Here is a 57,450-nt window from a genome sequence, read left to right as displayed (position 1 = left end):
CTCGCCGGTCTCCGTACGCAGCTTGGCCAATGTTCGCGGCGTGGGTTCTTGGCGATCAATCGCGCCTCGGGGTCCGCCGCCTCGTCCGGCACATCCAGAAGGTTGCCGACGTCGCCCTGGCCGAGCCGACGCTCCAGCCGCTGCCAGTCCATTGCGATATTGCGGGACACCCGCCGGGGCGCGGCGGAGAAACGCTTCCTGCGCCATGTCCCCCGGCGAGGCTGCTCGACCCTGTCGCGCGGCGAAAGAAGCGCATGAGCGAGACCTGCTCGGTCACGAACAGCGCGCAACCTGCCATTTTTCTGCATCGATTAGGGGGGGTATCTACTTGTAGTAACGTAAAGCATAAACCGTTAACGAGAATATATATAAATTAACAAATTTGCATAATATTCGCAATTTATCCGAAGTTACTTTATTGACTGCCATTTTTATTTGAGAAATCGGCGCACAAGTGTGGTGGGACGGCCATTCCGCGGGGCGTGGGACCGGCGCCGCGCCGGCTTCCCCAGTTTTACACTGTATCATCTCTAAACTATTGATATTGCTGAATAATGATACCTTTTGTAGAGATGGCGAGCGGAGTGCGTGCGCTCTTCGCGAACCAAGGGGGTGCCCGTGCTAGCGCTTGCCACCGATCTCGGCTTTCTGTTTCGCACCGAGCATGAACGCTTGATGCGGGCGATGCGCCGTCTGGTTGGCAGCCCGAACACGGCGGAGGATCTGGTCCAGGATGTGTTTGTCGGCTTGCTGCGAGGCAGCGCCTTTGCCGATGCAGAGAACAAGCAGGCCTATCTCGCCCGCTGCGCCACCAATATGGCGCTCGACCATTTGCGGCGCGAGCGGGCACGGGCGCGCTACCTCTGCGGCAGCGATCTTTCCGACTGCGAGGTCGCCTGCACCGCGCCGCTGCCGGACGAGACGCTTCAGGGCGTGCAGGAACTGGCACTGCTGCGCCGCACCGTCGACCAGTTGCCGCCGAAATGCCGGGTCGTCTTTCTCCTGTCGCGCGATCACGGCTTGACCATGAGGGAAATCGCCGCCCGTCTCGGCCTGTCCGAGAAGACGGTGGAGAAGCACATCGCGCGGGCCATGACGCAGTGCCGCCAGGCCCTTCGCGCGGCCGGACGGCCGCTCTGACCCGGGCGACCGATCTTGGAACCGGGGGACGGAACCTCGCGGCCTCGTCTATATCCATGGGCGACGTTCGGCCCGCCTGTTCGATCGCGGATGGTTGATTCATGACGGCTCCCCGGCCCCGCCCCGACCCGCTCACGCGAGCCGATGCCGCTTTCGAGGCGGCGAGCCGGTGGCATGCGCGACTGCGCGAACCCGATGCCGATGCGCAGACGCATGAAGCCTTTCAGGCCTGGCTCGCCGCCGGTCCGAACCATTTCGAGGCCTATGAGCAGGCAGATCGCCTGTGGAGGGCGATGGCCGGCGCGCCCGGCGGCCGTCGTGACGACGCCGCTATCGAGGCACTGGTCCAGAGCGCCGCGCCACGTCGTCGTCTGGCGCGCGGGATGGCCGTCGGGATGCTGCTGTTTCTGGCGCTCGCAGGCGCCGAATGGGCACGCCGGGGCGGGCTGGACGATCTGCGGGCGGACCATGTTGCCGCCATTGGCGAGCGGCAGTCTGTCGAGCTGGCTGATGGCTCGCGGGTCGAGCTGAACACCGACACCGCTCTGGCGGTCGATTTCGACGCCGGGCAGCGCCGCGTCCGGCTTTTTCGAGGCGAGGCCTACTTTGAGGTCGCCCATGATCCGCAACGCCCTTTCCTGGTGCATACGGGGGAGGGCGATGTGCGTGTCACCGGCACGCGCTTCAATGTGCGTGTGCGCGATGATGTCACGGAGGTCGGCGTCGTTCAGGGGGCCGTCCGGCTGACCGCGAGCGCTCAGCCCGATGCCTTCCTCGCCCTTGCCCCCGGCGAGGAAGGCGCCATCACCCCGCGCGGCCTCGGGCAGGTCCGGCCGTTCGAGGCGGGGGCCGGTACGGCCTGGCGGCTCGGCAAGATGGTCTTTTTCCGTGCCTCGCTCGGCGAGGTGATCGCGGAACTGAACCGCTACCAGCGCGGGCGCATCCTCATCCTGAGCGAGCGCGTGCGGGCGCTGCCTGTGACCGGCGTGTTCGACACGCGCGATCCCGCCGCCGTCATCGACATCATCGAGGCGACGCTCGGCATCTCTTCGCTGCGCCTGACCGATGCGCTGATCATGCTGCGCTGATTTTTCCGGCGCGAACTGGGGGAGCCCGCGTCCGGCGCTCGTCATACCCACTGAGGATCTCGCCGAAGCCGCCCCTTGCGGTTCGGGCAGAACATGTGGGACGGACCATGAGGACGAAGTCGACCCGACGCCTGCGCCTGCTCACCCTTTGCCTATTGGCGGGAACCGCGCTCGCGCCGTTTCCCCTCGGCACGTCGTACGTGTCCGCGCAAGGCAGCCGCCCGAGCGTCGCCTTCTCCATCGACTCCATGCCGGTGCCGCGCGCCCTCGCCGATCTCTCGGTACGTGCCGGCCTCCAGGTGCTCTACTCCGGCGCCAAGGCCTACGACATCATGTCGCGGCCGGTGAACGGCACCTTTGCGCCCGAAGAGGCCCTGCGACTGATGCTGGCAGGAACGGGGATCCGCTGGCGCTTCGTCGGTGCCAATGCGGTTACGATCATGGTGCCGGGCGAAGATCTGGCCCCCGCCGGAGCGGCGGTCGATGCCGACGACGCCATAGCGCTCGACGCCATCGACGTCTCCGGCGCCCGCTCGGCCGTCGACCTGCCGTTCGAGACGGCGGGCTCGACCAATTTCATCTCCGCCGAGGAAATCGAGCGCTTTCCGCCGCAGACCGCCGGCGCACTGTTCCAGGGTACGCCCGGTGTCATTTCCGGCGGCGGCAATAACGGCGCCTCGATCGACCCCAACATTCGCGGCCTGCAGGGCCAGAACCGCGTCGCCACCACCATTGACGGCTCGCAGCAATCGACGTCGAGCTATCGCGGCTATTCCGGCATCGACAGCCGCACCTATGTCGACCCCGACCTCATTTCCGGCGTCACCATCACCAAGGGGCCGGACGGGGCCGTCGCCGGCGCCATCGGCGGCACCATCGCCATGGAGACGCTGAACGTCGAGGACATCCTCCAGGCCGGCGAGCGCTGGGGCGTGCGGGCGCGTGCCGGACTTGCCACCAATTCGATCGCCCCGGTGATCGGGGCGGGCGAGCCGGTGTTCGGCGACCCGGACGGAGCGGACATCACCAGTGGCAGCTTCGCCGTGGCGGTGCGCGAGGACAATGTGGACGTCATCGGCGCCGTCGTCCGGCGCAAGAGCGGCAACTATTATGCCGGCACACAGGGTTCACTGACGACGACCGACTATCTCGGTGATGAGGTGCCGCTGTCGAATTACGGCCATGGCCAGCTGGTCTACAACACCTCCGAGGACGTGACGTCGGCGCTGCTCAAGGCCACCTTCCGCCCCACCGACGAGCAGCAATTGCAGATCGGCTATCTCTACTACGGCAATGAGTTCGGCGAAGTGTCGCCCTCCATCATCACGGCGGGCAATGGGGTCACGAGCCAGCTGCCGCTTTCCTCCGTGGCGATCAACCAGGCGACGCTGCGCTATCATTACACGCCGACCAGCACCGACCTCGTCGATTTCAGGCTGGACGCCTATGTCTCGAACACGGACGAGACCAACGTCTTCATGTCGCTCGGCAAGGTTGAGGAACTCGACCAGCAGTCGCAGAATGTCGGCGTGAATGCGAGCAACACGTCGCGCTTTGCGGTGGCGGGCATGCCGGTCGCGTTGAGCTATGGCGGCTCCTATGTCTACGAGAACGCCCGACCGACGGAGACCTATGAATTCTCCGATGTCGCGCTCTGGGCCATTCCGGCCAATGGCGAGCGGGAGGTCGGCTCGCTGTTCGCGCGGGTGAAATGGGAGCCCACCTCCTGGCTCGAACTGGGCGCCGGAGTGGAGTACCTTGCCTACAACACGTCCTTCAACGGCGTCACCACCTACAATACGCCCGGCGACCCATTCACCGGCTATTCCGGCGACGGCTTCAGCCCCAGTGCGAGCGTCGTGGTCACTCCCCTCGAAGGCTGGCAGATCTATGGCCAGTACCAGAGCGGTATCCGCCCGCTAAGCGTGCGCGAGACCAGCCAGACTCGCAGCGACCAGATATTCAACCCCAATCTGGAGGCGGAAGAGGCAAGCAACTGGGAGTTCGGCACCAACCTGCTGCGCGACGACGTGCTGCTGGCGGGCGACAAGCTGCGGCTGAAGCTGGCCTATTTCGACAACACCACGAACAATTATGTCGGCCGCGAATTCACCGGCTATATGGGTCTGTTCAATTATGACTACGTCCGCTTCAAGGGCGTAGAATTTTCCGGACGCTACGATACGGGTCGGATCTTCGCCGACTTCGGAATCAACTACTACACCGATTTCGAGGCCTGCCAGCAGAACGGGGTCTGCACCGACTACACGCTCTCGGCCGACTATCTCACCAACCAGATTCCGCCCCGCTTCACCGCCTCGCTGACGGCCGGCGCCCGCTTCTTCGACGAGCGGCTGACGCTGGGCGGGCGTGTCACCTACATGAGCGAGCGGCTGGTCCCGGTGGCGGAGGATGGCGGGTTCTTCGTCTGGGTGACGAAGGTTTGGGAGCCCTACACGGTTGTCGATGCCTTCGCCCAGTGGAAGCTGAACAGCCACCTCACCCTCGATGTCAGCGTGCAGAACCTGCTCGACACCTATTATGTCGACGCCCTCAACAACACCGACATGCCAGCCCCGGGGCGCACCTTCATGGCCACACTCACCGGCACTTTCGGCAGCGACGAGCCGATCGCGCCGCTCCCCTTCGGCCTGCGCGCGAATGGCGAGCGCTGGACCGGGCTCTATGCCGGCGGCTCCTTCGGCTACGGCTTCGCTTCGGTCGACGGCACCACGACGCTGGCGGATGGAAGCTATGCCCCGAGGGCCTTTAGCGAGTCGGCGAATGAGAACTTCAGCGGCGGCCTTTGGGGCGGGCAGGTCGGTTATAACTACCAGTTGGCCAATAATGTCGTGCTCGGCGTCGAGGCGGATTTCAGCTATCTCAACAGTGGCAGTTCCAGCCTGCTCGACGCCACCGAGGGGGCCAGCCTGATCGCCTACCGCATGCCGGAAGCGCAGACCGACTATTCCTTCGACTGGCTGACCACCGTACGCGCCAAGCTCGGCTATGCCCTGAACGACCAGTGGCTCCTCTACGGCACCGCCGGCCTCGCTTTCCTGCGCGAGTCGGAGGAGCGGACGCAGTACATCTCGGACTATGCGCACGCGGACAATCCCGGCGGGAACCGGACGGAAATCAGCTTCTCCGAGACGGCGAAGCTGACCCGGACCGGCTTCACCTTCGGCGCCGGGGCGGAATACGCCATCGACGACCGGTGGTCGGTCAAGGCCGAGTATTCCTTCGCCGGCTTCGATGCCGACAGCTTCATGTTCTGGAAGGCGCGCTCGGGCGTGACCAAGACCTATCCGAAGCAGGTCGGCACCACCGAGCAGGTCCGAAATCCGGCGGGCTGCGCCGCTGTCGGGGGCCGGTGGTGCGATCTGGTCGAACAGCCCGTCTACGAGGACGTGATCGGCACCTCCACCATCGCCGATGGCCGCGACGCCTCGAACTCGGCCGCGTTCCAAGCGATCAAGATCGGCCTCAACTACCGATTCTAGGTGAAATGACCGGGTTCTTGTTGGCGGGAGCCCTCACCGCCTGACGGAATGGACGACGGCAACGGGGCGAGACCGTTGCTGGCGCCGGCTCTTTCGCTGGGATGATGGGCCCACGCGCTGCCCCTTGGGCTGGAACCTCCGCGCGTTCATATTCGGCGGGATTCATGGTCACGGGCGGCCATGCCGAGCCCATCCAGCACGGGCCAGGCCCGGCTGGCGGCAACGGCGCGCAACTCCGCGTGGGACCCGGCGAGATCGAAGCTCGTCACCTGCTGGCCCAGCCCGCAATGCTTTCGCCGGCGGCTATGCCGCCGACGAAAGCTGAATGGGGCGCAGACGTGGCGGCGCGCCCGCCGCGACTTCAGCTCGTGACGAACGTCAGAAGGTCGGCGTTCAGCACGTCAGCATTCACCGTCAGCATCCCGTGCGAGAAACCGGGATAGGTCTTCAGCGAGCCATTCGGCAGCAGCTTGACCGCCTTCAGGGCCGCGGCGGCGATCGGAACGACCTGATCGTCCTCGCCATGCAGCACCAGCGTCGGCACGGTGATTGCCTTGAGGTCCTCGGTCTGGTCGGTTTCCGAGAAGGCCTTGATGCCGTCATAGTGCGCCTTGGCGCTCCCCATCATGCCCTGCCGCCACCAGTTCTGGATCACCCCTTCATGGACCGTCGCGCCCTCGCGGTTGAAGCCGTAGAACGGGCCCGAGGGGACGTCGCGGAAGAACTGCGCGCGGTTGCCGGCCAGCGCCGTCCGGAAGCCGTCGAAGACCTCCAAGGGCGTTCCTTCGGGGTTGTCGTCGGTCTTCAGCATCAGCGGCGGGATGGCGGAGACGAGAACGGCCTTGGCCACCCGGCCCGCCGGCTCGCCGAACTTGGCCACATAACGCGCCACTTCGCCACCACCGGTGGAATGGCCGACGTGAACCGCGTTCTTCAGGTCGAGCGCCTTGGCGACGGCAAAGGCGTCGGCGGCGTAGTGATCGATGTCGTGACCCTCGGCGACCTGCTCCGAGCGTCCGTGGCCGCGCCTGTCATGCGCGACGACACGATAGCCCTTCGACAGGAAGAACAGCATCTGCGCGTCCCAGTCGTCGGAACTGAGCGGCCAGCCATGGTGGAAGACGATCGGCTGGGCGTCCCTGGGACCCCAGTCCTTGTAGAAAATCTGTACGTCGTCATCGGTCGTGACAAAGCCCATGGCATGTTCTCCTGGCGCGACATCGGGGTGGCTCCGCCGCGCACGCGACGCCCGGCGGAAAAGCCGTGATGAATGGCAATGGTTTGACCGACGCGGCACCGGCGGGCCGCGTCGCCCGGCCGGAACTTGCCGTTCCCTCGAACGATGCGGTAGTGCCGTAGTCAGGCAAGCTGTGTCGCAGAATTAACGACGCCGAATGGGACATCCCCCGGGGCCGCCTGTGTCGCCCGCCCGCCGGGTCGGCATCCCACGCGGAACATGCGGGTGCTCACGGAGATGCCGATCGAGTACCTCGCGCGAAACCCGGCCGTTTCGGGGCTCCCGCCGACGATGCCGATGGGGATCGAAATGGCGATGACCGCGACGGTGGATGTCACCGTCATGGTCAGGCTCTCGATCATGCCCTGGACGATGTCGTCCCAGCGCGCGGAGAAATTGGGCTGGAGAAAGCCTGCGATGAACCGCCCGCCGCGATCGAGCCCCTCGATGACGCGCGCCCAGTTGACGTCGATGGTTCCCAGCGCGAGCGCCAGATAGAGCGCCGCGCCCAGCGTCAGGCCGTGCCGCAGTCAGGGATTGGCGATCAGCGGCGGCGGGCGCCACCGGCGATGAGGGACGGCAGGCATCACAGCGCTTCCGCGATCAGGCGGCGCGGGCGGCCAGTGTCATCTCGGTTGCGCCGTCCATGATGGCGATGGCGCCGAGGCTGGCCTTGAGCGTGGCGAGGTCGAGGGTCTCCAGCGGCAGATTGACGAAGGCGGACATGCGCGCGGCGATCTGCCGGTAGGCGCGGATGAAGGCGGACCTGAGTTCCGCTTCGGTGCCGCCCGATGCCGCGGGGTCGGCGAGCCCCCAATGCGCGGTCAGGGGGTGACCCGGGAAAATCGGGCAACTCTCGCCTGCGGCGGCATCGCAGACGGTGATGACGAAATCCATCGGCTCGACGGCGCGGTCGGCGAATTCGTCCCAGCTCTTGGAACGCAGGTCGTCGGTGGTGTAGCCGAGCCCGCGCAGCAGATCGAGCGCCATCGGGTGGGGCGCGCCGCGCGGCAAGCTGCCGGCGGAGAAGGCGCGGAAACGCCCGCGACCCTCGCGGTTCAGCACGGCCTCGGCCATGATCGAGCGCGCCGAATTGTGCGAGCAGATGAGCAGCACGTTATAGCGACGATCCGACGGCTCGTCCGGCCGCAGGCGCGGAAAGCCGGCGCCCGCATCGGCCTGCGCCGGCAACTCGTCCCGCAGCAGGTCGAGCACCGCCGCCGCCCGCGAGGATATGGCGGTGTAGATGATCGACCGTCCCTCGCGGCGCGAGCCCACCAAACCCGCCCGCTCCAACTGGGCCAGGTGGGTCGACATGGTGTTGTGCGGCACGGCCAGCAAGCGGGCGACATCGCCGGCGTTCAACCCAAAGGGAGCGTAGCGCAGCAGCAGGCGGAAGGCGTCGAGACGGGTCGGCTGGGCCAGCGCTTCGAACATCGCCACCGCCTCGTCCGACAGCAGGCGCTTCACATATTTCGACGAACGCGGCCTTGCCTCACCCTGCATCGTGTCGCTTCCTCTTCGCGTCAGCTTCCGCTCTTGAACGTCGCTGCCCAGTAGTTTTTCACCTGCTGCACAAGCGGCTCAGGCAGCGGAACATAGCCGAGCTGCGATGCATATTCGCTGCCCGCGCCGAGCGCAAAGTCGAAGAAGGACAGGGCGGCGCGGTTGCGCGCGGCATCCGCAGGCTTCCTGTACATCAATATGAAGGTGGTGGCGGCGATAGGGTAGGCCTCAGGAGCCTCGGAATCGTTGATGGTGGCATAGAAATCCCGCGTCTTCGTCCAGTCCACGGCAAGAGCGGCCGTTTGGAACGAGGCGGCGCTCGGGGCAATGAAGTGGCCGGCACGGTTCTGCACCAGGCCGTAGGAGAGCTTGGCCTGCGTCACGTAGGTGAACTCGACATAGCCGATTGCGTTCGCGGTCCGTTGAACGGCAAGGGAGACGCCCTCATTGCCACGCTCTCCGCTGCCGACCGGCCAGGCGACGGAATTGCCCTCGCCCAGCGTCCGCTTCCATTCCGCGCTGGCCTTGGAGAGGTAGGACACCCAGTTGAAGGTGGTGCCGGAGCCGTCCGAGCGGTGGATGACGGCGATCAGGCTGTCGGGCAAGGCAAGGTCCGGATTGAGGGCCTTCAGCGCGGGATCGGACCAGCGGGTGATCTTGCCCATATAGATGTCCGCCAGCACAGCGCCGGTGAACCGCATGGTGCCCGGCGCGATACCGGCAATGTTGACGACCGGCACCACGCCGCCGAACACGATCGGAAACTGGCCGAGACCGAGGCGATCGAGTTCCTCGGGCTTGAGGGGCTTGTCGGAGGCGCCGAAATCGACGGCCTTCTCGCGAATCCGGTTTACCCCGGTCGAGGAGCCCACCGACTGGTAGTCCACGAGCGTTCCGTCGACCTCGCTATAGGCCTGCGCCCATTTCCAGATGATGGGGTAGGCGAAGGTCGACCCCGCCCCGCTCAGCTGGTCGGCGCGGGCGCTCAGCGTCAGGGTCAGCAGTGCGGCGGCGATCAAGGTCAGGGAACGGCGCATCAGGACACCTCAAAATATCAATCCGTCGGGATATATCGACAAATTGTTATGTGGGGTGTGCGACACATATATGACGTTGCCCGCAGTCCTTCCGATCGAACGCCAGGCGTTATCTCTACCCCCGCCGCACTCGCCGCGATTCACCGCCCGGCGTCGGCGTACTATATGCCGCCGACCGGAGATAATGCCCGCGAGGTGCCTCCGTGACGAACCAGAGTGAAATCGATACCAGCGGTGATCCGCAGGCGCGGCCGGGAGCCCGTGGCCCCCGGCCTTTCCGCCCGGATCAGCCGAGCGTGGCGCCGACCTTGCGCAGTTCCGGCAGGATCGGGGCTTTCGGGGTCCAGATCTTGTCGTATTCGGCGATGATCGGTGCCGCATCCGCGGTCGGCGGCACGACGATCTTGATGCCGGTGCCCTCGAAATCCTTGAGCAGCTTGGGGGCGTTGGTCACTGTCTCGTCGACCTGGACGGCCAGCGCCTCCTTCGTGGCCTCGGAGATCAGCGCGCGATCCTCGGCCGAAAGGGTCTGCCACGCCTTGCCCGACGCCAGCGCGATGAAGGGCATGAACACGGCGTCCATGCGCATCAGTACCTTCGACACCTTGTCGAAGCGCTGGTTCCAGGAGAAGTCGAGGTCGGCCTCCAGCCCGTCCACCTGGCCGTTGGCCATGGCGTCGTAGACTTGCGGCGTCGGGATCGGGGTCGGCGCGGCGCCCAGCAGCGAGTAGAAGTCGCGGAAGGTCGGCGTGGTGTTGATGCGCAGCTTCATGCCGTTCAGGCCGGCAATGCCGTCGATCTCCTTGGCCGAGAACACGACGCGGATCGAGGTGATGCCCCAGCCGAGGCCGAGCGTGCCGGTCTCCTTGGGCAGCGGCTCCAGCATCTGCATGGCGATGGGCTGGCGCACCAGTTTGGCGGCGGCCTCGGTCGAACGGATCACATAGGGCGCGAGGATGGCGGCGACGTTGGGCACCCGGTTGCCGACCTCGGCCGCCTGCAGGAAGGCCATGTCGAGCGCGCCGGTCTGAAGCTGCTGCATCATGGCGCCCTCATTGCCGAGTTGGCCGGCATGGAAGACGGTCATGGTCAGCTTGCCGCCGGTCTTCTCCTTCAGCACCTCGGCGACCTTCAGCGCGGCGTTGTTCCAGGGGTGTCCCGGCGGGGTGATGATGCCGAGGCGCAGATCGCGGGTCTGGGCGCGCAGCACGCCGGGGGCGGCGAGCGGCAGGGCGGCTCCGGCAGCCGCGGCGGCAAGCAGGGAACGGCGTGAGATCATCGGGTCGGTCCTTTCGGCTTGAAGGGGTTCAGCGGACGAGGGCAGTGGAGAGGACGGGGAAGATCGACAGCAGCACCAGCAGCAGGCAGGCGGCGAAGAAGAACGGCAGGGTGACGAGGAACATCTTGCCGGGCTTGGCCCCGGTCACCGCCGCGGCGACGAAGAAGCACAGGCCGACCGGCGGGGAGAGGAAGCCGAGGACGAGGTTGATCACCGCCACCACGCCGAACTGCACGGGGTCGATGTGGTAGATCTCGGTGGCGATGGGCAGCAGGATCGGCACCGTCATGATCAGCCCCGGCGCGCCGTCGATCACCGTGCCGATCACCAGCAGGATGACGTTGACCAGCAGCATGAAGCTGATCGGCCCGGTGGCGATGGACTGGATCCAAAGCGCCACTTCCTGCGGCACCTTGGCGAACACCAGCACCCAGGACAGCACGCCCGCGGCCGCCACCAGGAACAGCACGATCCCGGAATAGACCCCGGCCCGCACGAACATGCGCGGCAGTTGCGAAAGGCGCAGTTCGCGGGTCCAGAAGCGCCCGACCAGCACGGCGGCGAGGGCGCCGACGGCGGCGGATTCGGTGGGGTTGGCGAGGCCGGAGAGGATGGAGCCGACGATGACGAAGGGGATCAGCAGCGTCGGGGCGCAGGCGAGCACGGTGGAGACCCGCGCGCGCATGCTGGAGGTTTCGCCGCGCGGGTAGCTGTAGACGTACCCCATCAGGGCGATGACGGTGCAGAACATCGCGGTGAGCACGATTCCGGGGATCAGCCCGGCGACCAGCATGGTGCTGACCGGCACCTGCGCCAGCACCGAATACATGACGAACATGATCGAGGGCGGGATGATCGGCCCGAGCATGCCGGCATAGGCGGTGAGGCCGGCGGCGAAGGTCTTGTCGTAGCCCTTCGCTTCCATCTCCGGCACCATGATCTGCGCCATGATGGCGACCTGTGCGGTGGCCGATCCGAGAATGGACGAGACGAACATGTTCGCCAGCAGGTTCACATAGGCGAGGCCGCCGCGCAGCGAGCCGACGAAGGCCATGGTCATCGAGATGATCTGGCGGGTGATGCCGCCGCCATTCATGATCTCGCCGATGAGGATGAACAGCGGGATCGCGATCAGCCCGTAATTGTCGACCGAGCCGAACATCTGCATCGGGAAGCTCTGGTAGAGCACCGGATTGCCGGACGCCTGGATGAAGACGACGCCGGCGAGGCAGATGGTGATGCCGATCGGCACCCCCACCAGCAGGAAGGCGAGGAAGGCGGCGCCGGTCAGCATCAGGCGACCTCCTCGGCATTGTGGAGGCCGATGCGGCTGCGGTCCGGCGGGGCGGCGAGGCCGAGATCCTCGATGAGGTTGGCGGCGCTGTGGGCGATGAGGGTGAAGGCGAACAGCGGGATCACCAGATAGACCACCCAGCTCGGCCAGTTCAGCGTCTGGGTACGCTCGGTGTAGAGGAAGTTGAAGGTCGCCCCGCCATATTCGCGCGCATCGAAGCCTGCGGAGGCGATGCCGACCGGGTCCATCCACACCCAGCACATCGCCGCCAGCGCGAGGCCGAAGCCGAGGATGCACAGCGTCGACACCACGCGCATCGCCCGCGCCGGGCCGGACGGGAGATGTTCGGTCAGCAGCGTCATCGAGAAGTCGAGCCGCAGCCGCGAGGTGGCGGAGGCGCCGATGAAGGTGAGCCACACCGCGGTGAAGATCGCCGATTCGTCGATCCAGTAGAGCGGCGCGCCGCCGTAGCGGGTGACGACGTTGAGGAGGATCAGCGCGGTGAGCAGCGCCATCAGGCTGCCGATGGCGAAGCGCTCCGCCGTCAGCAGAGCCTCGGAAAGCGCGGTGACGGCACGCAACAGCCTGCCACCGGCGGCAACGCCGTTGGTTTGCGACATGTGTACCCATTCCCCTCTTTTGCGGGATCGTAGATTTTATAAATTCTCTCCGTCAATATGCTCATCGTGATTATTCGGGTCCGTCGGGTCGAAAATGAACCCTCTCCTCAAGCACCGCACGCTTTCGGCCGCCGTCCTCGACCAGTTGCGGAAGGCGATTCTCGACGGGACCTATCCGGCCGGCGCCCAGCTACGGCAGGACGCGCTGGCCGAAGCGTTCCGGGTCAGCCGCATCCCGATCCGCGAGGCGCTGTTCCAGCTCGACGCGGAAGGGCTGGTGCGTTTCGTGCCGCAGAAGGGCGCGGTGGTCGCCGAACTCTCCACCGAGGAAATAAGCGACGTCTTCGAACTGCGCCGGCTGCTGGAGCCGCGCCTTCTCGCCCGTTCCATCCCCTCCCTCGACGCCGGCGACTTCGCCCGGCTCGACGCGCTGCACGCGCAGATGGTGGCGGCGACGGCGGCGAACGATCTCGGGCGCTGGGGCCAGATCAACGCCGATTTCCACATGGCGCTCTATGCGCGTGCCGGCCTGCCGCGCTCGCTCACCATCGTTCACGGCCTGCTGCAGGCCAGCGACCGCTACACGCGGGTGCATCTGGGCGACGTCGCTGGCATGGGCATCGCCGGCATGCAGCGCGCGGTGAGCGAGCATGCCGCACTCGCCGACCTCAGCCGCGCGGGCGATATCGCGGCGGCCTGCGGCTTTCTCGACCAGCACATACTGACCGTCCATGAGGACCTGCTGCGCGAACTGGAGCGCAGCCAGCGCGAGGCGATGACGTGAACGATTCCACCGCACCCCGGCCCGACAGCGTGCGGCTCAGCCTCGACGACGTGCACGCTCTCGCCCGCGACACGCTGCTCGCCGCCGGTCTCGGCGCGCCGCACGCTGCCGCCATCGCCCGCTCCATCACCCGGGCCCAGGCCGACGAGTGCCACTCGCACGGGCTCTACCGGCTGCTCGGCTATGTCGACAGCGTGCGCAGCGGCAAGGTTGAGCGGCAGGCGCTGCCCGTGCTTACCCGGGCGACGCCGGTGGTGCTGCGGGTGGATGCCCGGCGCGGCTTCGCCCCGCTCGCTATCGAGACCGCTGTGCCGGCGCTGATCGAGGCGGCGAAGACCTACGGCATCGCCGCGCTCGCCATTCACGAGTGCTACCATTTCTCGGCGCTGTGGGCGGATATCGAGCCGGCTGTCGAAGCCGGCCTCGCCGCCTGGTGCTTCACCGTCGGCCAGTGCTGCGTCGCCCCTTCCGGCGGCAGCGCGCCGCTGTTCGGCACCAACCCCATCGCCTTCGGCTGGCCGGGCCCCGCGGGGCGCCCCTTCCTGTTCGACTTCGCCACCAGCGCCGCCGCGCGCGGCGAGGTGGAGCTGAAGCGCCGGGCCGGCGAGCCGCTCCCCGAGGGCTGGGCGATCGGTCCCGACGGCGCGCCGACCACCGACCCGGCAACCGCGCTCGCCGGCGCCCTGCTGCCCTTCGGCGGGCACAAGGGCTCGGCGCTGTCGCTGATGGTCGAGCTTATCGCCGGCCCGCTGATCGGCGATGTCACCAGCCGGCAGGCCAGGGCGCTGGAAAACGGCGATGCCGGCCCCCCGCTCGGCGGCGAATTGTTCATCGCCATCGACCCGGCGGCCTTCGGCGGCGAGACTCTCGGCCGGCGCCTTGCCGAGGCTGAGGAACTGTTCGCCCAGGTGAAGGCGCAGCCTGGCGCAAGGCTGCCCTCCGAGCGGCGCTACGCCGCCCGCGCCCGCAGCGCCGACGGCGTGCTGGTTCCGGCCGGCCTGCTGGCCGAAATCCACGCGCTGAACCGCTAGGGCCTGCCGCGCCGGGGCGCGTGCCAGCCGCCGCGCGGCAATCGTTCGGCTGCAAATGGTCTTCCCAGCGGGGCCATTCTCGCGCAATACGACGCCAACGGCATGCGCGGCGACCGGGCCGTCCCCCGTGAGCGGAACCATGAAAGCGATCTTCGCCCGTCTGGCCATCCTGTTGGCGCTGCTCGTCAGTGGCGCAGCCCTTGCCCGGGAAGGCGGTGCCCCGGCGCAGGACCACATCGTCGGCCGTGCCGTGCTGGAAGATCCCGAGGGGACCTTGTCCATTGAGGACGTGACCGGTCGCGCCTTCGCCCCGGCGGGGCCGATCCTTGCGCGAGGCTACACGCCCTCCACACACTGGCTGCGGCTCACGGTCCGCCCCGGCGATGGCGGGCCGCTGGTGCTGCGCATCCGCCCGACCTATCTCGACCGGGTCGAACTCTATGAACCCGATGCCAACGCGCCGGGCGGCTGGAAGCGCGATGTCACCGGCGACCGCACCCCCTTTCTGGAACGCGACCTTCCCTCCGTCGCGCTCGGCTTCACCATCTGGCCGACCGGGCCGGAGACGACCTATTACCTGCGCCTGTCGACGTCCAGCACCTCGCTGCTGCATGCCGAGGCATTGCTGCCGCAGGTCGCCGCGCTTGCCGATCTGCAGATCCATGTCGACGAGATCTTCATTCTCGGGCTGCTGCTCTGCATCCTGCTGTGGACGGCGAGCGACTTTCTGGCCCGCCGCGATCCGGTGGTCGGCTGCTTCGCCATCAACCAGCTGTTCTTCATCAGCTACAACGTGCTGATCATGGGCTATGGCGCGCTCATCTTCCCGCATGCCGCGCCCGGTTTCGTCGACAGGCTGACCAGCGTCGTCATCATCGCCACCCCGCTGTTCTCGATCCTCACCAACAGGCTGCTGCTCCGGCAGTTCGACCTTCACCCCATCGCCCGCTGGATGCTGGACACGCTGCTGGCGCTTGCCGTCGTCGCGCTCGGGCTGCTCGCCGCCGGCGCGGCCCAGCAGGCGCTGGCGCTCAATGCCTATGTTGTCATGCTGATCGTGCCGCTGCTGCCGGTGCTGGCGCTGAGCACGCGGCGCGAGGCGCCGCCGGGGCGGCGGACGCTCGGGATCGTCTACACGATCCAGGCCTTGTCGCTGCTCTTCACCATGCTGCCGCTGCTCGGCCTGCTGCCGGCCACCACCTGGAACCTCGACGCCAACATCATTCACGGCCTGCTGTCCGACCTGCCGCTGTTCGTCCTCCTCGCCCTGCGCTCGCGCGAGGCACGCCGGACCGGCATCGAGGTACAGATGAACCTCGATCTGACGCGCCGCGAACTGGAACTCCAGCGCCGGCAGTTCGACATGCAGAACCGCTTCATGGCGATGCTGACGCATGAACTGCGCACGCCGCTCTCGGTCATCCGGCTGGCGGTGGGCACCGCCAAGATCGAAGGCGAGCCGCGCCGCCTGATCGACAGCGCCTTCGGCAACATGGCCGGCATCATCGACCGCTGCAGCCTGGCCGACCGTATGGAACAGCAGCGCCTCGACGTCGTCCGCGAGCCGGTCGACATCGAGGCGCTGCTGCGGGCGATCGTCACCGCCAACACTCAATCCGGGCGCGTGACCCTGAGTGCCGGCCCGCTGCCCAGCGTCGATTCGGACGAGCAGCTCGTTGCCGTGGCGTTGCACAACCTCGTCGACAACGCGCTCAAATACTCGCCGGAAGGCTCCACCGTCGAGGTCACGGCGCTGATCGAGGAGAACGCGCCGCCCGATGGCAGGGCCGCGGCGACGCCCGGCATCCGGGTCGCGGTGGAGAATTCATGCGGGCGCACCGGGGTGCCGGACCCGGCCCGGCTGTTCGAGAAGTTCCACCGCGGGCCGCAGGCGCGCACCACCAGCGGTTCGGGCCTCGGGCTCTATATCGTGCAGGGAATCACCGATCTGCTCGGCGGATCGGTCTCGTATCAATTCAGCGAGGGAAGAGCGCGCTTCAGCCTCTGGTTGCCATGCTCAGCATAGCCGTTGTCGAGGACAATGACGATCTGCGTGCCGCCATCCTCAACGCGCTGCGCGGCGAGGGCCATCACGTGGTCGGCTTCGATTGCGCCGAGGCCCTTGCCGAGCAGGGGCGAACATTGCGGATCGACCTCGTCGTGGTCGACCTCAACCTGCCGGGGGAGGACGGAATAAGCCTGGCCCGCCGGCTGCGCGCCACCGAGCCCGAGATCGGCATCATCATGATGACCGCCCGCACCCGCACCGACGACAAGCGGATCGGCTATGAGAGCGGCGCCGACATCTACCTCGCCAAGCCGGTCTCGCTGGAGGAACTGGCCGCCGCCATTCTCGCCCTGTCGCGACGCCTGCGCCCCGCGCCGGCCGCGCCGACCGGGCTGGTGGTCGATACCGGGCGCCTCACCCTTGGCGGCCCCAGCGGGGTGACGCACCTGTCGGCATCCGAGGCCGCCCTGCTCGCCGCCTTCGCGCGGGCGCAGGACCATCGGCTGGAAACCTGGCAGATCATCGAGGTGCTGGAGCAGGTGGACCGCGCGCTGAACCGTAATGCCCTGAACGTCACCGTTTCGCGGCTGTCCACCAAACTGCGGCAGAGCGGCACCGCGCCGCGCCCGATCCGGGCGATCCGGAACTGGGGCTACCAGCTCTGCGAGCCGGTAAGGCTGACCTGAGCGACCCGGTCGGCGCTTCGGCCCGGGTAACGTTCGGTAATAATTCCGGAAACGGCTCCGCTAGGTTCCCGCCAAACAGCTCTGGGCTTTGGTGGGGAACGGCACGGACATGTGGAACGCCGATAGCCAGCCGGCAAAGAGGACCGTCGTCGGCGGAGCCGCCGTCGTCGCCGCCATGGTGGGTCTCGCTACGCCAGCGCGGGCGGATTGCGTGCGCGACGACAGCGTCGTCACCTGCGCGACGCCCTCGCCGAACGGCTATGACGAGACCGTCACCAGCGGGCGCACGGACCGCACGGTGAACGTCTCCGCCGACGTGGCGGACGGCATCGACATCACCCTCTCCGCCGGCGGCGACATCGCCATCGACCAGACCGCTGGAACCATCACCAACAATTATGGCGATGCCGTCTATCTGAAGACCACCGACGGCAAGATCACCGGCACGGTCGGCAGCATGTCCACCAAGGACAACGGCCTCGAACTGGTGGCGTCGGAAATTGACGTCACCGTCGCCGGCTCGGTCAGCGGGACGGGTAGATACTCCTCGGGCGTCGTCCTTTACGAGGTCGGCTCGGTGAAGCTGACCAATTCCGGCGGGGCCGACCACGCCATCACCGGCAACACCGCCGGCGTCAATGTCTGGCGTGCCGACAGCCTGACCCTCGTCAACGAGAATGGCAGCAGTATCGTCGGCACGGCGCGCGACGGCACGGGCGTCTTCGCCTACTCCGTCAGCGGCGATGTATGGGTATCGAACGATGCCAGCTCGATCACCGGCCCGACGGCGCTCGGCGCATGGGACATCGGTGGCGACGTGACCGTGCTGAACGGCAGCGGCACGATGACCGGCTCCGGCTACGGCGTCGATATCTGGTCCGTCGCCGGCAACGCCAAGGTCATCAACGGCAGCGGCGTGCTCGCGGGCGGCACTTACAGCGGCGTTTCCCTCGTCGAGGTGGCGGGCGACGTTGAGCTGCGCAACGGCGCCGGCGGCCAGATCACCAGCACGAGCGACTATGGCGTGCTCGCCTACCTGGTTGAGGGCGACACGCTGATCGAGAATCGCGGCGGCCTTATCTCCTCCGGCAGCTCTGCCGGAATCTATGCCGATGGCGCGCGTGTCTCGATCGTCAACGGTTCGGGGCTGGATGCCGACGAGTTCGAGCAGACGGGCTTCATCACCGGCGGCATTGTCATCGACAGCGGGGCCTATTCCGAGGAGGCGGGGACGGGTGGCGCGACGCTGACCAACGAGGCCGGCGGCGTCATCATCAGCCAGCCGCTGCCCGTGCTCGATGGCGAGATCACCCGCGACCAGATCGCCGCCGCCTCCGGCGAGGTGGTGGTCCAAGCCTCCGGTGGCCGGATCGTCCTCGCCAATGACGGCATACTGATCGGCCGGGTCTCGCTCACCGGCGCGGACGACACATTCGAGAATTCGCGGGTCTGGATGGTGACCGGCATCAACGATTTCGGTGCCGGCGCGGACGTGCTGACCAGCACGGGCACCATCTATGCCGCGGCCATCGCCGACACGGCGGAAACCACCCGGTTCGATGGTCTGGAGAGCTTCGCCAATCACGGCATCTTCAGCCTTGCCGATGGCGGCGCCGGCGACATCGCCAGCTTCAGCGGCGATATCTCCTTTGAGAAGGGCGCGACCTACATCATCGATGTCGACCTTGCCGGCCAAGCGGACCTAATCTCGGTTGCCGGCACGGCCACCATCGACAGCGGCGCCGGCATCCGCATGCGCGGCGTGGACGGCATCGCCTTCGGCACTGACTATCACGTGCTTACCGCCGCCGATGGCGTGGACGGAAATTTCGGCAGCGTCGCCGGGGAGGTGCCGGTCTCCGCCTTTGTCGGCCTTACCTCCACCAACACCGGCAACGACATCTTCGTCCGGTTCGACCAGGCCCGCGCCTTCACTGCGGCCGCGGCGACGCGCAACCAGCTCGCGACGGCCGCGGCGCTGGATACACTGCCGACAAAGGGTCCGACCAGCGGACTGCGCGAAGCGCTGTTGTTCCTTCAGACCGATGCGCAGGCGCGCGGGGCCTTCGACCGGCTCTCGGGCGAGGTGCACGCCTCGGCGCAGAGCCTGTTCGTCGAGCAGAGCGGGCTGGTCCGCAACGCGATGACCGACCGGCTGCGCGCCGCGCAGGGGGCAGTGGGCGCCTCTTCGGCCCCGGTGCTGAGCTATGGCCCGGCCGCTGGCGCGGGCATGAGCGACGCCGGCCGGGCGATCGAGCAGGGCATGGCCTATAAGGCGGCTCCCGCCAGCGCTCCCGGGCCGGCGCTCTGGGCCACCGGCTTCGGCTCCTGGAGCGAGTTCGACGGTACCGGCAACGCCGCGTCGCTCTCCGGCTCCACCGGCGGATTCCTGATCGGCACCGACACGGCGCTCGCCGCCGGCTGGCGCCTCGGCCTCGCCGGCGGCTACAGCGCCACCTCGTTCGATGTCGACGGGCGGGCGTCGTCGGGCGACAGCGACAACTGGCATCTCGGCGTCTATGGCGGCAACCAGTGGGGCGCGCTCGCCCTGCGCGCCGGCCTCGCCTATACGTGGCAGGACGTGTCGACCTCGCGCTCGGTGGCCTTTGCCGGCTACGCCGACAGCCTGAAGGCGGACTACAATGCCGGCCTGTTCCAGGCTTTCGGTGAGCTCGGCTATCGCTGGGATACGGCGCTTGCCGCCTTCGAGCCCTTCGCCAACCTCGCCTATGTGAGCCTCGACACCGACGGCTTTGGCGAACGGGGCGGCGCGGCCGCGCTCGCCGGCACCGGCTCGGGAATGGACACCAGCTTCACCACGCTCGGCGTCAGGCTGGAGAAGGACATCGCGCTGGGCCGCCTGTCCACCACGCTGCGCGGCACGGCGGGCTGGCGGCACGCCTTCGGCGACATCACCCCGGTTGCCACCCAGGCCTTTCTCGGCGCGGCGTCGTTCGATACGGCGGGCATCGCCATCGCCGAGGATGCCGCGGTGGTGGAGGCGGGGCTCGATGTGCTGGTCGGCGCCACCGCCACGCTGGGCGTCGCCTATACCGGCCAGTTCGGCGACGGCGTCACCCAGAACGGGTTCAACGCGACGATGAAAATCGACTTCTGAATATCCCGGCGGAATGCGGGTTCCGCCGGCGCTTCGTGGAAAGGTGCGGCCGCACGTTGCGCGCCCTGACCGCCACGAAGGCCCCGGGTCGCTCAGGGTGGGGAGCGTCCCGGGGGAGATTTTTTGACGAGGCGGCTATTCCTCCAGATCCTCGTTCTCGCTCTCGGGGGAAAGCTCCGGCACCGCTTCCTTGGTCGGCTGGCGGGTGAAGCCCCTGAGATCCGCCGTCGGCTGGAAGTCGCGGGTGATCTCCACCGGGCTGACCACATAGGCCGTCACCAGCTCCGCCAGCGAGCGCAGCGCGTGCATGTGGATGCGTTCATAGCCGTGCGAGGCGTCGACGCCGAAGGTGATCAGCGCCGTGCGCACATCCGCGCCGGCGATCACCGCGCTGGCCGAATCCGAGCGGTAATAGCGGAACAGGTCCTTCTGGTAGCGGATGTCGTTGGTCCGGCACAACTCGGCGAGCTTCTTGGTGAGATGGTAGTCGAACGGCCCGCTCTGGTCGGCGGTGGAGAGGGTGACGCCGAACTCGTCGGAATTCTGCCCCGGCGCGGTGGTGCCGTTGTCGATCACGACCAGCGAGGCGACATCGGCGGTGAGCACCGCCGAGGCGCCGACCCCGACCTCCTCCGAGATCGAGAACAGCCAGTGGATGTCGACCGGCGTTTCCGCCTTGGCGTCGTGCAGGGCCTTCAGCGCCGCCAGCATCACCGCGACGCCGGCCTTGTCGTCGAGGTGGCGGGAGACGATGAAGCCGCTGTCGAGAAACTCCGGCTGTGGGTCGATGGCGATGATGTCGCCGACCTCGAAGCCGAGATGGGCGAGGTCGTCGGCGTTGCGCGCGCGCGCATCGACACGCATTTCGACATGGTCCCAGCCGATCGGCAGCCGGTCGACCTCGTCGTTGAAGGTGTGCCCGGAAGCCTTCAGCGGCAGGATGGTGCCGCTATAGCTGCCCTTCTCGGTGAAGATGATGCCGCGCGCGCCTTCGGCAAAGCGCGCCGACCAGGTGCCGATCGGCACCAGGGCGAGCCGGCCATTGTCCTTGAGCTGCTTCACCTGGGCGCCGAGCGTATCGACATGGGCGACCAGCGCCCGGGCGCCGAGATGGGTGCCGCCGGGGCGGTTGGCGCGAATGGCGCCGCGCCGCGTCAGTTCCACCTTGAGGTCGAAGCTGGCGAGCTCCTTGGCGACGAAGCGCACGATGGTGTCGGTGTAACCGGTGGGACTGGGGATGGCGAGCAGCTTGCGCAGCACCTTGGCGAGATAGTCGGCGTCGATGGTCAGCCGCGTCATGCGTCTCCCCTGGCCTGCGGAGCTTCCATCACCTGCCGCACGCCGGCGGGAATGGCGAGCGGAAACAGGAGGTCGATGAACCGTTCGGCGGTCGGCTGCGGTTCGTGATTGGCAAGGCCCGGGCGTTCATTCGCCTCGATGAACGCATAGTCGGGCTCCATCGGCGATTTCACCATCAGGTCGACGCCGACCACCGGAATGTCGATCGCCCGCGCCACCTTGATGCCGGCCTCGACCAGCAGCGGATGCACCATGTCGGTGACGTCGTGAATGGTGCCGCCGGTGTGCAGATTGGCGGTGCGCCGCACCCGAAGCTCTTCGCCGGCGGGCAGCACGGAATCCATCGCCATGCCCGCGTCGTGCACCGTCCGCTCGGTCTCGCCATCGGCGGGAATGCGGGATTCGCCCCCGGTCGCGGCGGCGCGGCGGCGGCTCTGCGCCTCGATCAGTTCGAGGACGGTGCTGCTGCCGTCGCCCACCACCGTGGCGGGGCGGCGGATGGCGGCGGCGACCACCCTGAAGTTGATGACCACGAGGCGCAGATCCTCGCCCTCGACGCATTGCTCGACCAGCACGTCGCTGGCCACCTTGCGGGCCTCGACGACGGCGGCGTCGAGCTGGTCCAGCGATGTCACGCCCACGGAAATGCCGCGCCCCTGCTCGCCGCGCGCCGGCTTCACCACCAGCCGGCCATGCCGCTTGAGAAAGGCGGCGATCTCCTCCATTGGCACCCCGGTGGTAAGCTGCTCGGGCACACGCACCCCCGCTTCGGCGACGATGCGGCGGGTGATGGCCTTGTCGTCGCAGATCGACATCGCCACCGCCGAGGTCAGTTCCGACAGGCTCTCCCGGCAGCGCACCGAGCGGGCGCCGAAGCTCAGCCGGAAGAAGCCGTTCCCGGGGTTGATGGGTTCGACCATGATGCCGCGGCGGCGGGCCTCGTTGATGATGATCTGGGCGTAGGGATTGTAGCCCTCATTCTGTTCCGGGCCGGCGAACAGCTTCTCGTTGATCGGGTTCTTGCGCTTCACGGTGAAGAAGGTCACCCGCTCGAAGCCGAGCTTCTCATAGAGGGCGATGGCCTGATTGTTGTCGTGCATCACCGAGAGGTCGAGAAAGGCCGCGCCGCGTGCGGCGAAATGCTCGGCCAGGCTGCGCACCAGTGCCTCGCCGATGCCGGGCTGGCGCGCCTGCGGGTCCACCGCGAGGCACCAGAGCGAGGCGCCGCGCGCGGGATCGTCGAAGGCGAGGCCATGATCGACCCCTGTCACCGTGCCGACCACCCGGCCTGTGGTCTCGTCCTCGGCCACCAGATAGGTGATCGGGTCGGGCGAGCGTTCCGACTGGAAGAACTGCAACGGCACCGTCACCATGGCGCGCGAGGCATAGATGCGGTTGATGGCGTCGGCATCGGCGCCCGATGCCAGCGGGCGGATGACGAAGCCGGCCAGCGGCCGTTCCGAGGGGCGGTAGTCGGCAAGGTTCAGGCGGAAGGTGTGGGAGGGATCGAGAAACACCTCCTGCGGCGCGTGCGACAGCAGCACATGCGGCTCGTCGATATAGACCGCGATGTCGCGCCGGTCGGGTCCTTCCTCGCGCAGCGTGGCGACGAGGTCCGACAGATTGTCGAAGGTCTGGCCGAAGATCAGCCGGCCCCAGCCGACATCGAAGGCGCAATTGGATTTCACGTCGCTCTCCTCCCGCTCAGACGCTGTGCGACTGGAGCCACATCTCCAGCAGCGCCACCTGCCACAGCTCCGATCCGCGCAGCGGGGTGATGTGGGAGACCGGGTCGGCGAAGAGGGTGTCGAGATAGTCCTGCCGGAACAGCCCGCGCTCGCGCGCCGCCTGCGAGCCCAGCACGTCGCGCACCATGTCGAGATAGGGGCCGGAGATGTATTTGAGCTGCGGCACCGGGAAATAGCCCTTCGGCCGGTCGATCACCTCATGGGGCACCACCAGCCGGGCGGCGTCCTTCAGCGCGCCCTTGCCGCCGTGGGCGAGCTTGAAGGCGGGCGGAATGGTGGCGGCGAGTTCCACCAGCTCATGGTCGAGGAAGGGCACCCGCGCCTCCAGCCCCCAGGCCATGGTCATGTTGTCGACCCGCTTCACCGGGTCGTCGACCAGCATCACCTGCGAATCCAGCCGCAGCGCGCGGTCCACCGGGGTGGCGGCGCCGTCCGCCAGCAGATGCGCGGCGACGAGGTCACGGCTGGCATCGGTGTCGGCCATCCATTCCGGGCCGAGCTGGCGGGCCAGCGTGGCGTGATCGCGGTCGAAGAAGCCGCGCGCATAGTCGCCGACCACGTCGTTGCTGTCGGCGAGCGGGGGATACCAGTGATAGCCGGCGAACACCTCGTCCGCGCCCTGGCCGGACTGCACCACCTTGATCGACTTCGAGACCTCGCGCGAGAGCAGGTAGAAGCCGATATTGTCGTAGGACACCATCGGCTCCGACATGGCGTGGATGGTGTCGGGCAGTGCCCCCATCAGGTCGGAGGAGGGCACGAAGATCTTGTGATGGTCGGTGCCGAAGTGCCGGGCGATGAGGTCGGAATAGACGAACTCGTCGCCCTTCTCGCCATTGGCCTCCTCGAAGCCGATGGAGAAGGTGGCGAGGTCCTTCTGGCCCTCCTGCGCCAGCAGGCCGACGATGATGGACGAATCCACCCCGCCCGACAGCAGCACGCCCACCGGCACGTCCGCCACCATGCGCCGGCGCACGGCGGTGCGCAGGGCGTCCAGCACCCGGTCGCGCCAGTCCTGGGCGGTGAGCCCGGAATCTTCGGCCCGGCGCTCATAGGGCGGGCGCCAATAGGTGCGCTCGGTGAAGCTGCCATCGGGGGCGTAGCGGCGCAGTGTGGCCGGCGGCAGCTTGCGCACGCCCTTGAGAATGGTGCGCGGCGGGGGCACCACGGCGTGGAAGCTCATATAATTGTGCAGGGCGTCGCGGTCGATCGAGGTGTCGATGTCGCCGGCCGCCAGCAGCGCCGGCAGGCTGGAGGCGAAGCGCAGCCGCTTGCCGCCCTCGGCGTAATAGAGCGGCTTGATGCCGAAGCGGTCGCGCGCCAGCACCACCGCGCCGGTGTCGCGCTCGGCAATGGCGAAGGCGAACATGCCGTGGAAGCGCTCGACGCACGCTTCCCCCCAGGCATGATAGGCCTTGAGGATGACCTCGGTGTCGCCATGGGAGAAGAAGCGGTAACCCTTTTCCTCCAGCGCGGCGCGCAGCTCCGGGTAATTGTAGATGCAGCCATTGAAGGTCAGCGTGAGCCCGAGCTCGGGATCGACCATCGGCTGAGCGGCCTTGTCGGAAAGGTCGATGATGCGCAGGCGCCGGTGTCCGAAGGCTATGGGCCCGCGCGCTTCCAACCCGGCGCCATCGGGGCCGCGCGGGGCAAGTATATCCATCATGGACGAGATGACGCGCGCGTCAGCGAATGTGCCATCGAATCGAACTTCACCGGCAATTCCACACATGCTGGTTCTCTGTCTCCCTTGGGCTCGGACGAACGAAAAAGGGCCACATCGATTGCTGCGATCCGGCCCAGTCTGAAAGGGATAATACGGGCGCACGCCATTCGTTCAACCTTCGATGCAGGAATCTGGATTTCCCCGCGCACCGGCCTATGCCTTCATGCCCGGTGGCGCCCGCAGCTTTCTACTGAGCCGGCTTCCAGGCTGCGGGGTGGAACGGCGGGCCTGCGAGGCGGCTGGGCATGACCATGGATGCGATCAGGAACGTGGCGCCCGGGAAGGCGGTAGCGGGATCGGCGGTTTGCGGCTCTGGCCGGGCGACGCCTCGCCGTGCGGGTGGCAGCGCTCTCACCTCCAAAAAATGTTCACAAAGTGACATTTTCTTTATGGGCGGTGCTCGAATACGCAGACTGCGGTCACGCATTTCGCCTTCGAGCGCCTTCAACCGGGTTCTAGATCAAGATGCACGGCTCGTGCGTGCCGGTCGATCATCGCGTTGCCAATAGAATGTTGCATTTACAAAATTCACGCGCCTTCAAGCCGCATTCCGGCTCTCGATAGGCGCTCGGTTCCGCCCGGGCGTGGCCGAAGGGGGTGTCGCCGGGATTAGAAAAATTGAACTAAATCCGAAATATGGCCGTGTTTGCGGCCCGCCGGCCGGTCGAGCGACGAGCCGGTGGAAGCGTTGCAGATTAAAGACCCCGAATGGCCCGTGCCGGCGCGCCGTTGCGCGTCGCGGCGCCGGTCAAGGCGCGCGCCTGCTTTGCCGAGGATGGCCCAGGCGGTCCCTGCCGTATAAAATGTAATATAAACGACATTCTTGCATGGCAAAGTCCCGCATCTCGAAACATCCCGGCCGACATGCGGTGCCCCCCGGCCCGCTCCAGCAACGGCCGCGGACACTATGGGCGCATGGGGACTGCACGATGAATTTCAGGAACACCCGCCGGCGACGTGACTTCAGTCTGATCAAGGTGGCGTCGCGGCTGCTCTGCGGCGTCGCGCTCGGCGGCCTTGGCGCTGCCTCCGCCCAGGCGCAGGACGGCACGCTGCGCATCCTGACGCTGAACACCTGGGGCGATCAGTACGCGTCCAACCTCGGTGTCACCTCCGACTTCTTCATCAACGGCGATTACGACATCATCGCCCTGCAGGAATCGCGCACCAATACGCGCTACATTCCCGGCCTGACGCAGATGCTCGGCGACGCCGGCCTCGGCACCTATGCCGGCACCCAGATCAGCGATGTCAGCGTGCTCAGCCGGCTGTCCGGCACGTTCGGCGCCAGCACGCTTGGCGACGCCGTCGCCTATCAGAAGATCGATGCCCAGAACGGCGTTCCGCAGTCCATCATCGGCTCCGTCCATCTCAACTATTATGACGAGCCCAATATCCGCCTCAACGAGGTCAAGGGCCTCAACAGCTGGGCGGCCGGGTCGGACACCCCGATCATCCTGGTCGGCGACTTCAATGCCGGCGACGTCTCCGAGCGCGGCCTGCACAGTGCCGAGCAGCAATCCTACCTCTATGCCCGCACCATCATCGACGGGGGCTCATCGGCGCTGTGGAAGCAGCTGGCGACGGAGTATACGCCGGATGGCAAGGCCAGCGAATACGAGGCCTATGCGGCTTCGATGAAGGTGGTCGATTCCAACGGCCTGACGCATTACCGCAACGTGATCCAGGACTATTTCAACGCCCACCGCGACGAATTTCCCGGCAAGACCAGCTATTCGCAGCTCAGCTGGCGGCAGTGGGAGCAGATCATCGCCAAGGACATGGCGCAGAACGGCATCACCTTCGAGGACGAGACCTACCCGGTGGCGTCCAACACGCCGGTGACGATGAACGTGCTCAAGAAGCAGTACATGCTGCTCTACACGCCGGAGGAGCAGGAAGCCTTCGCGCCGCACGGCCTGGGCGACGGCACCACCACCTGGCCTTCGGCCGGCGAGGACGCCACCAATACATGGACCAGCTGGGACCGGGTGACGATCGACCATTTCATGGTCTCCCGCCCGTTCGGCAAATGGTACACCATCCAGGACGATCCCGATGACGCCTATACCGGCGTGCTCGACGAGGTCGGCAACATCAATGACGGCAGCGCGACGCTGTCCGACCACGAGCCGGTCGCCCACACGCTGAAATGGATCGGCCCGGCGCTGGAGACCTACACCGAGACGGTCGACGACGCGGAGGTGGAGAAGACCCGCCTGGTCTGGGGCGAGGCGGCTCCGGTGTTCGAAGAGAAGAACAAGGAATTCTACCTCACGCGCAACAACATGCGCACGGACGTCTATCTCGGGCAGATCGCCGACGAGAACGGCAACCCGATCCTCACCGATCTGACGCTGGAAGAGAAGAAGACGCTGCTCGACTGCACCAGCACCGACCCGCGCTTCCAGCAGGCCATCGTCGACTACTGCATCGACGATCACAGCTTCATCGGCGAGACGCTGGTCACCGATGGCGGCACGGTCATTGTCGACGAGGACGCCGCGCTCGGCACTTCGGCGGCGAGCCTGCATCTCGACAACGGCACGCTGCGGATCGCCGGCACCGACATGGCGCTGCTCGACCGTGCCGTCGTGCTGGAAGCCGGCGGCGGCGGGATCGACGTCGCCGAGGCCGACAATGCGGTGGCCATCGCCCGCGTCATTTCCGGCACGGGCGACCTGAGCAAGCTCGGCGCCGGCACGCTGGGCCTGTTCGGCGAGAACACTTATACCGGCGAGACCCGGGTCGAAGAGGGTCTGCTGGTGGTCGAGGGCTCGATCGCGAACTCCTCGCTCACCACCGTGTTCGACGGGGCGGCCCTTGCCGGCGCCGGCACGGTCGGCAATCTGCGCATCGCCTCGGGCGGCATGATCGCGCCCGGCCAGTCCATCGGCACCCTTGACGTCGCCGGTGATCTCAGCTTCGCGTCGGGCTCGTTCTACGAGGTCGAGGTCAACGCCGAGGGGCAGAGCGATCTCATCGTCGTCACCGGCGCCACCACCATCGAGGGTGGCAGCGTCGTCGGCATCGCCGCCGGCGGCGACTACCGGCCGGAAACCGCCTACACCATCCTCACCTCGGCCGGCGGCATCGAGGGCGAGTTCGGCGACGTCACCTCCAGCCTCGCCTTCCTCGACCCGACCCTGACCTATGGCGACACCGAGATCCAGCTCACCCTGGCGCGCAACGACACCGCCTTCGACCGGGTCGGCTACACCCGCAACCAGCAGGCGGCCGCGCGTGGCGCGGAAAGCCTGGGCTATGGCAACGCTCTGTACGACGCCATCGTCATGCAGGACGCGGCGACGGCGCGCTCCATCTTCACCCAGGTGGCCGGCGAGGTTCACGCCTCCACCTATGGTGTGCTGATCAACAACAGCCGCTTCGTCCGCGACGCGATGGACGACCGCCTGCGCGCGTCGGGCGGCGAGACGCTGCTCGCCGACATGACGGTGGTCGGCCTCGACACCAAGGCCCCGCGCCCGGTGGCAGGCGATACCAAGGAGGCGGCCCTGTGGATGCGCGGCTTCGGCTCCTGGAACGAGGTTGATGGCGACGGCAACGCCTCGGGCCTGTCGAGCAACACCGGCGGCGTTCTCGGCGGCTTCGATGCCAGCCTTCCCGGCAACTGGCGCGTCGGCATGCTGGCGGGCTACAGCCAGACCTCGGTCAGCCTCGACGACCTCGTCGCCAGCGCCGACAGCGACAACGTCCATCTCGGTGCCTATGCCGGAACCACTGTCGGCCCGGTCGGCCTGCGCGTCGGGGCGGCCTACACGTGGCACAGCCTCGACACCACCCGGCAGGTCAACATCCCGACCATCAGCGATCGGCTGACGGCGGATTACGATGCCGCGACCTCGCAGGTCTTCGGCGAACTGGGCTACCGGTTCGAAAACGAGAAGGGGACGCTCGAACCCTTCGTGAACCTCGCCTATGTCCACTTCAGCAACGATGCCTTCGCCGAGCAGGGCGGGGCCACCGCGCTGGACGGGCAGAGCTCCAGCCTCGACACCTTCTTCACCACGCTCGGCCTGCGCGCTTCCACCACCTTCAATGTGGGCGAGGCGCAGGCCACCCTGCACGGCACCCTCGGCTGGCAGCACGCCTCGGGCGATATCACGCCGGATGCCGCGCTCGCCTTCGTCGGCGGCGACGTGTTCTCGGTCGCCGGTGCGCCGATCGCCGAGGATGTGGCGGTGCTCGGGGCGCGGATCGAGTTTGCCGCCACGGAAAATGCTACCATCGGCATCGGCTATGACGGGCAGTTCGGTTCGGGGCAGAGCGACAACGGCGTGACCGGCACGCTCAGCGTCAAGTTCTGACCCTTCCGGGCTCAACTCAATCAACTGCCTGCCGGGGCTCACACAACCCGGCAGGCCCCGAGCGGCCTCGACCCATGCGGCGCCCGATGGACGCGGCATGGGTCGCTGGCTATTTTGATGCGTGCTTTCGAGAGTCGAGATGCAGATTCGCGACGAAGAGTTTGACGACGAGGGGAAGAAGGCGCGGCGCCGCGCGTTTTTGATGCAGTATCTCGAGCAGAACCGGTACATCTCGGTCGAGGAGATCGCGAGCCGCTTCTCGGTCACCACGCAGACCGCGCGCCGCGACATCGTCGCGCTCGAACTGGAAGGCAAGGTTCGCCGGCTGCACGGCGGCGCGGTCGCCTCGACGCCGATCGACCCGACCATCTACCGCCAGCGCCGCATCGCCAATGCGTCGGCCAAGGAGGCCATAGGCGGTGCCATCGCCCGTCTCGTGCCCGACAACGCATCCGTCTTCATCGACACCGGCACGACCTGCGAGGCCGTCGCCCGCGCCCTCATCGACCATAAGGGGCTGCGGGTCGTCACCTATAGCCTGCGCGTCGCCGCGACGCTGAGCGAGTGCACCGACTTCACCATCGCCGTGCCGGGAGGCTTCGTCCGCCAGGTGGATGGCGGCGTGTTCAGCCAGTCCTCGGCCGAGTTCATCCAGGCCTTCAAGTTCGACTTCGTCATCATCTCGGTCAGCGGCATCGACGAGGATGGCGACATCGGCGACGACGACTATGCCGAAGTCACCGCGGTGCGGGCCGCCATGCTGCAGGCCGGGCAGGTGATCCTCGCCCTCGACAGCAGCAAGTTCGGCCGCCGGGGGCTGGTGCGCCTCGGTTCGCTGAGCGACGTCGATCTTCTCGTCACCGAAACCGCGCCGACCGGCGATCTTGCCGCCGTCGCGGAGAAGAGCGGGGTCACCCTTCACCTCGCCCGGCTCCCCTCGGCCTGAGCCGGCGGCCCGAACATCCTCGCGGGCCGTGTCGCCCTCGGTGGCGGCTTCGGGGTGCCGGGCCGTGGCGATCGGCAACCGTGCGAAAACGGCCTCGGCTACCCTCGCCGGCGAGCCGGAGGAACCGCCCTGCGGGCTCGGCTGTTGTTGGTGGCGGGAGGACGACCATGACCCATATTCGCTACGAGATCGTCGAGCACGACGGTGGCTGGGCCTACAAGCTCGGCGACGTCTTCTCGGAGACCCATCCCACCCATGATTCCGCGCTCGCCGCCGCGCGCGCCGCGGCAGCCAGGCAATCCACCTCCGGCGAAACCAGGCCCATCGCCTATCAGGACAAGAGCGGCCGGTGGCACGAGGAGGTCGCGCAGGGCGTCGAGCGGCCGGACGTCGAGGTGGAAGACGGGCCGAAGAGCGCCTGAAGAAAAGCGATAGCGCCCGCACCGGACCATTTCGCCGTCGGGCCTGCTATAGGATGGCGCGAATGGCCGGGGTCGTGTCCCGGCGAAACAGGAGCACCTCATGGCCGAACGATTCGAACGGCATCGCCAGCCCTGGACCTATGAGGAACTGGAAAAGCTGAAGCTGCTGGCCAAGAAGGGCATGGCGCTGAAGGCGATTTCCAAGGCGATGACGCGTAGCGAGGAATCGATAAAGGACCGCGCCAAGCTCGACGGCATCGGCATCGCCCGCCTGCGCTGAACGGGTCTTGGCCGTCCCCTGTCTCGCCGCCCCACCAAGCCACACCGTCCTGCCGAGCCTTGCGGCGGCCATCAGCGCTGGCGTGGGCCAAGTGGCGGCAGCGTCATGCGCGCGGCGCGTGCGGCCCACCACGCCGCCCGGCGGCTAAGACTATTTGCCCAAACGGGGGCATCGAGACCGATGGCGCCCAATCTGGTAGTGCAATCGAGCGGCATGGCTATAGTATGGGCACCCGGAGGGTACGGCACCTCCGGAATCATTCAAATGGGGAAACCGGGAATGAACAAGTTCGCACTCGCGACGCTCGCCATACTCCTCGGCATCGGTCATTCGGCATCTGCCGATGTTCTGGCCAAGATCAAGGAGAAGGGCGTCCTTACTGTCGGCGTGAAGGCGGATTACAAGCCTTTCGGCTTCCGTGATCCTTCGGGCGCGATCGTCGGCATCGAGCCCGACCTCGCCGCCGACGTCGCCAAGCGGCTGGACGTCAAGCTTGAGCTGGTTCCGGTGATTTCGGCCAACCGGATCGAGTTCCTGCAGCAGGGCAAGATCGACCTGATGATCGCGACCATGTCCGACACGCCGGAACGGCGCAAATCGGTTCTGGGCATCGACCCGCAATATTATTCGGACTCGGTCAACGTGCTGATGTCCAAGAAGGCCAAGGTCGCCAGCTGGGAGGACCTGAAGGGCAAGGTGCTCTGCGGCACGTCTGGCGCCTGGTACAACAAGGCGGTCAATGCCAAATACGGCGTCGAAGTGAAGGCTTTCGACGGTTCGGAGAAGCCGCTGTTCGCGCTCAAGGGCGGCGAATGCATCGGTTATCTCTATGACCAGACCTTCGTTCAGGGCAAGCTGATCGATACCGAGTGGAACACCGATTTCGCCATGCCGCTTCCGGGCATCATGGAGGCGCCGTGGATGCTGGCCGTGGCGCAGGGCGAGGGCGCCTTTGCCAAGTTCATGACCGACACCACGATCGACTGGATGAAGACCGGCTTCATCGTTCAGGAAGAGACCAAGTGGGGCATCACGCCGACCGCCTATTCCCAGCGCATGCACGACAAGTACAAGGGGAACTGAGCGCTTCGCTTTGGCCGATCCGGGCGAAGCTCATGCTTCCGTCCGGGTCGGCGCCGGGCCGGCACGTGACCTTACAGCGCGAGACCTGAACGTATGGATGCAATCGCGGAGTGGTTCAGAACCCTCTACGACACGACCGGCATAAACATCACGGTGGTCTACGACGCCTATGATCGCCAGCGCTTCATCGAAGGGCTGGGCATGACCATCATGTTGAGCGTCGTCACCATTTTCACCAGCCTCGTCATCGGCGTCGCCGGCGCCTGGGCACAGAGTTCGCCGCTCCGGCTGCTCCGGTTCGCCATCAATGGCTTCGTGACGGTATTTCGCAACACCCCGCCGCTGGTGCAGATTTTCTTCTTCTATTTCGGGTTGGGGCAGATATTGCCGCGCGTGGAAGACGCCGACGGCATGCGCGTGCCTCTGATCGACAATGTGGAATGGGCGATCATCTCGCTCTCGCTGTTCGCCGGCGCGTTCAATGTCGAGATCTTTCGCTCCGGCATCGAGGCGGTGCCGCGCACCACCGTCGAAGCCGCGGAATCGCTCGGCTATACCCGCCTCGGCATCTATCGCCATGTCGTGCTGCCTCTGGCGCTGCGCGTGTGCCTGCCGGCGCTCAGCAACAATCTGGTCAATCTGGTGAAGACGACGACATTGGCCTATGCCATCGCCGTGCCCGAACTGCTTTACGTCTCCAAGCAGATATGGACCGACTCGCAGAACGTGCCGGTCATGATGCTGATCCTTCTCGCCACCTACACGGTGCTGGTCGGCATATTGGTGTTCATCATGCACCGCTGGGAGCGCGCGCTGGCCATTCCCGGTTATGGCCAGGGGGCGGGGCGATGACGGAACGCCCATCGGTGCCGTTCGCCGTCCTGCATCCCTACAGGCGCCCGGAGCCTCGGCCGTTTCGGCTCAGGCTTCGCCTGATACATGGCGTCGGTATTGCCGGTGCCGTCGCGCTGATCGGCGGCGCGGCCTTCGCCCAGGGCGGGACCAGCACGCGGTCGGCCTTCGAGGTCATCCTGCAATGGTCGCCGCTGCTGCTGTCCGGCTTCCTGTTCAACATCACCATCTCCGTGCTCGCCATGCTGCTCGGGACGATAGCCGGCATCGCCCTTGGGCTGGTGTTGATCGGGCACAATCCCGTCACCCGCTGGACCGGTTGGGTGTTCACCCAGTTCTTTCGCAACTCACCCTGGCTGGTGCTGCTGTTCTTCGCCATGTTCCTCATTCCCTATGAGTTCCGTGTCGCGGGGACGACCATACCGTTTCCCGACTGGATCAAGGCGGTGATCGGCTTTTCGCTGCCGGTGATGGCGAATGTCGCGGAACTCGTGCGCGGCGCGGTGCGCTCGCTGCCGAGCGGGCAATGGGAGGCGGCGGAATCGCTCGCCTTCTCGCGCCGGCAGACCTTGTGGATGATCATCCTGCCGCAATGCGTGAAGCGCATGCTGCCGCCCTGGATGAACCTCTATTCGCTGGTCACCATGGCCACCGTCCAGGCCTCCATCGTCGGCGTGACCGAGATGCTGACTCTTACCTCCCAGGTCCACGCCGCCGAGGGCGGCCGGCCGGACCTGCTGGCGCCGCTCTACGGCTTCGCCATGCTGTGCTTCTTCCTCTACTGCTATCCGATCGAGCGTTTCACGCTCTATCTCGAACGCCGTTTCAAAGTGTAGCGATGATGCAGCCCACCACGAAAGCCGATCCGACTCCGGGCGGGCTATGGACGCCCGACAAGCCGCTCATTCAGTTGACCGACGTGCACAAATCCTTTGGCGCGTTCGAGGTGCTGCGCGGCATCTCCTTCGACGTGATGAAGGGTGAGGTCGTCTGCATCATCGGCCCGTCGGGCTCCGGCAAGTCGACGCTGATCCGCTGCATCAATGCGCTTGTGCCGATCGATGCGGGGTCGATCCAGGTCGAGGGCCAGGAGGTCCACGACCCCAAGCTCGACAAGCTCGCCCTGCGCCGCAAGGTCGGCATGGTTTTCCAGCAGTACAACCTGTTTCCGCATCGTACCGCGCTGCAGAACGTGATGATGGCGCCGGTGCACGTGCTGCGGCAGGACCGTGACGAAGTCGAACAGCGTGCCCATGCGCTGCTGAAGAAGGTTCGCCTTTCGGGCAAGGAAAACGCCTATCCCGGCGAGCTTTCCGGTGGGCAGCAGCAGCGCGTGGCCATCGCCCGCGCCCTCGCCATGCGGCCGGACGTCATGCTTTTCGACGAGGTGACCGCCGCGCTCGACCCGGAGACGGTGAAGGAGGTGCTGATCACCATCCGCGAACTGGTCGAGGAGGGCATGACCTGCATGCTGGTGACCCACGAGATGGGTTTCGCCCGGGAGATCGCCGACCAGGTCTACTTCACCGACCGGGGCGTGATCGTCGAGCATGGCGCGCCGGACGAGTTCTTTTCCGCGCCCAAGGACGAGCGTACCCAGGCCTTTCTGAGCCAGATACTCTAGAAATCCAATTTCGGCGCTTTCTCCTTGTTTATTTCCATATGTCGTGTATCGTCGACATATGGACAGTGATCAAGCTCTTTCCGCCTTCGCGGCGCTCTCGCAATCGACCCGGCTCGATGTGTTCCGCCTGCTCGTCGCCCATGAGCCCGAGGGCCTTGCCGCGGGGGAGGTCGCGCGAAGGCTGGACGTGCCGCACAACACGCTCTCCAGCCATCTCGGCATCCTCGCCCGCGCCGGGCTGATCGTGGCGGAGCGCCAGAGCCGCCTGATCATCTACCGCGCGCGGCTCGAAGCGGTGCGTCATCTGGCTTCCTTCATCCTGAAGGACTGTTGCGGCGGCAAGCCCGAAATCTGTGCCCCGCTGATCGCCGATCTCCAGCCCTGCTGCCCGGCAGGGGTTCATCCGGCAGAAGCCAACGCCGCCAAGGAGGCGCGCCATGTCTGACACGACGCCGCTCGGCCACGTCTACAACGTCCTGTTTCTGTGCACCGGCAATTCCGCCCGCTCGATCATGGCCGAATCGATCCTGGCCAAGGACGGGCACGGGCGTTTCCGCGCCTTCTCCGCCGGCAGCCAGCCCAGGGGCGAGGTGAACCCTCTGACCCTGACGACGCTGCGCAGCCTCGACTACCCGACCGAGGGCCTGCACTCGAAGAGCTGGGGCGAGTTCGCCGCCGCCGACGCGCCGGTGATGGATTTCGTCTTCACTGTCTGCGACGGCGCCGCCGGCGAGACCTGCCCGGTGTGGCCGGGCCAGCCGATGACCGCGCATTGGGGCATCGAGGATCCCGCCGCCTTCGTTGGCCCCGAGATCGAGAAGGAGGCGGTCTTCGCGCGCACCTTCCGCTACCTCAAGAACCGCATCACCGCCTTTGCCGCCCTGCCGATCCGCAGTCTCGACACCATGACGCTGGGCGCGAAGCTCAACGAGATCGGCCGCAGCGAGGGCGCCACCCCGCTTCGGCGCGACGTCGCCTGAGGAGAGCGCCATGTCCGCCGAGACGAGCGCCGTCACCATCTATCACAACCCGGCCTGCGGCACCTCGCGCAACGTGCTCGGCCTCATCCGCAATGCGGGTATCGAGCCGGCGATCGTCGAATATCTGAAGACGCCGCCGAGCCGCGAGGAACTGGGGTCGCTCATCGCCCGCATGGGAATACCGGTGCGCGCCCTGCTGCGTCAGCGGGGGACGCCCTATGCCGAGCTGGGCCTCGACGATCCCGCGCTCGGCGACGAGGCCCTCCTCGACGCGATGATGGACCATCCCATCCTCATCAACCGCCCGATCGTGATCACCCCGCTCGGCGTGAAGCTGTGCCGCCCGTCGGAAACCGTGCTCGATCTGCTGCCGACCCGCCAGCGCGGCGAGTTCCGAAAGGAAGATGGCCAGTTGGTCGTCGATACCCACGGCAACCGCGCCGCCTGAACGAGAACCGGAGCCCCCATGTCCCAGACCCTGGCGCTCGCGCCCCGCCCGGCCTCGCGGCTGTCCTTTCTCGACCGCTATCTCACCGTGTGGATCTTCGCGGCGATGGCGCTCGGCGTCGTGCTCGGCACCGTGTTCACCGGCCTGCCGGAGGCGCTGAACACGCTGTCGGTCGGCTCCACCAACCTCCCGATCGCCATCGGGCTGATCCTGATGATGTACCCCCCGCTCGCCAAGGTGCGGTACGAGGAACTGCACAGTGTGTTCGCCGACAAGCGGGTGCTGGTGCTCTCGCTGGTGCAGAACTGGCTGATCGGCCCGACGCTGATGTTCGCGCTCGCCGTGATCTTCCTGCGCGACCACCCGGAATACATGACCGGGCTGATCCTGATCGGGCTGGCGCGCTGCATCGCCATGGTGCTGGTGTGGAATCAACTGGCCCGCGGCGACAACCAGTATGTCGCCGGACTGGTGGCGTTCAACTCGATCTTCCAGATCCTGTTCTTCTCCACCTATGCGTGGCTGTTCCTCACCGTGCTGCCGCCGCTTTTCGGCCTGGAGGGCAGCGTCGTCGATGTGAGCTTCTGGACCATCACCGAGGCGGTGCTGATCTATCTCGGCATCCCCTTCCTCGCCGGCTTCCTCACTCGCCGCGTCCTCATCGCGCGCAAGGGGGCGGAGTGGTACGCGAACGTGTTCCTGCCGAAGATCAGCCCGATCACGCTCGGCGCGCTCCTGTTCACCATCGTCGCCATGTTCAGCCTCAAGGGCGGCGATCTCGTGCGCCTGCCGATGGACGCGGTGATCATCGCCGTCCCGCTGACGATCTATTTCATCGTCCAGTTCCTCGTCAGCTTCGCCATGGGCAAGCTGATCGAGGCCGACTATCCCCGCACCACGGCCATCGCCTTCACCGCCGCCGGCAACAATTTCGAGCTGGCGATCGCGGTGGCTATCGCCGCCTTCGGCCTTGCCTCCCCGGTGGCTTTCGCCGCTGTCATCGGGCCGCTGGTCGAGGTGCCGGTGCTGATCTTTCTGGTGCATGTCGCGCTGCGGCTGGGCAGGAGCTGGTTCCCCGCCACGGCGCCCTCCGGCACGGCAACGTGAGCGACACCGATCTTGATGTCGTCGTCATCGGCGGCGGCCAGGCAGGCCTCGCCACCGCCTATTATCTGCGCCGGCAGGGCTGAGCTTCGTCGTTCTCGGTGCCGGCGAGGGGCCGGGCGTAGCGTGGGTTCACACCTGGGACTCGCTGCGCCTGTTTTCACCAGCCGCCTTCAGCTCGCTGCCCGGCTGGCCGATGCCGGCGGGCGAGGCCGCCGCTTTTCCGGCCCGCGACGAGGTGATCGCCTGTCTCGCCCGCTACGAGCAACGCTACGGCTTCCCGATCGAGCGTCCCTGTGTCGTCGAAGCCGTCGAGCCCGCCGCATCTGCGGTCCCTCGGCTGCGTCGAACCGGATGGGCGGGTGGAGGTGGTCGATCAGCGCGCGGTGGCCCAGCCGCGCCTGTGGCTGGCCGGTTATGGCAACTGGACCGGTGCGGCGTCCGCCACGCTGATCGGCGCCGGACGGATGGCGCGTGAGCTGGTTCCCCGGATCGTCGATGCCCTGGTGGCAGAGGACCGCACGCCACCTGTTGAAGCGCCTGGGTCCTGTGGCCGAACCCTATTTCGATAAATACCGAAATATGGCTTGACCACGAGGCTTGGCGGCCTCTAACCTATTTCCATGAAGTTGGAACAAGCCTCCCGTCAGCTTGAAGCGCTGGGAAATCCGACCCGTCTGCAGATCTACCGGACGCTGGTCCGGGCCGGTCATTCCGGCCTGGCGGTCGGGGGGCTGCAGGAGCGGATCGGCATCGCCGCCTCGACCCTGTCGCATCATCTGAAGCGCCTGGTCGACACCGGGTTGGTGACGCAGGAACGGCAGGCGACGACGCTGATCTGCCGTGCCCATTATCCCGCCATGCACGCGCTGATCGGTTATCTCGCCGATGAATGCTGTGCCGACGCCGAAGACGTCGTCGCGGAATCCACCGTCGGCTGATCGCCTTGGCCCGCATGTCCAATATGCCGGAAGGACCGACTATGAGCCCCGCATGTGACACCGACCTTCCGGTCGCCATTATCGGCGCCGGCCCCGTGGGACTTGCCGCCGCCGCCCATGCAGTGAGGCGCGGCCTGACCCCGGTGATTTTTGAACGGGGGGCTGCCGTTGCCACGGCGCTGCGCAGCTGGGCGCATGTGCGTGTCTTCACCCCGTGGAAGTACAATGTGGACGCCGCCGCCCGGGCTCTCCTGCTGGAACAGGGCTGGCGGGAGCCGGACCCGGACCTTCTGCCTACCGGCGCGGAAATCGTCCGCGACTATCTGGAACCGCTGGCGCATCATCCTGCCCTTGCGCCGAACCTGCACTGCGGTGCCGAGGTGCACGCCATTGCCCGCACCGGCCTCGACAAGCTCACCACAGCCGGCCGCGCGCAGGCGCCGTTCCAGATCCTCTGGCGCGATGCGGATGGCGCCGAGTGGCGCACCGAAGCCCGCGCCGTGCTGGACGCCTCCGGCACCTGGCACCGGCCCAATCCCCTCGGCGTCGACGGCCTCGCCGTTCCCGGAGAGGCCGAGGCGCAGGACCGCATCGGCTACGGCATTCCCGATATTCTGGGGTCTGCCCGCGCGAACTATGCCGGCCGGCGTGTTCTGGTGGCCGGCAGCGGACATTCCGCGATCAATGCGGTGCTGGACCTGCTTCGCCTCCAGGAGGAGGCGCCGGGATCGAGCGTCATCTGGGCCCTGCGCCGCAACGGGCTGGAGAAGATGCTGGGCGGCGGTCTCGATGACAAGCTGGCCGAGCGCGGCGCCCTCGGGCTCGCGGCGCGGCAGGCGGTAGAGGCCGGCCGCCTTGCGGTGCTCGCGCCGTTCGCCGCCCGGCGGATCGAACGCGCGGGCGACAGCTTGACCCTCGCGGCGACCGTGGCGGGCCGCGCGCAGACCCTCACGGTCGACCGGATCATCATCGCCACCGGCTCGCGGCCGGACCTGTCGCTGTGCCGCGAATTGCGGGCGGCGCTCGACCCGATTGTCGAGGCTCCGCTGGCGCTGGCGCCGCTGATCGACCCCAATCTGCATTCCTGCGGAACCGTGCCGCCGCACGGCGCGGTGGAACTCGCCCACCCGGAAGCCGGCTTCTATATCGTCGGCTCGAAATCCTATGGGCGCGCGCCGACCTTTCTGATGATGACCGGCTATGAGCAGGTGCGCTCCGTCATCGCCGAAATCGCCGGCGATCATGCGGCGGCGCGCGATGTGCGCCTGGTGCTCCCCGAGACCGGCGTGTGCAGCACCGCGCCGCGCGAAGCCGGGACGGCGTGCTGCGGTCCTGCACCCGCTGCAACACCCTCCGCCTGCTGTGGAGTCCGTGCGTGAGCGAGAATATTCTCGGCGCGGGCGTGGAAGAACACCGTCCGCCCGGCGCGCGCAGCCTGTTCGTTACCGGCCTCGGCATCGGGCAGGTCTGCTCCTGGGGCTCGCTCTATTACAGCTTCCCGCTGATCGCCGAGGCGATGGGCCATGAACTCGGCTGGTCCAAGAGCGCGCTCTATGGCGCGGCCACGCTCGGCCTCGCGCTGGCGGGGCTCGCCGCTTATCCGATCGGTGCCGCCATCGACCGCGGCCATGGCCGGGCGATCATGACCATCGGCTCGGTGCTCGCCGGACTGCTCCTGCTGCTGTGGTCGCAGGTCGAGTCCATGGCGCTGTTCTATGTCGCGGTGGCCGGCATCGGCGCGCTGCAGGCGGCGACACTGTACGATCCCGCCTTCGCCGTCATCGCCCGCCGATCGGGCCCTTCCCATGCGCGCGCCGGCATCACCGCGCTCACCCTGTGGGGCGGCTTCGCCTCCACCGTGTTCATCCCGCTGGTGCAGTTGCTGCTCGACCAAGTCGGCTGGCGCGACGCCCTGCTGGTGCTGGCGGCGATCAACATCCTCATCTGCGCCGGCTGCTACTGGGCGGTGATCGACCCCGCCGCCGACGCGCCGACGCATCGCGCCTCCAGCGGACCGGCGCCCCTGAGCGGCCGGGCGGCGGTGGCGTGGGCGGCGCGCCAGCCGGTGTTCTGGGCGCTGGCGGTGGCTTTCACCGCCTATTCCGCCGCCTTCTCCGCCTTTACCTTCCACCTCTACCCGCTGCTGGTGGAGAAGGGCTTCGAGACCGCCTCGGTGGTGGCCGCCATGACCCTCATCGGCCCGGCGCAGGTGGCGGGGCGCATCGCCATCTGGGTGTTCGCGCCGCGCGCGCCGGTGCGGCTGATCGGCTCGGTCACGGTCGCGATCTTCCCGCTGGCGCTGATCGGGCTCGATGTGCTGCCGCCGAGCTTCCTGCTGATCGCCGTGGTGGCTCTGCTCTATGGCGCGGCCAACGGCATCACCACCATCGTGCGCGGGCTGTCCGTGCCGGAAATGCTGACCCGCGAGGCCTATGGCGCGGTGAACGGGGCGATGTCGGCGCCGAGCACCATCTCCCGCGCGCTCGCCCCGCTTGGCGCCGCGCTGATCTGGTCGATGTCGGGCTCCTATGACGGCGTGCTGCTCGCCATCATCGCCCTGACTGTTCTACTCGCTGTCGGCTTCTGGCTCGCCGCCTTGCTGTCGCGCCGCGCTCCTGCTGTCTGAGGTCCCCGACGAATGATGATGCCCGACGATTTCACCGACGCCCTCGACACCGCCCATCTCGACCGGCCGGAGATGGCCAAGCTGGCGCCGGCCGCGCCAATGACGCATCCGCCGCGTGTCCTGCTGCTCTATGGCTCGCTGCGCGAGCGTTCCTATAGCCGGCTGTTGGTCGAGGAAGCCGCGCGGCTGCTCGCCGCGATGGGGGCGGAAACCCGCATTTTCGATCCGCGCGACCTGCCCCTGCCCGACGCCGTGCCGGCGGACCATCCCAAGGTGCAGGAATTGCGCACCCTGTCGGAATGGTCGGAAGGGCAGGTCTGGTGCAGCCCGGAGCGGCACGGCACCATCACCGGCGTGTTCAAGAGCCAGATCGACTGGCTGCCGCTGGAATATCGCGGCATCCGCCCGACCCAGGGCCGCACGCTGGCGGTGATGCAGGTGAGCGGAGGCTCGCAGTCCTTCAACGCCGTCAACACGCTGCGCGTGCTCGGCCGCTGGATGCGGATGGTCACCATCCCCAACCAGTCCTCGGTCGCCAAGGCGTTCCAGGAATTCGACGAGGCCGGGCGGATGAAGCCGTCGCCCTATTATGACCGCGTGGTCGACGTGATGGAGGAACTGGTGAAGTTCACCCTGCTGACCCGCGACCGCCGGGACTACTTCACCAGCCGCTACAGCGAGCGCCGCGAAGCCGCGCTCAAGGCAGCGGCGGCGGAGGCGGACCTCTCCACCATCGCCATGACGGGGACGGCGCCGTCGCGGTGATCGGCAGGCGTCCGCTGTTGTGCTGCCGGGCTCAGCCGCCGGTCATGCTCATATGGCGGCGCACGGCGGGGGCCTGGCCGGGGCGGTCGATGACGAAATCATGCCCCTTGGGCTTGCGGAAGATGGCGTCGTCGAGCGCCGCGTGCAGCCTCTCGTCGCTCTCGGAGGCGCGCAGCCCTCCGCGTCGAGCGGAGAGGAGGGTCGGACATTCATCACGGGGTTCCCGGAAGGCCGCGGCGTCTCAGGGCAGGGAATCGGGCCGTCGCCGGGGCGACGACGGCCCTTTGCCGTCAGAAGATGTATTCCTTCGACTTGAAGGTCAGGTGCTCGACGGATTTGGGCGCATCGGCGATCTTGCGGATGCTGCCCCAGGTCTGCTTGTAGTTGGGAATGACGAACTCGTTGACACCCGCGGAGACGACATTGCCCTGGACGCCGGTGGGATAGCCGAACAGCATGAAGGCCTGTTTCGGCTTGGCCGTCGGTGTCGGATAGGCCATGGCCTGGGTCGAGCCATTGTCGTTGTAGATCTCGACGAGATCGCCTTGCCGAAGCCCGAGATCGGCCATGTCCACCGGGTTCATCTCGATGAACGGATAGGGCCAGCGGTCCATGACGAACTCGTTCTCGACATCGAGATAGGCGCTCTGCCACACCAGATTGGCCCGGCCATTATTGATCAGGAACGGGAACTTGTCCTTCTCGGCCTGTTTGCCGGGCGCCTCCAGACCCCGCCACTGCGTCGCTGCGAACACCGCCTTGCCGTCCGGCTTGTTGAACTTGCCGTCGGCGAAGAGCCGCTTGGTGCCGACGATCCTGCCATTCTCCACACTGGTCGCGGGCTCCTGGAAGCCGTTCGTGCCCATGCGCCGCAGCAGGTCGTAGGTGACGAACTCGCCGCCCTTCTCGTGGCCGTGATAGCCGTCCATGAAGGCGTCCTCCTCGGTCTTCCAGTCGAAGCCGGAGAATTTCGCCGCCACCTCGGCCTTGCCCATCTCGCCGAACACGCGCTGCATGTTGTTGGCGATGCGCGCGGCGATGAGACAGTCCGGCATGGCGACGCCGGGCGGGTCCATGTAGCGCTCGGTGAGCCGCATGCGGCGCTCGCCATTCATTGAGGTGAGGTTCATCTCGCCCGAGGTCGCCGCCGGCAGCATGACGTGCGCCGCCTCGCCGACCTTGGTCGGAACGATGTCCACATCGACGGAGAACAGGCCGCCCTTGCGGATCGCGTCCATGATCGCCGCCACCATGGCGGGCCGGTCGCCATAGGGAACCGCGTTCATGGCGTCCTTCACCATGTCGGTGCGCTTCTTGTAGACGCGCTTGAACTCCATGGCGTTCAGCGTGGTCTTGTAGTGGTCGCAGCCCCAGATGTGGTGGACGCCGCCCTTGCCCTCGATCAGCAGCTTGTCGACATAGGCGGCGGGACGTCCGACATGCGCGTCCGAGGGGCGCGAATAGCCTTCCTGATGGCCGCCCATGCGCACGCAGCCGCCGCCCGCCCGACCGATATTGCCGGTCGCCAGCGCCAGGTTCACCAGCGACTGGTTGGTGCGGTAATTGTCGTTGCCCCAGATCAGGCCCTTCTCATAGGCGAACATGGCGCGCCGGCGCGCGCCGCCGGCCTTGGGTTCGGCGATCCAGTTGATCGCCTTGACGATATCGGCCTGGGAAAGCCCGGTGATCTCCGCGGCTTCAGCGAGCGACACCTTGTTGGCGGCGACCGCCTCGTCGAAGTCTTTCGTGGAAGCGCCAATGAAATCCCGGTCGACCCAGCCCTTCTCCGCCGCATAGGTGAACCAGGCATTGAACAGCGCGAGGTCGGTACCCGAGTTGAGCGCGAGATGCAGCACGTTGTCCTTGCCGGCCTCGATCTCGCAGGCATTGACCGTCACCGTGCGGCGCGGATCGAGGATGACGATCCGGCCCGGGGCCACCGGCTCGTCGCCGAACTCGGCCTTCTTCTTGTCGAGCGAGGTGCCGCGCAGGTTCGGCACCCAGTGGTTCAGGAAGTAGTTGGTCTGGGCTTCCAGCGGGTTGGTGCCGACGGCGACGATGGTGTCGGCGAGCTGGGCGTCCTCGTAGCAATTGTTCAGTTCGCCGACACCCATGTCGCGCGAGCCGTGCACTTCCGAATTATAGGCCGGGCGGTTGTGGATGCGGATATTCTTGACCTTCATCGCCCCGAAATAGAGTTTTCCGGTGCCCCAGGTGTTTTCATAGCCGCCGCCGGCGCCGCCATGGTCGAAGGCGGAGACGAACAGCCCGTCCTCGCCCTGCTCGGCGATGACGGCGGAGGTCACCCGGGCGACGAGGTCGAGCGCGTCCTCCCAGCTGGTCGGCTGCAACTGGCCGTAGCGCCAGACCAGCGGATCGGTGAGGCGCTGAAGCTGCGTGTTGCGCTGGCGCGAATAGCTCATCTCCGCGATGCGGGCGCCACGCACCGAGCCGAGGCCGGAGTTGACGGTGCATTCCCGGTCCGGCTTGATGACGATGTGGACGTCGCGCCCTTCCTGGCGGACGAGATTGTACATGGACGGGGCGTACCAGGCGGGCGTGTCCGCGCCCTGCTGCTCGGCGAGGTCGACGCCGAAAGCGTTGTCTGCCGGGGCCGTGCCGCCCTCGTAGCGGGCATCCCAGCTATAGGCCTTGTAGCCGCAGCCGACGATGCAGTAGTGGCAGACGACGTTCTGAACCTTGGCGTTGGCCGGGACGATGGGCAGCCGGCCGATCTGGCGCTTGTAAGCCATTGTTTCCTCCCTCAGAGCACGTTCGACAGGCGGCCATACAGGAGCTCGTCCACGCCTTCGGCGTAGATGTCGCCCTTGTCATCGATGCGCAGCGTGTATTGGGGGAGGTTCTGCGTCGCCTGTTCCCAGACCTGCTGCCCGCCCTTTTCGCAGTCGAAGCGGGAATAGTGCCCGGGGCAGTTCAGCGTCTTGTCACCGGTGGAATAGGCCAGCGGATATCCCTTGTGCGGGCACACCGTGGAGAAACCGACAATGTCCCCGTCGGGACCGGCGCCGCCCGCCACGCGCGTGCCGAGCTTCAGCAGGACACCGGGCGCATCGTCGTCGGGATAGGCGACGTCGAAGGGCTCGTTGGCCGTGAGATCCTTCAGATTGGCAAGTCGGTTCACCGGGTACTTCACCAGCGCCGCCGCCGGATCGGCGGCCCGCGCTTCTGCCGGCAGCACGGTGGCCGCGGCCGCCCCGGCGGTCATTACGCCGGCGCCCGTCAGAAACTGGCGGCGGCCGGCATCTACGAGGCTTTGGCACCTCTTCATTTTAGCTCCCTCCGATCATGCAGGTCCGCGTGCGGACGGCATTGCTCTGCAGGAGGCGCGCCAGTTTAGAATAGTGATAAAAATCAAAAGCTTAGGTTTGCCCAGCCGGGCGTGTCAGAGCCCCGCGTTCGACAATCCGAACATGGTGCGCCGCCGTGGGTTCGGATTGCCGAACATGGAGCTGGCGCTACGGTTCGGCGCCAAGTCCGAGACGGCGCATCTTCTCCCACAGGGTGGTGCGCCCGATGCCGAGCAGCCGCGCGGCCGATGTGACCTCGCCCTGCGTGCTGGCGAGCGCGCGCAGAATGTGCCTCTTCTCGGCATCGAGGCGCGCTTCTTCCAGCGAACCGAGCTGGTGGGCATCCTCGTGGCGAGACGGGACCTGTTCGGGAAACAGGTCGCCCGGCATGATCCAGGGCCCCATGCCGAGGGCGATCGCCCGTTCCATGCGGTTGCGCAGTTCCCGGATATTGCCCGGCCAGGAATGGGCGAGGGCCGCTTCTTCGGCGAGGGCACTTATGCCGCTGGTCTGGGTCGCCAGCCGGCCGGCGAGTTCGGCGAAGACGCGTTCCATCAGCCAGGGAATATCCTCGCGCCGCTCGCGCAGCGGCGGCATGCGCACGGCGACGACATTGATCCGGTAGTACAGATCCTCGCGGAAGCTGCCGGCGGCCACACGGCGGGGAAGATCGGCGTTGGTGGCGGTGACAAGCCGGCCATTGAACTGAAGCGGCTGCTCGCCGCCAACGCGATTGAAGCTCCGGTCCTCGATCAGGCGCAGCAGCTTGGCCTGCAGCTCGGGGCGCAGCTCGCCGATCTCGTCGAGGAAGAGCACACCGGTTCCGGCCCGCTCGGCATAGCCCAGATGCCGCTGCGTGGCGCCGGTGAACGCACCCTTCTCGTGACCGAACACCTCGCTCTCCAGCAGATCCGCCGGGATGGCGGCGCAGTTGACGGCCATGAAGGGCGCGGCGGCGGCCTCTGACATGGCGTGGAGGAAACGGGCAGCGACCTCCTTGCCGGTCCCCGTCTCGCCGGTGATCAGCACCGTCGAACTGACCCGGGCGAGGCGCCGCAGCAGCCGCTCGGTCTCCCGGATGGCCGGCGAGACACCAAGTGCGGCCTGGTCGCCGTCTCCGGGCGGGCGCATCAGATCGCCGAGGCGGGCGAGAAAATCCTCCATGTCGAAGGGCTTGGTGACATAGTCCGCCGCGCCGGCACGCATGAGGCGGACGGCCTGATCGATGTCGCCATGCGCCGTGATGAACAGGAAGGGTGGCGCGTTGGCACCGCGCGCGGCTTCTCGGAACACCGCTTCGCCCGTTACGTCGGGAAGCCGGATGTCGCAGATGATCGCCTCGAAACGGTGCCCGGCGATTTCGCCCAGCGCGGCCTGCCCGGCCTGCCACCATTTGACCGCCATGCCTTCGAGCGTGAGCCGCTGGACGAGGCTCTCCCCCATGATCGGGTCGTCCTCGACCAGGCCGATCCGAACCGGATCAGGCGACATTGGCCAACTCCTCGTCGCGGGTGAAGGGGATCGACACGCTCACACAGGTGCCCGCATCCTCGGCGGAGTCGACACGGATGGTTGCGCCGAGATCGCTGAGCAGCCGGTGGGTCATCCACAGGCCGAGGCCGGCTCCCTCGGTCAGGGGGCGCGCACCGGCGGCACCGGTCAGCAGCGCGGCCGCCTCGCGTGGCAGGCCCGGGCCGCGGTCCCGCACCTCCACCAGCAATTGCCGGCCGGCAACCGTCGCCGAGAGGACAACGGTCGCCCCTTCAGGCGATGCCGCGACGGCGTTGAGCAGCAGGTTCAGCACCGCCTGCCGCATCGGCGTGCTGGGCAGCGGCACGCTGCCCTCCAGCGTGTTGAAAATGGTGAGGCTGATCCCTCGCCGGCGGGCCTCTGGGGCGATGAGCAGGCCGAGATCTTCAATGTCCGTGGCCATCAGGTCGCGCCGGCTGCCATCCGTCCGGTAGAGCGCGAGCGTCGTGCGCACCACGTCGCGTATGCCGACCAGGCCGCGTTCGAGCAGGCCCACCGATCCGACGCGAACGCTCTCGATATGGCCGTGGCTCTTGACGGTCGCGAGCGCATTGAAGAGACCGCCGAGCGGGTTGTTGATCTCATGGGCCAGCGCCGACGCCAGCCGTCCGAGGCTGCCGAGGCGCTCTTCCTCGGCCAGCCGCTTGGACAGTTCCTGCCGCTCCGCCGTCGAGTGGACCAGCGCGTTGTAAGCCTGAAAGAGGCGGCCGAATTCGCCATGGCTGGCGGCCACGATTTCCGGCGCAATGGGCGCCACGTGAGCCTCGCGCGCATTGCCCAGATGGTCGGACAGGATACGGATCGGCCGCATCATCCGTGCCACTAGCAACCAGCCGGCCGCCGCCAGCAGAAGGGTCAGGACACCGTTGGTCAGTACGAGTGCCGTCAGCACGTCCCGTCGCTCGACCGCGAGATGACGGGTGTCGAAGCTCGCATAGATCGTCCCCACCTTTCGACCGGGATAGGAGAGCACGCGCAGGGCATAGGCGCGGTCCGCTCCGGAATCGAAGCGGAAGGTCTCCCGCCCGGTGGCGGCGGCGATCGCGGCCGGCACGCGTGTGCCGACCGGACGGGCTCGTGGATCGGAAGCGGCGATCACGTGATTGTCCGCACCGGCGACGATCGCCTCCACCGGACGCAGGCTCTTGTTCAACTGCTGCGCCCGCTCGATCGCGTCGAAGACCTCCCAGACATCATCGCGCAGGATCGAAGGCGCCACCGCCGAGGACAGTCCGTCGAGATAGCTCTGGGTGAGCTCGCGAAGATGACGCTCCTGCGTGTCGTCGAGGCGCGACAATACGCGCTCGGAGAGTACCACGCCGACGAGAACCATGAGCGCGGCGACCGCCAGCGGCACCTTCAGGGCCACCGGCCAGCCGCGGGGATCGAGAGACCGCCGCACCGGCTAGCCCTCGGTCGCGACGATGGCCGCCTTCGCGGCGATCGTGTCGAAGAGCGCAGCGTCCTCGCGCACGAAACCGTCGAGCCGCAGCATGGCGAGGATGGCGCGTCCGTCCGCATCTTCCGACATGTTCAGCAGGGCGGCGGAAAGGCGCGCGAGATACTCCTTGTCCAGGGCCGCCCGCGGGGCGGCGATGGGCGGGAAGCCGAGCCATTCCGATCGCCTCAGGATACGGGTGCGGGCGGTGAGTTCCGGTTCCATCTCCGCGACGACATCATAGACATAGCCGTCCACCGATCCGGACGCCGCCAGCCCGGAGGCGACGGCGCGAATGACGTTGCGATGTCCATAGGTGAAGAATGTCCGCCCGAAGAAGGTCTCGGGCCGGGTGTGGGCCTCGGCCAGAGCCGCGCGCGTGACCAGGAACCCGGAATTGGAATCCGGGTCCGAGAAGGCGTGCACGTCCCCCTTGAGGTCGGCGAGGCGGTCCGCGCGGCGATCGGCATCGACAATCAGATAGGACTGATAGAGCGGCTCGCCGCGCCATTGCGGCACCGCGACCAGCTGCAGCTCGGTCGCGTGCATCACATAGGGGTAGCCGCAGATCCAGGCCGCGTCGATCTGTCTCGAAATAAGAAGGGCGATGATCTCCTGATAGGTGCGGCGTGTGATGAGATTAATCGGGGCACCTGTCGCTAGGGAAAGATATGTTTGCAGGCGATCAAGAAGTTCCAGGTCAGAGGTGAGAAATACTGGCGTCAAACCGAAACGTATATCCGCCGGATTTGCTTTGGACGTATGAGGATAAGCCACAATCGAAGTGGCGAGCGTCACTAGCGTCGTGGCAAAGGCGCGCCGATTCAACCCGAAGAACGTTTCCCGAGACATGGCGTTTCCTGTTCGTAGTTCTTCTTGTTCCAATCAGGCTACCGCTTTTCACCGCCAACGGAAATAGATGGAGCGATCAAATGCGCGCCGATCGGGGTCTTGCGGCGCGCGGTCGTCACCGAACTGTCATTCCAGGCTGGTAGGGGCGCAGCGAGCCCGCGAAACGCACGCACGGATGCGTGCCGCACACGTCAAGCATCCATCCCAGGGGATTTCGCGCATGAGAGTCGGCATCAACGGCATGGGGCGGATCGGGCGGCTGGCGCTGCGCGCGGCGATGGGTGCGGCCGAACGCCAGCAAAGCGATCCGCGCGCCGGAAACCGGCTCGACATCGTCCATTTCAATGAGATCAAGGGCGGTGCTGCGGCGACCGCCCATCTCATCGAGTTCGACAGCGTGCAGGGGCGCTGGCGGGCGCAGATCGAGACCTCGGGCGAGGAGGCCGTCACCATTGATGGCAAGCGCGTCTCGTTCTCCGCCCATGCTGCGCCGGCGGATATTCCGTGGGGCGATCTGGGCGTCGATGTCGTGCTGGAATGCACGGGAAAGTTCCTGACCCCCGCCGTCCTGCAGGGGCATCTGGACAGGGGCGCCAAGCGGGTCATCGTCGCCGCGCCGGTGAAGGACCCTTCCGTCCTCAACGTCGTCGTCGGGGTCAACGAGCACCTTTATGAGCCGGCAACGCACCCCATCGTCACGGCGGCGTCCTGCACCACCAACTGCCTCGCGCCGGTGGTGAAGGTCGTGCACGAGGCCATCGGCATCCGCCACGGCCAGATCACCACGATCCACAACCCGACCAACACCAATGTGGTGGTCGACGCCCCGCACAAGGATCTGCGCCGCGCGCGTTCCGCCATGCTCTCGCTCCAGCCCACCACGACGGGCAGCGCCACCGCCATCGCGCTGATCTATCCCGAGCTGAAGGGCAAGTTGAACGGCCATGCGGTGCGCGTGCCGGTGCTCAATGCCTCGCTCACCGACGCGGTGTTCGAGATGCAGCGCCCGACGACCGTGGCGGAAGTGAACGAACTGTTCCGCTCGGCGGCGGAAGGGCCGCTTGCCGGCATCCTCGGCTATGAGCCGCGCCCGCTGGTCTCCGTCGATTATGCCCGCGACACCCGGTCCTCCATTGTCGACGGGTTGTCGACGATGGTGACCGACGACACGCTGCTGAAGGTCTATGCCTGGTACGACAACGAGATGGGCTATGCCTGCCGCATGGTCGATCTGGCCTGCCACATGCACAAGGTCGGGATTTGACCATGACGGGTTCCTCAGCGAGCGGGCTGCGCAACTACGCCATCGTGACGGCGGCCTATTGGGGCTTCACGCTCACCGACGGCGCCCTGCGCATGCTGGTGCTGTTCACTTTCTTCCAGCTCGGCTACTCGCCCTTCACCCTGGCTTTCCTGTTCCTGCTCTATGAGGCGGCGGGCATCGGCGCCAATTTCATCGGCGGCTGGCTGGCGGCGCGCTATGGCATCACCCGCATGCTGACTGTCGGGCTGGTCACCCAGATCGCCGGTTTCCTGCTGCTCTCGGCGGTCTCGCCGGAATGGGGCAGCACGCTGCTGGTCACCTGGGTGCTGCTGGCGCAAGGGGTGTGCGGCGTCGCCAAGGACCTCACCAAGACCGCTTCCAAATCGGCGATCAAGATCACGGAATCGCAGGCCGGCGGCGAGGCGGAAGGCCGGCTGTTCAGATGGGTGGCCTGGTTCACCGGCTCGAAAAACGCGATGAAGGGCGTCGGCTTCTTTCTCGGCGGGCTGCTGCTACAACTGGTCGGCTTCCGCTACGGGCTGTGGCTGATGGCGGGGGCGCTGTTCCTCGTCATGCTCGGCGTCGTGTTCTCTCTCCCCGCCATGATGGGCAGGGCCAAGGCCAGCAGCAGCGCCCGCGAGCTGTTCGCCAAGTCGAAGGGCATCAATCTTCTGGCGGCCGCCCGCGTCGCCCTGTTCGGCGCGCGGGACGTGTGGTTCGTGGTCGGCGTGCCGGTGTTCCTTTATGCCAGCGGCTGGACCTTCACCATGGTCGGCGCCTTCCTCGCGCTGTGGACCATCGGTTACGGGCTGGTGCAGGCGGCGGCGCCCTCGCTGGTCGCGCGCAGCCCCGACGGCCTGTCGCGCGAGGTGCCGGCGGCGCGCGGCTGGTCGCTGGGTCTGGCCATCGTTCCGGTGCTGATCGCCGCGATCCTCGCTCTCGCGCCGCCTGATCCGACCGTCGTTCTGGTCGTCGGGCTCGCGGTGTTCGGGATCGCCTTCGCGGTGAACTCCTCCGTGCACTCCTATCTCGTGCTCGCCTATGCGGGCTCGGAAAAGGCGGCGGAGGATGTCGGCTTCTACTATGCCGCCAACGCGGCCGGCCGTTTCATCGGCATCCTGGCTTCCGGTCTCCTCTATCAGTCGGGCGGCATCCTGGCCTGCCTCATCGGATCGGCGGCGATGCTGTTCATCTGCTGGATATTCACGCTTGGCCTGCCAACGCAGGCGGACACCAAACCCGTGGCCGCCTGACGGGAGCGCCCCTGCGGTCCAGTCGGCCCGCGGACAATCCACACCGCCCGTTCGGCGACGAACGGCGCGTTCGGGTTTTGCCTCGCTGACGAGATCGGCCAGCGCGACCGGCAGCGTCGACCGGGCCACACGCGCCAGCCTCGTGGCCGACGACTAATCAGGCTTCGAGGATCGCCTCCAGGAACGCGAACTCGTCCTTCTTCGGCAGCAAGCCGTTCCGGCTGATCCTCCCGGACCTCGGCGGCCTCCATCCAATTTGGAGGCCTATATCGACCGGCATCGGCGGGTGCTGCTCGAACATGCCGCCGATCCGGGCACGCTGTTCGTCAAGACGGTCAAGCTGACCAGCAAGGATACCGCCTATTGCCAGAACACCTTCTATGAAGCCTGGCGTCTGGCGATACAGCGCTATGGCATCCACAACCCCCGCACCGGACGTGGCGCCATCAAGGGCCTGCTGCGGGTGTGGGAGGCGGCTTAGCGGCAAGAGGGCGAGATGCGCGAATCTCTTCGCCGCCCGCGCTACGCGCCGGCACGCCGCCGCACGCCGCAACCTGCTTCCGCGGTGCTCCCGCGGCGGGACAGAGGCGGATAGCCCCAAGAGGCAGGATTGATAAGTCACTGATTTTGCGCTAGAAAATGGCGCACCCGGCACGATTCGAACGTGCGACCTTTGCCTTCGGAGGGCAACGCTCTATCCAGCTGAGCTACGGGTGCCTGCGGCGCGATCATTGCGCCGGGTCGCGTCTTCATAATCGAAGCGTCGCTCCCCGGCAACGGGGACGTAGCTGCTTTCGTCAGCGCGCGAGCAGGGCCGCGATCCGTGCCGGCACGTCGCCCGCCACCGTCCGCGGCGATACGCCCTCGGGGCCGGTGAGGAGGGCGGCGAGGAGACCGGCGACCTCTTCCATCGCCAGTGCCCCGAGCCCGAGCGTCGCCAGAAACTGCGTTCCGACCCGCAACGCCGTCCGTCCCGGCCGGGTGATGTCGGGGCAGAGGCCGACAATCACCCCGCTCGCTGCCAGCGTCGCGATCAGCGCCCGCGGCTCGACATCCGGGTCGATCGGTATCAGGAACTGGTGCGTGTGGCCCGCCTCAGGCGCGATCACCGGCAGGCCGCGCTGCCGGCAGGCGCTGGCGAGGGCGGCGGTATTGGCGACGATGCGCGCCGCGTAGGCGGCGGCGCCCGTCCGCATCGCCACCAGCAGGCGCAGCAGCGGCGGCAGCAGGGCGGCGTTGTAATTGGCGAGGAAGCGGGCATCAAGCAGCCGGGCCAATGCCTCGCCCTGGGCGGGATCGCGCCCGAGCACAAGGCCGTGCGGCATGCCGGGCAGGGTCTTGTAGGTCGAGGTCACCAGCACGTCGACGCCTTGCGACAGCGGGTTGGGATAGGTGCCGCCGGCGATCAGCCCGGCGACATGGGAGGCGTCGAACACGGTCGTGGCGCCCACCGCGCGCGCCGCCGCCACCACCTCGGCGATGTCGTCCGGCCGCACCATCACGCTGCGCCCGAGCATTACGAGGCGCGGCCGGCGCTGCTCCACCATCCGCGCCGCGCCGGCGGTGTCGAGGCAGAGGCCGGTGGCGTCGAAGGGAAGCTCGGCGCAGGCGAGCCCGGCAAGTTCCGGCGTGCCGCCGCGCCGCTGGCTCAGATGCCCGCCATGCGCCGCGCCCGGTGCCAGCATGAGGTCGCCCGGGCGGGCGAAGGCGTGGAATACGGCAAGGTTGCACAGGGTGGCGCTGGGCAGCCGCGGCTCGGCCCAGGCGGCGCCGAACAGCGCGCAGGCTTCCTCCCGCACCGCCACCTCGAAGCGCGAGACCATCTCGGTGCCGGGCTGCTCCTTGTCGAAGCTCGGGCCCATGGCGGGCATGGCGCCGAGGCCCGGCGCGGTCGCGGCGCTCACCTCGGGGGAGGGCAGGTTGGCGCCGGCATAGAGCACGAGGCGGTGGCGCGCGAGAGTGTCGGCATGGTCGCGCGCGGCGGCAAACAGCGATGCGTGGTCCGGGTTCATGGAACCGGGATAGCGGTTAATCGTCCGGCGGCCAATGGGGGATTCATCCCTCGCGCGGCTGTGGCGGGCGGGGCGTTCATCGCTATATTAGGCGCGCCATGACCGATGTTCCGCCCGATGTTCCCGCGCCCCCGCGTTCCCCGCTGTTCTCGTCGGAGGAAGTGGAGCGCTACGCCCGCCATCTCGTGCTCTCCGAGATCGGCGGACCCGGCCAGCAGAAGCTGAAGAAGGCGCGCATGCTGGTGGTCGGCGCCGGCGGGCTGGGCGCCCCCGCGCTGATGTATCTCGCCGCCGCCGGCGTCGGGCATCTCGCCGTCATCGACGATGACGAGGTGTCGCTGTCGAACCTGCAGCGTCAGGTCATTCACACCACCGGTGCGGTCGGCCGGCGCAAGACCGAGAGCGCCGGCGCCTTCATTGCCGCGCTCAATCCGCATGTCGCCTTCGAGGGCATCGACGCCCGGCTCACCGCCGACAATGCGCTGGCGCTGGTTGCGCAAGCCGATGTGGTGATCGACGGCTCGGACAATTTCGCCACCCGCTATCTGGTCTCCGACGCCTGCGCGCTGGCAGGCGTGCCGCTGGTCTCGGCCGCGCTGGGGCGCTTCGACGCCACGGTGACCACGCTGCGACCGCATGAAAAGGGCCCGGACGGCACGCCGAACCCGACCTATCGCTGCCTGTTTCCGGAGCCGCCGCCGGCCGGCACGGTGCCGAGTTGCGCCGAGGCCGGGATTCTCGGCGCGGTGGCGGGCCTTGCCGGCTCGCTGGTGGCGCTGGAGGCGATCCGCGCCGTGGTGGGCTTCGGCGAGGGGCTGGTGGGGCGGCTGCTGATGATCGACACCCGCTCGATGCGGTTCGAGACGCTCAATTACGGCTGGGACCCGGACAACCCGCTGACCGGGGAGAACCCGACGATCCGCGATCTCTCGGCGCACGCGCGCTGAAGCGCCTGACCGAGCCATCCTTCGAGGCCCGGGCTGAGCCCAGGCACCTCAGGATGACGATCTGCCGGACGAAGAGCCCGCGTCATGCTGAGGCGCGAGCGTAGCGAGCCTCGAAGCACGCAGGCACCCGCGCCCTCACAACATCGCCGGCAGCACCCGGTCGGGCGGGCGGTGGCCGTCCATGAAAGCCTTGATGTTGACGATCACCTTCTCGCCGGTGTCGACCCGCGCCTCGACCGTGGCCGAGCCCATATGCGGCAGCAGCACCACCTTGCCGGCGCGGGCGAGCTTGAGCAGCTTCGGGCTCACCGCCGGCTCGCGCTCGAACACGTCGAGGCCGGCGCCGGCGATCTCGCCCTGCTCGATCATGCGGATCAGCGCGTGCTCGTCGATCACCTCGCCGCGCGCGGTGTTGACGATGTAAGCATCGGGCCGCACCAGCTTCAGCCGCCGGGCGGAGAGCAGGTGGAAGGTCGCCGGCGTGTGCGGGCAGTTGACGGACAATATGTCCATCCGCGCCAGCATCTGGTCGAGGCTGTCCCAATAGGTCGCCTCGAGGTCCTCCTCGATATGGGCGGGAAGCGGGCGGCGGTTGTGGTAGTGGATCTGCAGGCCGAAGGCGCGGGCGCGGCGGGCCACCGCCTGGCCGATTCGCCCCATGCCGATGATGCCGAGTCGCTTGCCCCAGATGCGGTGGCCGAGCATCCAGGTCGGCGACCAGCCCGGCCACGCGCCGTCATCGGTGGTGATGAGCGCGGCGCCCTCGGTGAGGCGGCGCGGCACCGCCAGAATCAGCGCCATGGTCATGTCGGCGGTGTCCTCTGTGAGGACGCCGGGCGTGTTGGTGATGGTGATGCCGCGCGTGGTGGCGCCGGTGACGTCGATATGGTCGACGCCATTGCCGAAATTGGCGATCAGCTTGAGATTCGGGCCGGCGGCCTCGATCACCTTCGCGTCGATGCGGTCGCAGATGGCGGGCACCAGCACGTCGGCGGTGGCCATCGCCTCGCACAGGTCGGCCTGGCTCATCGGCACGTCGTCGACGTTGAGCCGCGCGTCGAACAGTTCGCGCATGCGGGTTTCGATCTTGTCGGGCAGCTTGCGCGTCACGACGACCAGCGGCTTCCTGCGGGCCATGTTGCTCCCCGTACGATTCCCCCGCGGCGATCAAGCTCCCGTTAACGCTACGGGCTCCACACTTGCGCCAAAACCGGGCGACGCGTTCCTTAGCAGACAGGTCGGCGAAACACAAAAATGCACCAATTCGCGGTGCAGGCGTGTTCGCACGATCGCGCTGCCGGGCAGCGCCGCCGCGATGGGCGAAGGGTGATTGAGACGATGCGTGGAAACTGGCTTCGAGGCAGGACGAAGCTGCGGGTGACCTATTTGCTGCGGGCTTCGGCGGTGGTGTGGGGCCTGTGCGCCGCCGCCCTGCCGTTCCCGCCGGCCGCCATTGCGCAGGAGGCGGCGCCGACCGGGCCGGTGGGCCGTGCCAGCGGCCTGCCGGTGCCGCGCTTCGTCAGCCTGAAGGCGGACAAGGTGAATGTGCGCGCGGGCCCCACCCGTGACCATGGCGTGGCCTGGGTGTTCACCCGCGCCGGGCTGCCGGTGGAGATCACGGCCGAGTTCGAGAACTGGCGGCGCATCCGCGATGCCGACGGCGCCGAGGGCTGGGTCTACCATTCCATGCTCTCGGGCCGCCGCACGGCGCTGGTGACCCCGTGGAAGTCCGGCGAGGAGATTCCGCTCTACGCCGAGCCCACCACCAAAGCCGGCCTGCGCGCCCGGCTGGAAGCCGGCGTGCTCGGCAAGGTCGAGCATTGCGACGGCAAATGGTGCCATTTCTTCGAGAACGGCTTCGACGGCTATATCGAGCAGGAACGCCTTTGGGGCGTCTATCCCGGCGAGAAGCTGGAGTGACGAACTAGGCGGGGCGGGCGGCGATGTACCGCCGTTCCTGGGTCAGCCCGCCATAGCCATAGGCATCGCCGCGCGCTTCCACCACATGCACATAGCTCTCCGCGTGCAACGGGCCCAGCAACTCGCCGAAGGCGGTGAAGGTCGCGGCGACGAAGGCGGCCTTCTCGTCCTTGGTGTTGGTGCCTTCGGTCACGCGGATGTCGAGCCAGAAGGCGGCGAGTCCGGCCTCCTTCAGGCTCCTCCCGGCGCAGAACCAGTGGGCCGGGTCCGCCGGTTCGACCAGAACGGCGGTGACGGACGGGTCCTTGCCCAGCCATTCCTGCCCCAGTTGCGCGGCGCGGCGGGCGAGGGCGGCCTCCAGCGCCGGTGTGGATGAGGGAACGGCGAATCGGATCTGGATCATCGGCATGACGGGTCTCCCTGAGCGGTGTGTGAGGGGAGTCGTAACGCGGTTCCTGCCATGCGATAACGCTATCATTGAAACTATCAGTGATAGTGTTTTGTTATGAATGAGCGCCCCCTCGACCTCGATCTCGTCCGTGCCTTCGTGCATGTGGCCGAACTCTCCAGCTTCACCCGCGCGGCCGAGGCGCTGGGCGGCACCCAGGCCGGGGTGAGCCTGAAGCTGCGCAAGCTGGAGGAGCGGCTCGGCCGCACGCTGCTGGAACGCACGCCGCGTCTCGTTCGCCTCACCGGCGATGGCGCGCTGTTCCTGGAGAGGGCCCGCCGGCTGCTGGCGGCGGAGCGCGAGGCAAGGCTGTGGGATGCCCGTCCCACCCGGCGGCTGCGGCTCGGCATCAGCGATCACACCACGGGCGACACGCTGCCCGGCCTGCTGCGCCGGCTGGCGGCGGTCAGTCCCGACATCGTGTTCGACATCCGCATGGGATTTTCACGGGCGCTGCTCGACGCCTTCGATGCGGGCGCACTCGACGCCGTGGTGGTGCGGCGCGAGGGCGACCGGCGCGCCGGGGAACTGGTGCGGCAGGACCGCTATGGCTGGTTCGCCGCCGCCGACTGGCGAGGCGAGGGCGCCCCGCTGCCGCTGGCCTTGCTGGCAGCCCCGTGCGGCGTGCGTGCGCTGGCCGTCGCGGCGCTCGATTCGGCCGGCATCGCCTGGCGCGAGGCCTTCACCGGCGGCAGCGTCTCCTCGGTCTGCGCGGCGGTGGTGGCGGGGTTGGCGGTGGCGCCGCTGGCGGCTCATCTGGCGCCCGTGGGCAGCGTCGATATGGGGCCGGCGCTGGGCCTGCCCGCCCTGCCGGCGGCGCGCGTGATGCTGATCGCCCGTGCCGGCGACGCACCGGCAAAGGCCGCGCTGCGCGAACTCGCCGCCTTCCTGCGCACCGGCTGACCGAGCCGCACAATAAAACCCACATTTCCCAAGTAAGGCGCTGATTTCGCTGTCCTGACCATTATATTTCCT

General features: G+C 67.2%; 48 protein-coding genes, 1 tRNA gene and 2 pseudogenes. 32 read left to right on the top strand and 19 right to left on the bottom strand.

Going from position 1 to position 57,450, the window contains the following annotated elements:
- Window positions 1-618 precede the first annotated feature (618 nt).
- The 3 genes from KHC23_RS23880 (at window position 619) to KHC23_RS23870 (ending at window position 5,731) form a co-directional block, all read left to right on the top strand.
- A complete protein-coding gene (locus tag KHC23_RS23880) occupies window positions 619-1,140 on the top strand; it encodes an RNA polymerase sigma factor (protein ID WP_271188704.1) in 522 nt (173 codons plus the stop codon).
- Between the two features lie 101 nt (window positions 1,141-1,241).
- Entirely contained in the window at window positions 1,242-2,228 is a 987-nt protein-coding gene (locus KHC23_RS23875) for a FecR family protein (RefSeq protein ID WP_213376206.1), read from the top strand.
- 107 nt (window positions 2,229-2,335) lie between these two features.
- Window positions 2,336-5,731, top strand: a complete 3,396-nt coding sequence (locus KHC23_RS23870; protein ID WP_246544925.1) for a TonB-dependent receptor domain-containing protein — start codon at window positions 2,336-2,338, stop codon at window positions 5,729-5,731.
- Between the two features lie 361 nt (window positions 5,732-6,092).
- Here the strand turns inward: KHC23_RS23870 and KHC23_RS23865 are convergent, their stop codons facing one another.
- Window positions 6,093-6,929 carry an alpha/beta fold hydrolase gene (locus KHC23_RS23865; RefSeq protein ID WP_213376205.1) on the bottom strand — a complete coding sequence of 279 codons (837 nt, stop codon included), beginning with the start codon at window positions 6,927-6,929 and terminating at the stop codon, window positions 6,093-6,095.
- Window positions 6,930-7,187: 258 nt separating this feature from the next.
- On the opposite strand from KHC23_RS23865, the gene KHC23_RS23860 reads away from it, so the two are divergent.
- Window positions 7,188-7,466 (top strand): hypothetical protein, encoded by a 279-nt coding sequence (locus tag KHC23_RS23860; RefSeq protein ID WP_213376204.1) that lies wholly within the window; start codon window positions 7,188-7,190, stop codon window positions 7,464-7,466.
- A gap of 105 nt (window positions 7,467-7,571) precedes the next feature.
- Here KHC23_RS23860 and KHC23_RS23855 read toward each other — a convergent pair whose 3' ends face one another.
- The 5 genes from KHC23_RS23855 to KHC23_RS23835 form a co-directional block, all read right to left on the bottom strand.
- Entirely contained in the window at window positions 7,572-8,474 is a 903-nt protein-coding gene (locus KHC23_RS23855; RefSeq protein ID WP_213376203.1) for a metalloregulator ArsR/SmtB family transcription factor, read from the bottom strand.
- Window positions 8,475-8,494: 20 nt separating this feature from the next.
- On the bottom strand, window positions 8,495-9,511 hold the full coding sequence (gene pstS, locus KHC23_RS23850) for a phosphate ABC transporter substrate-binding protein PstS (RefSeq protein ID WP_213376202.1): 1,017 nt from the start codon (window positions 9,509-9,511) through the stop codon (window positions 8,495-8,497).
- Window positions 9,512-9,797: 286 nt separating this feature from the next.
- Window positions 9,798-10,790, bottom strand: coding sequence for a TRAP transporter substrate-binding protein (locus KHC23_RS23845; protein WP_213376201.1), 993 nt, complete (start codon window positions 10,788-10,790; stop codon window positions 9,798-9,800).
- A gap of 28 nt (window positions 10,791-10,818) precedes the next feature.
- Complete coding sequence (locus KHC23_RS23840) at window positions 10,819-12,084, bottom strand: TRAP transporter large permease (protein WP_213376200.1); 1,266 nt, start codon at window positions 12,082-12,084, stop codon at window positions 10,819-10,821.
- Window positions 12,084-12,704 carry a TRAP transporter small permease gene (locus tag KHC23_RS23835; protein ID WP_213376199.1) on the bottom strand — a complete coding sequence of 207 codons (621 nt, stop codon included), beginning with the start codon at window positions 12,702-12,704 and terminating at the stop codon, window positions 12,084-12,086. The genes KHC23_RS23840 and KHC23_RS23835 overlap by 1 nt, the downstream gene beginning before the upstream one ends.
- A gap of 94 nt (window positions 12,705-12,798) precedes the next feature.
- On the opposite strand from KHC23_RS23835, the gene KHC23_RS23830 reads away from it, so the two are divergent.
- The 5 genes from KHC23_RS23830 (at window position 12,799) to KHC23_RS23810 (ending at window position 20,331) form a co-directional block, all read left to right on the top strand.
- A complete protein-coding gene (locus tag KHC23_RS23830; protein WP_213376198.1) occupies window positions 12,799-13,488 on the top strand; it encodes a GntR family transcriptional regulator in 690 nt (229 codons plus the stop codon).
- Window positions 13,485-14,519, top strand: coding sequence for an Ldh family oxidoreductase (locus KHC23_RS23825; RefSeq protein ID WP_213376197.1), 1,035 nt, complete (start codon window positions 13,485-13,487; stop codon window positions 14,517-14,519). The genes KHC23_RS23830 and KHC23_RS23825 overlap by 4 nt, the downstream gene beginning before the upstream one ends.
- A 139-nt stretch (window positions 14,520-14,658) precedes the next feature.
- Window positions 14,659-16,545, top strand: a complete 1,887-nt coding sequence (locus KHC23_RS23820) for a sensor histidine kinase (RefSeq protein WP_246544923.1) — start codon at window positions 14,659-14,661, stop codon at window positions 16,543-16,545.
- Window positions 16,533-17,213 carry a response regulator transcription factor gene (locus KHC23_RS23815; RefSeq protein ID WP_213376195.1) on the top strand — a complete coding sequence of 227 codons (681 nt, stop codon included), beginning with the start codon at window positions 16,533-16,535 and terminating at the stop codon, window positions 17,211-17,213. The genes KHC23_RS23820 and KHC23_RS23815 overlap by 13 nt, the downstream gene beginning before the upstream one ends.
- A 109-nt stretch (window positions 17,214-17,322) precedes the next feature.
- A complete protein-coding gene (locus KHC23_RS23810; protein ID WP_213376194.1) occupies window positions 17,323-20,331 on the top strand; it encodes an autotransporter outer membrane beta-barrel domain-containing protein in 3,009 nt (1,002 codons plus the stop codon).
- 135 nt (window positions 20,332-20,466) lie between these two features.
- Here the strand turns inward: KHC23_RS23810 and KHC23_RS23805 are convergent, their stop codons facing one another.
- The 3 genes from KHC23_RS23805 to KHC23_RS23795 are packed head-to-tail and all read right to left on the bottom strand — an operon-like array spanning window position 20,467 to window position 25,110.
- Window positions 20,467-21,630 carry an osmoprotectant NAGGN system M42 family peptidase gene (locus KHC23_RS23805; RefSeq protein ID WP_213376193.1) on the bottom strand — a complete coding sequence of 388 codons (1,164 nt, stop codon included), beginning with the start codon at window positions 21,628-21,630 and terminating at the stop codon, window positions 20,467-20,469.
- Complete coding sequence (ngg, locus tag KHC23_RS23800) at window positions 21,627-23,318, bottom strand: N-acetylglutaminylglutamine synthetase (protein ID WP_213376192.1); 1,692 nt, start codon at window positions 23,316-23,318, stop codon at window positions 21,627-21,629. Before ngg ends, KHC23_RS23805 begins: the two co-directional genes overlap by 4 nt.
- Before the next feature lie 16 nt (window positions 23,319-23,334).
- Window positions 23,335-25,110: an N-acetylglutaminylglutamine amidotransferase gene (locus KHC23_RS23795; RefSeq protein WP_213376191.1), complete on the bottom strand. Its 1,776-nt coding sequence runs from the start codon at window positions 25,108-25,110 to the stop codon at window positions 23,335-23,337.
- Window positions 25,111-26,033: 923 nt separating this feature from the next.
- Here KHC23_RS23795 and KHC23_RS23790 point away from each other — a divergent pair.
- The 17 genes from KHC23_RS23790 to arsH all read left to right on the top strand — a co-directional run bounded on the left by KHC23_RS23790 (window position 26,034) and on the right by arsH (window position 41,503).
- Window positions 26,034-29,432 (top strand): autotransporter domain-containing protein, encoded by a 3,399-nt coding sequence (locus tag KHC23_RS23790; RefSeq protein ID WP_246544921.1) that lies wholly within the window; start codon window positions 26,034-26,036, stop codon window positions 29,430-29,432.
- Window positions 29,433-29,571: 139 nt separating this feature from the next.
- The gene (locus KHC23_RS23785; RefSeq protein WP_213376190.1) at window positions 29,572-30,378 is read left to right on the top strand and encodes a DeoR/GlpR family DNA-binding transcription regulator; all 807 of its coding nucleotides are present in this window, start codon (window positions 29,572-29,574) and stop codon (window positions 30,376-30,378) included.
- Window positions 30,379-30,545: 167 nt separating this feature from the next.
- Entirely contained in the window at window positions 30,546-30,800 is a 255-nt protein-coding gene (locus KHC23_RS23780) for a DUF2188 domain-containing protein (protein ID WP_213376189.1), read from the top strand.
- 100 nt (window positions 30,801-30,900) lie between these two features.
- Window positions 30,901-31,080: a hypothetical protein gene (locus KHC23_RS23775; protein ID WP_213376188.1), complete on the top strand. Its 180-nt coding sequence runs from the start codon at window positions 30,901-30,903 to the stop codon at window positions 31,078-31,080.
- A 279-nt stretch (window positions 31,081-31,359) separates the two neighbouring features.
- Window positions 31,360-32,163, top strand: coding sequence for a transporter substrate-binding domain-containing protein (locus KHC23_RS23770; protein WP_213376187.1), 804 nt, complete (start codon window positions 31,360-31,362; stop codon window positions 32,161-32,163).
- Window positions 32,164-32,256: 93 nt separating this feature from the next.
- Entirely contained in the window at window positions 32,257-33,015 is a 759-nt protein-coding gene (locus tag KHC23_RS23765) for an amino acid ABC transporter permease (RefSeq protein WP_213376186.1), read from the top strand.
- Window positions 33,012-33,851, top strand: coding sequence for an amino acid ABC transporter permease (locus KHC23_RS23760; RefSeq protein WP_213376185.1), 840 nt, complete (start codon window positions 33,012-33,014; stop codon window positions 33,849-33,851). The genes KHC23_RS23765 and KHC23_RS23760 overlap by 4 nt, the downstream gene beginning before the upstream one ends.
- A 5-nt stretch (window positions 33,852-33,856) precedes the next feature.
- Complete coding sequence (locus KHC23_RS23755) at window positions 33,857-34,639, top strand: amino acid ABC transporter ATP-binding protein (protein ID WP_213376270.1); 783 nt, start codon at window positions 33,857-33,859, stop codon at window positions 34,637-34,639.
- Between the two features lie 58 nt (window positions 34,640-34,697).
- Window positions 34,698-35,084 carry an ArsR/SmtB family transcription factor gene (locus tag KHC23_RS23750; RefSeq protein WP_213376184.1) on the top strand — a complete coding sequence of 129 codons (387 nt, stop codon included), beginning with the start codon at window positions 34,698-34,700 and terminating at the stop codon, window positions 35,082-35,084.
- A complete protein-coding gene (locus tag KHC23_RS23745) occupies window positions 35,077-35,619 on the top strand; it encodes an arsenate reductase ArsC (RefSeq protein WP_213376183.1) in 543 nt (180 codons plus the stop codon). The genes KHC23_RS23750 and KHC23_RS23745 overlap by 8 nt, the downstream gene beginning before the upstream one ends.
- Window positions 35,620-35,629: 10 nt before the next feature.
- Window positions 35,630-36,067 carry an arsenate reductase (glutaredoxin) gene (gene arsC, locus KHC23_RS23740; RefSeq protein ID WP_213376182.1) on the top strand — a complete coding sequence of 146 codons (438 nt, stop codon included), beginning with the start codon at window positions 35,630-35,632 and terminating at the stop codon, window positions 36,065-36,067.
- 18 nt (window positions 36,068-36,085) lie between these two features.
- Window positions 36,086-37,174: an ACR3 family arsenite efflux transporter gene (gene arsB, locus KHC23_RS23735; protein WP_213376181.1), complete on the top strand. Its 1,089-nt coding sequence runs from the start codon at window positions 36,086-36,088 to the stop codon at window positions 37,172-37,174.
- A 293-nt stretch (window positions 37,175-37,467) separates the two neighbouring features.
- Complete coding sequence (locus KHC23_RS24615) at window positions 37,468-37,743, top strand: hypothetical protein (protein ID WP_246544919.1); 276 nt, start codon at window positions 37,468-37,470, stop codon at window positions 37,741-37,743.
- Between the two features lie 51 nt (window positions 37,744-37,794).
- Window positions 37,795-38,112, top strand: coding sequence for an ArsR/SmtB family transcription factor (locus KHC23_RS23725; RefSeq protein WP_213376180.1), 318 nt, complete (start codon window positions 37,795-37,797; stop codon window positions 38,110-38,112).
- 41 nt (window positions 38,113-38,153) lie between these two features.
- The gene (locus tag KHC23_RS23720; RefSeq protein ID WP_213376179.1) at window positions 38,154-39,491 is read left to right on the top strand and encodes an NAD(P)-binding protein; all 1,338 of its coding nucleotides are present in this window, start codon (window positions 38,154-38,156) and stop codon (window positions 39,489-39,491) included.
- A complete protein-coding gene (locus KHC23_RS23715; RefSeq protein WP_213376178.1) occupies window positions 39,488-40,738 on the top strand; it encodes an MFS transporter in 1,251 nt (416 codons plus the stop codon). Before KHC23_RS23720 ends, KHC23_RS23715 begins: the two co-directional genes overlap by 4 nt.
- 15 nt (window positions 40,739-40,753) lie before the next feature.
- Window positions 40,754-41,503, top strand: a complete 750-nt coding sequence (arsH, locus tag KHC23_RS23710) for an arsenical resistance protein ArsH (RefSeq protein WP_213376269.1) — start codon at window positions 40,754-40,756, stop codon at window positions 41,501-41,503.
- Between the two features lie 31 nt (window positions 41,504-41,534).
- Here arsH and KHC23_RS24610 read toward each other — a convergent pair.
- The 6 genes and pseudogenes from KHC23_RS24610 to KHC23_RS23685 form a co-directional block, all read right to left on the bottom strand.
- Window positions 41,535-41,687, bottom strand: a pseudogene (locus KHC23_RS24610) (GTP 3',8-cyclase MoaA); the annotation flags it as partial.
- A 106-nt stretch (window positions 41,688-41,793) separates the two neighbouring features.
- Window positions 41,794-44,256 carry an arsenate reductase (azurin) large subunit gene (locus tag KHC23_RS23705; RefSeq protein WP_213376177.1) on the bottom strand — a complete coding sequence of 821 codons (2,463 nt, stop codon included), beginning with the start codon at window positions 44,254-44,256 and terminating at the stop codon, window positions 41,794-41,796.
- 11 nt (window positions 44,257-44,267) lie between these two features.
- Window positions 44,268-44,792, bottom strand: a complete 525-nt coding sequence (locus tag KHC23_RS23700) for an arsenate reductase (azurin) small subunit (protein ID WP_213376176.1) — start codon at window positions 44,790-44,792, stop codon at window positions 44,268-44,270.
- 187 nt (window positions 44,793-44,979) lie between these two features.
- The gene (locus tag KHC23_RS23695; protein ID WP_213376175.1) at window positions 44,980-46,302 is read right to left on the bottom strand and encodes a sigma-54-dependent transcriptional regulator; all 1,323 of its coding nucleotides are present in this window, start codon (window positions 46,300-46,302) and stop codon (window positions 44,980-44,982) included.
- Entirely contained in the window at window positions 46,292-47,743 is a 1,452-nt protein-coding gene (locus tag KHC23_RS23690) for a sensor histidine kinase (protein ID WP_271188703.1), read from the bottom strand. The genes KHC23_RS23695 and KHC23_RS23690 overlap by 11 nt, the downstream gene beginning before the upstream one ends.
- A 3-nt stretch (window positions 47,744-47,746) precedes the next feature.
- Window positions 47,747-48,631: a substrate-binding domain-containing protein gene (locus tag KHC23_RS23685; RefSeq protein ID WP_213376174.1), complete on the bottom strand. Its 885-nt coding sequence runs from the start codon at window positions 48,629-48,631 to the stop codon at window positions 47,747-47,749.
- Between the two features lie 220 nt (window positions 48,632-48,851).
- Here KHC23_RS23685 and KHC23_RS23680 point away from each other — a divergent pair, with 220 nt between their 5' ends.
- From KHC23_RS23680 to KHC23_RS23670, 3 genes and pseudogenes are all read left to right on the top strand, one after another.
- A complete protein-coding gene (locus tag KHC23_RS23680) occupies window positions 48,852-49,895 on the top strand; it encodes an ArsJ-associated glyceraldehyde-3-phosphate dehydrogenase (protein WP_213376173.1) in 1,044 nt (347 codons plus the stop codon).
- A gap of 2 nt (window positions 49,896-49,897) precedes the next feature.
- Window positions 49,898-51,148: an organoarsenical effux MFS transporter ArsJ gene (gene arsJ / locus KHC23_RS23675; protein ID WP_213376172.1), complete on the top strand. Its 1,251-nt coding sequence runs from the start codon at window positions 49,898-49,900 to the stop codon at window positions 51,146-51,148.
- 170 nt (window positions 51,149-51,318) lie between these two features.
- Window positions 51,319-51,608: pseudogene (locus tag KHC23_RS23670) on the top strand (hypothetical protein); the annotation flags it as partial.
- Window positions 51,609-51,788: 180 nt separating this feature from the next.
- Here the strand turns inward: KHC23_RS23670 and KHC23_RS23665 are convergent.
- Both KHC23_RS23665 and KHC23_RS23660 read right to left on the bottom strand, forming a co-directional pair.
- Window positions 51,789-51,865 (bottom strand) — tRNA-Arg (locus KHC23_RS23665).
- 80 nt (window positions 51,866-51,945) lie between these two features.
- Window positions 51,946-53,160, bottom strand: coding sequence for a glycine hydroxymethyltransferase (locus KHC23_RS23660; RefSeq protein WP_213376171.1), 1,215 nt, complete (start codon window positions 53,158-53,160; stop codon window positions 51,946-51,948).
- A gap of 98 nt (window positions 53,161-53,258) precedes the next feature.
- Here KHC23_RS23660 and KHC23_RS23655 point away from each other — a divergent pair, with 98 nt between their 5' ends.
- Window positions 53,259-54,107 carry a HesA/MoeB/ThiF family protein gene (locus KHC23_RS23655; RefSeq protein WP_373878528.1) on the top strand — a complete coding sequence of 283 codons (849 nt, stop codon included), beginning with the start codon at window positions 53,259-53,261 and terminating at the stop codon, window positions 54,105-54,107.
- 135 nt (window positions 54,108-54,242) lie between these two features.
- Here KHC23_RS23655 and KHC23_RS23650 read toward each other — a convergent pair whose 3' ends face one another.
- The gene (locus KHC23_RS23650) at window positions 54,243-55,244 is read right to left on the bottom strand and encodes a 2-hydroxyacid dehydrogenase (protein WP_213376170.1); all 1,002 of its coding nucleotides are present in this window, start codon (window positions 55,242-55,244) and stop codon (window positions 54,243-54,245) included.
- 240 nt (window positions 55,245-55,484) lie between these two features.
- Between KHC23_RS23650 and KHC23_RS23645 the strand changes: the two genes are divergently transcribed.
- Window positions 55,485-56,027: an SH3 domain-containing protein gene (locus tag KHC23_RS23645; protein ID WP_271188702.1), complete on the top strand. Its 543-nt coding sequence runs from the start codon at window positions 55,485-55,487 to the stop codon at window positions 56,025-56,027.
- Between the two features lie 4 nt (window positions 56,028-56,031).
- Here the strand turns inward: KHC23_RS23645 and KHC23_RS23640 are convergent, their stop codons facing one another.
- A complete protein-coding gene (locus KHC23_RS23640; protein WP_213376168.1) occupies window positions 56,032-56,436 on the bottom strand; it encodes a tautomerase family protein in 405 nt (134 codons plus the stop codon).
- A 96-nt stretch (window positions 56,437-56,532) separates the two neighbouring features.
- On the opposite strand from KHC23_RS23640, the gene KHC23_RS23635 reads away from it, so the two are divergent.
- Window positions 56,533-57,378: a LysR family transcriptional regulator gene (locus KHC23_RS23635; RefSeq protein WP_213376167.1), complete on the top strand. Its 846-nt coding sequence runs from the start codon at window positions 56,533-56,535 to the stop codon at window positions 57,376-57,378.
- Window positions 57,379-57,450 lie beyond the last annotated feature (72 nt).

It is taken from the genome of Ancylobacter dichloromethanicus (assembly GCF_018390645.1).
Lineage (GTDB): Bacteria > Pseudomonadota > Alphaproteobacteria > Rhizobiales > Xanthobacteraceae > Ancylobacter > Ancylobacter dichloromethanicus.
This window is presented reverse-complemented; position numbering and strand designations above follow the sequence as displayed.

Bases quoted from the DNA above. Each gene is read 5' to 3' on its own strand.
- KHC23_RS23875 (WP_213376206.1), top strand. From the start codon at position 1,242: ATGACGGCTCCCCGGCCCCGCCCCGACCCGCTCACGCGAGCCGATGCC.
- KHC23_RS23870 (WP_246544925.1), top strand. From the start codon at position 2,336: ATGAGGACGAAGTCGACCCGACGCCTGCGCCTGCTCACCCTTTGCCTA.
- KHC23_RS23865 (WP_213376205.1), bottom strand. From the start codon at position 6,929: ATGGGCTTTGTCACGACCGATGACGACGTACAGATTTTCTACAAGGAC.
- KHC23_RS23860 (WP_213376204.1), top strand. From the start codon at position 7,188: ATGCGGGTGCTCACGGAGATGCCGATCGAGTACCTCGCGCGAAACCCG.
- KHC23_RS23855 (WP_213376203.1), bottom strand. From the start codon at position 8,474: ATGCAGGGTGAGGCAAGGCCGCGTTCGTCGAAATATGTGAAGCGCCTG.
- pstS (WP_213376202.1), bottom strand. From the start codon at position 9,511: ATGCGCCGTTCCCTGACCTTGATCGCCGCCGCACTGCTGACCCTGACG.
- KHC23_RS23845 (WP_213376201.1), bottom strand. From the start codon at position 10,790: ATGATCTCACGCCGTTCCCTGCTTGCCGCCGCGGCTGCCGGAGCCGCC.
- KHC23_RS23840 (WP_213376200.1), bottom strand. From the start codon at position 12,084: ATGCTGACCGGCGCCGCCTTCCTCGCCTTCCTGCTGGTGGGGGTGCCG.
- KHC23_RS23835 (WP_213376199.1), bottom strand. From the start codon at position 12,704: ATGTCGCAAACCAACGGCGTTGCCGCCGGTGGCAGGCTGTTGCGTGCC.
- KHC23_RS23830 (WP_213376198.1), top strand. From the start codon at position 12,799: ATGAACCCTCTCCTCAAGCACCGCACGCTTTCGGCCGCCGTCCTCGAC.
- KHC23_RS23820 (WP_246544923.1), top strand. From the start codon at position 14,659: ATGAAAGCGATCTTCGCCCGTCTGGCCATCCTGTTGGCGCTGCTCGTC.
- KHC23_RS23815 (WP_213376195.1), top strand. From the start codon at position 16,533: ATGCTCAGCATAGCCGTTGTCGAGGACAATGACGATCTGCGTGCCGCC.
- KHC23_RS23810 (WP_213376194.1), top strand. From the start codon at position 17,323: ATGTGGAACGCCGATAGCCAGCCGGCAAAGAGGACCGTCGTCGGCGGA.
- KHC23_RS23805 (WP_213376193.1), bottom strand. From the start codon at position 21,630: ATGACGCGGCTGACCATCGACGCCGACTATCTCGCCAAGGTGCTGCGC.
- KHC23_RS23795 (WP_213376191.1), bottom strand. From the start codon at position 25,110: ATGTGTGGAATTGCCGGTGAAGTTCGATTCGATGGCACATTCGCTGAC.
- KHC23_RS23790 (WP_246544921.1), top strand. From the start codon at position 26,034: ATGAATTTCAGGAACACCCGCCGGCGACGTGACTTCAGTCTGATCAAG.
- KHC23_RS23785 (WP_213376190.1), top strand. From the start codon at position 29,572: ATGCAGATTCGCGACGAAGAGTTTGACGACGAGGGGAAGAAGGCGCGG.
- KHC23_RS23780 (WP_213376189.1), top strand. From the start codon at position 30,546: ATGACCCATATTCGCTACGAGATCGTCGAGCACGACGGTGGCTGGGCC.
- KHC23_RS23775 (WP_213376188.1), top strand. From the start codon at position 30,901: ATGGCCGAACGATTCGAACGGCATCGCCAGCCCTGGACCTATGAGGAA.
- KHC23_RS23770 (WP_213376187.1), top strand. From the start codon at position 31,360: ATGAACAAGTTCGCACTCGCGACGCTCGCCATACTCCTCGGCATCGGT.
- KHC23_RS23765 (WP_213376186.1), top strand. From the start codon at position 32,257: ATGGATGCAATCGCGGAGTGGTTCAGAACCCTCTACGACACGACCGGC.
- KHC23_RS23760 (WP_213376185.1), top strand. From the start codon at position 33,012: ATGACGGAACGCCCATCGGTGCCGTTCGCCGTCCTGCATCCCTACAGG.
- KHC23_RS23755 (WP_213376270.1), top strand. From the start codon at position 33,857: ATGCAGCCCACCACGAAAGCCGATCCGACTCCGGGCGGGCTATGGACG.
- KHC23_RS23750 (WP_213376184.1), top strand. From the start codon at position 34,698: ATGGACAGTGATCAAGCTCTTTCCGCCTTCGCGGCGCTCTCGCAATCG.
- KHC23_RS23745 (WP_213376183.1), top strand. From the start codon at position 35,077: ATGTCTGACACGACGCCGCTCGGCCACGTCTACAACGTCCTGTTTCTG.
- arsC (WP_213376182.1), top strand. From the start codon at position 35,630: ATGTCCGCCGAGACGAGCGCCGTCACCATCTATCACAACCCGGCCTGC.
- arsB (WP_213376181.1), top strand. From the start codon at position 36,086: ATGTCCCAGACCCTGGCGCTCGCGCCCCGCCCGGCCTCGCGGCTGTCC.
- KHC23_RS23725 (WP_213376180.1), top strand. From the start codon at position 37,795: ATGAAGTTGGAACAAGCCTCCCGTCAGCTTGAAGCGCTGGGAAATCCG.
- KHC23_RS23720 (WP_213376179.1), top strand. From the start codon at position 38,154: ATGAGCCCCGCATGTGACACCGACCTTCCGGTCGCCATTATCGGCGCC.
- arsH (WP_213376269.1), top strand. From the start codon at position 40,754: ATGATGCCCGACGATTTCACCGACGCCCTCGACACCGCCCATCTCGAC.
- KHC23_RS23705 (WP_213376177.1), bottom strand. From the start codon at position 44,256: ATGGCTTACAAGCGCCAGATCGGCCGGCTGCCCATCGTCCCGGCCAAC.
- KHC23_RS23700 (WP_213376176.1), bottom strand. From the start codon at position 44,792: ATGAAGAGGTGCCAAAGCCTCGTAGATGCCGGCCGCCGCCAGTTTCTG.
- KHC23_RS23695 (WP_213376175.1), bottom strand. From the start codon at position 46,302: ATGTCGCCTGATCCGGTTCGGATCGGCCTGGTCGAGGACGACCCGATC.
- KHC23_RS23685 (WP_213376174.1), bottom strand. From the start codon at position 48,631: ATGTCTCGGGAAACGTTCTTCGGGTTGAATCGGCGCGCCTTTGCCACG.
- KHC23_RS23680 (WP_213376173.1), top strand. From the start codon at position 48,852: ATGAGAGTCGGCATCAACGGCATGGGGCGGATCGGGCGGCTGGCGCTG.
- arsJ (WP_213376172.1), top strand. From the start codon at position 49,898: ATGACGGGTTCCTCAGCGAGCGGGCTGCGCAACTACGCCATCGTGACG.
- KHC23_RS23660 (WP_213376171.1), bottom strand. From the start codon at position 53,160: ATGAACCCGGACCACGCATCGCTGTTTGCCGCCGCGCGCGACCATGCC.
- KHC23_RS23655 (WP_373878528.1), top strand. From the start codon at position 53,259: ATGACCGATGTTCCGCCCGATGTTCCCGCGCCCCCGCGTTCCCCGCTG.
- KHC23_RS23650 (WP_213376170.1), bottom strand. From the start codon at position 55,244: ATGGCCCGCAGGAAGCCGCTGGTCGTCGTGACGCGCAAGCTGCCCGAC.
- KHC23_RS23640 (WP_213376168.1), bottom strand. From the start codon at position 56,436: ATGCCGATGATCCAGATCCGATTCGCCGTTCCCTCATCCACACCGGCG.
- KHC23_RS23635 (WP_213376167.1), top strand. From the start codon at position 56,533: ATGAATGAGCGCCCCCTCGACCTCGATCTCGTCCGTGCCTTCGTGCAT.